Source organism: Marmoricola sp. URHA0025 HA25 (genome assembly GCF_054059435.1).
This window is the reverse complement of record NZ_JBSSCD010000001.1, coordinates 3,763,701-3,820,370: the sequence shown is the minus strand read 5'-3', so window position 1 is coordinate 3,820,370 and position 56,670 is coordinate 3,763,701. Positions and strand designations below refer to the sequence as shown.

Genomic DNA, 56,670 nt, shown 5'->3' with positions numbered 1-56,670 from the left:
GCAGCGGCAGGGACTCGAAGAAGACGTCGAGGTCACCGACGACCGGGTGGTGGAGGAGCTTGGTCCCGCTGGTGTGGATCCGGACGTCGTGGGCGGCCCACCGGACCCGGAACTCCTCGCTGCGGGTGGACAGCTCCCCGACGAGGTCGGAGAGCCTTCGGTCGTAGGGGTCACGGCCTGCTTCGGCGCGGAGGAGCGCCACCGTGTCGGTGGCGACCTTGTCCCAGTCGCGGAAGAACGTCGTCGCCTGCGGGTCGAGGAACACGAACCTGGTCGTGTTGGGCGGGCTGGCCGCGTAGACCGGTGAGAAGAGTGCTTCGCCGAGGGTGTTGGCCGCGAAGATGTCGCCGCGTCCGTTGAGCACGAACGCAGGCGCTCCGACCAGGGAGTCCAGCACCCGCTGCACTGGCGCGCGCACCTGCTGCTGGACCGGTCGGCGTCGTGGTGGGCGGGTAGTGCCGGCGGTGTGCAGGAGCCGGAGCAGGTGCGCCCGCTCCGCCTCGTCGAGCTGCAACGCCTGCGCGATCCCTTCGATCACGCTCTCGGAGACGCCGGTGGCATCGCCGCGCTCGAGGCGTGTGTAGTACTCGCTGGAGATGCCTGCGAGCAGGGCGACCTCCTCGCGCCGTAGGCCGGTGACGCGGCGGCGCTCACCGCCGTACAAGGGCAACCCGGCCTGCTGCGGGGTGACCTTGGCGCGCCGAGTGCTCAGGAACTCCCGGATCTCTCCGCGGATGTCGCGCCGGACGTCGCGAGCGTCGTTCCTGTCGGTCATGCCTTCACCTTACGAACGTTTGTGCCTGGCTGGGGGGCACTGTCGGGGACCCCCTCTACAGGCACTCCCGCGCGTCCGATCCGGCTGATTCGGTTGTCGAGGTCGCCGCGATCACGCGGTGGGTTGATCCCGACAAGAGGAGTGCACTCTCATGAGTGAGAAGAAGGTTTGGTTCATCACCGGCGCCGGCCGCGGTCTGGGCGTAGACATCGCGAAGTCCGCGTTGGCCGCCGGGCACGCCGTGGTCGCGACCGGTCGCAACACGGGCGCGATCACCGCCGCCCTGGGCGAGGACGACGATCTCTTGATCGTGCAGCTCGACGTCACCGATGCGATCTCCGGCGAGAAAGCTGTCCAGGCCGCCATCGAGCGATTCGGGCGCATCGATGTGCTGGTCAACAACGCGGGCAACTTCAAGGCCGGGTTCTTCGAGGAGATCACCCCGGACGACTTCCGGACCCAGATCGAGACCACCCTCTTCGGTCCCGTCAACTTGACCCGCTCGGTCCTGCCCGTGATGCGCGGACAACGCTCCGGACTCGTGGTCACGATCTCCTCGACTGCCGGCATCAGCGCGGCCGGAGACTTCATGACCCCCTACGCAGCCTCGAAATTCGGCGTCGAGGGCTTCATGGAGAGCCTCACGTCCGAGGTAGCCCCGTTCGGCATCCGCACGATGCTGGTCGAGCCTGGGTTCTTCCGCACCGAGCTGCTCTCTCCGCAGTCGACGCAGTACGCCGCGCCGTCGATCGCTGACTATGCGGAGCGCACTGCGGCGACCGTGCAGGCGTGGAAGGGCATGGATGGCAAGCAGGCCGGAGACCCCGCGAAACTCGCCGACGCCCTGGTGCAGCTCGCCGACCAGGACGCGCCGCCGCTGCGGTTCGTCGCCGGCTCGGACGCGATCGAGGCAGTCGAGGAGAAGGCCAGGCTCCTGCTCGCACAGGCCGACGCCCACCGCGAGCTGTCTGCGAACCTCGCCCACGAAGCCTGACATTGATCCGCGGGGGCGCGGCGTTTGCGAAAGGGCCGTGGGGCACGGCGCGCGTACCCGCCGCTCACGCGGCGATAAGACGCAGGCTCAGCCGGTGGTCGATTCGTCGCCCTCCGCCTGAGCGTTCCTAGTTGCCCGCGAGCTGTTCAAGAAGCCAGGCGACTTCGACGGCAGACACGCCAGCGCGCTGCGCCCTGGCGCGACAGCGTCGGTCCTCACTCACGAGCATCGCATTCTCGAAGCTTGCGGTCGCGATGATCAACGCGTCGTTGGTGCCGCCGGCGTCACGCATTCCGTTTCTCATTTTGGTGTCGAAGACGGCGGCGTCGGCTTCGGACATCAGTCGAGCTTCGCCTAGGCGGGAGCTTCCAAGTACAAATCCACCCGCCGCAACCGGCTCGGCGAGTCGAAGGACTCCGAGCAACCGCTCGCGACGTCGAGCGTCACCAACAGCGGTTAACTCGTCACGCTGGACGTGAGTGGTCAGAAGGTGAAGTCGCCCACCGTCGATCGGATCGCCCAACGTCTGCCGAAGTCCTTCATCGTCGGCGAAGACGTCGTAGACGTTGCTATCGAAGAGGACGAGCATGCATCCAGCCTGACATGGTAAGCCGCGAGGCGGGCTCAGGTCACAGTCGCGGCGGGTATGACGCACCTTCAGCCACGGCGGGCTCGAGCGGCGTGACCCAGTTGAGAAGTGGGTGGGCCGTTTCGCAACAGTTGTCGGGGGTTCTTCCTAGGGTTGGCGTATGGCGAGTCGGGTTTGCTGGTCCTGCGGGACGTATACGCACATGACTGTGGTTCAGGGGACGGGTCAGACCCTTCCAACCGGTCGCGGATTGCAGGGCATCCAGATGTTCCGCAAGCAAGCGGCGTTCAACTGCGACCAGTGCAAGCGAATGAGCATTGGCGAGGCGAACGATTCTGCGAAGACTTTTGGGCACGACGTCGAGCCATACCTCGAAGCAGACAACGTCCGGCACTGGTTCCCTGAGTCCGCTACAAGCCGAGAGTTCCCCGACATACCCGAGCAAATTGCTCAAGCAGCGACCGAAGCAACCATGTGCCTAAGCTTCGCGGCTTACCGCGCTGTCGGGTCGCTGGCCCGTGCCGTGATCGAGGCGACCGCGAAGGACAAGGGCATGAGCGCAGGCGGCCTCGTCGACAAGATCGACGCACTTGAGGCCTCGGCCCACATCAGGCCACATACGAAGGAGCAGGCTCACGAGATCCGTCACTTCGGCAACGACATGGCGCACGGTGACTTCGTGGCGCCCGTGATCAGGGAGGAAGCCGAGGAGGTCATCGAGTTAATGCGAGAAGTGCTGGATGAGGTGTACCAATCGCCGGCTCGCCTGGAGAAGCGACGGAATGCACGGATCGCAAAGAAGGCTGCGGACCAGTGAACGCGAACAAAGACTGTGCGTGGGGACGGCGGACCGGAACTCGCGGCGGAGTGACGCACCTCCGTCGTCCCGCGGATCGCGTCGTCCAAGTGCGCGCTCGCGCTGTATTGATCACATGAAACCGCAAAGCAGCGAGGCCGCGCCGGTGCACATAGCGCGGCACGCCGATCGGTCCCTCGCAACTCTGACAGGGCCCGACTGCGGCGCGCACGCAGAGCGTCCAGACCCGCCAGTTCGTCGATCGGAGAGGGCCGGCGGATGCCGACCCTCCCCGACGAGTGGGTCGCGAACTACTTGCACAGCACGCTCACGCATTGGGCGGGGTTGCCGTTGTCGCTGGCTGTGTTGCCGCCGCCGTCGATGACCCCGGCTACCGCCTCGACGCCGAGGTCGAGGTTGTCGTTGGCGGTGTTGCCGGTGATCGTGGTCTCGGCAGCGTCGATGTGGATTCCATCGTCACCGTTTGCGTTGGCCGTGTTGTGTCGGAGCAGGGTGGCGGTCGCGTTGTTGTCGACGACTATGCCGGAGTCCAGCTTGCTGCTCACGACGTTGTAGGCGACGGTATTCCGGGCGGAGGCGTTCTCCGAGTCGAGCGAACTCACGAGGATCGCTGGACCGCGGCCACCCGTCACTGTGTTTCGTTGGATCAGGTTGCCTTCGGCACCGTCGAGGATGACACCGAACCCGCCGGCGTCTGGGAACCCGAAGGATCCGGTTCCCGTGACCCAGTTGTCACTGACGTTGTTGCCGTGGGCTTCGAAGAGGATCACGCCGTCACCGTTGGCGGTGACGACGTTCGCGTAGACGTGGTTGTCGCTGGAATGGCCGATGTCGATCGAAGACCCGCCGGAGTGGGAAATCCTGTTGCCTCGAACCATGTTTTCGTCACTGCCGTCGAGGAGGATGCCGTGGTCGTTGCCGTCGAGCACGTTCTGCTCGAACCGGCTGCGGCTCGAGCCGAACACCGGCATGGCGTAGCCGTGTGCGCCATGCACCGAGTTGTGGTCAAGGTCCATGTCGCTCGAGTCGAACACGACAATGCCACTCACGCCGTCGCCGATCGACGAGTTGTGATCGACTCGGCTCTGCGTCGATTGGCCGACGATCATCCCGAAGCCGGTGTTGTTCGTCGACCTGATCCGGTCGACGCGGTTTCGATTCCCGCCGGTTACGAAGACGCCGACATCGAAGCCCTGCACGGTGCCGCCCGTGATGGTGACGCCGTTGTGGCCAGTGACGCTGGCGATGCCGACGTCGCAGACCGCGTCACCGGGGCATGATTCGACTGGTGCGCCGTCGCCGCGGATGGTGTGGCCGTTCAGGTCGAGCGTGATGTCGTCCGCGCCGATCACGAGGCCGTTGTCGGGGCAGTTCAGCAGGTCGCCGGTCAGCTTCGTGTCGGTCGTGACCGTCGCACCGCAGGTGATGCCGCTGGACTGAGCTTTGGCGCTGGCTGGACCTACTGCGAGCACCGTCGCGGCGGCGAGCGTGGACACGGTGGCGATGTTGATCAGGCGGTTCATGGTGCGTTCCTTTCGTCGGGCGTGTTGGGGCAGCTCGGATGGCCCGTTGAAGCAGCGCGCATCGAGCGCGGCACCGGATCCGCGGGCTCTTCGGTTGCTGCGCGAGCCGAAATGAGGCGAGCGCTGCTACTTCTTCTTGATCCAGGGATGCGACCAGACAGCTACGTCGTCGCAGTGGCCGTTCTGAAGGTTGCTCAGGGCGAGGGTTGAGCCGTTGAGTGACCAGGTGACTGTGAACGGTGCCGTGGTGCCGTTCTCGGTGAGCTCGAGGGTGTCGCGGAAGACTTGGTAGCTGCCTCGCCAGCCGATGTCCTTGGTGCCGCCGGCGGGCTGTTCGTACTGGGTGACGCTGCCGTGGTCGAAGACGACCTCGAGGGTGCTACGCGCCGGGAGCCCGGGAGGCCGCGTGTCGCAGGCGGCCTGGAAGTCGGCCGGTGTGGACTGCCTCCGGTAGATGCCGTCGATCGGTGAGGCGGGCTGCGATGTCCCGCCGATGCCTGCGCAGGATGCGGTCTCCGGCTCGGCCTGCAACTGGTCCTTGAGGGCTTGTATCTGGTCCAGCCACTTCTTGGTGCTGGCATCGCGTCGCAACGTGGCATAGACGGGGTCGACGGCGGCACGCAGGGCGTCCAGCTGTTGGGGTAGGGCTGTGGGCAGGGTCATGCCGCCGCGGCACAGAACTGGCAGCGCCTGCTGGTCCTCCTGGCGGGAGGCGTCGATCGCAGGCTGCAGCGCGGTGTCGACGGCTTTCCGCAGAGTGTCGCGTTGCGGTTGCGCGAGCTTCGCCCAGGCTGATTTGCCCACGATGATCACCAGCGGGCGCGGCCACAGGTTGAGGTTGGCGGTGGTGAACTTCGCCGTTGTGTCGTAGCGGTTGCCGGCGATCGATTGCATCTGCTGCTCGTAGCCGTCGACGCCATGCAGCTTCGCCCCGCCCGCGACCGGAACCGCTGTGGCGCCCAAGGTGTGCAGGGTCAGCTGGGTCAGGGCGGAGTCCTGGTCGGCGATGCGGGTGCCGGCGAAGTCGGTGGGGGCGAGGAACGGTTTGGCGATGCCCACCACCTTGCGCATCGGCCCGGGCAGCACGCCGATGCCGACGACACGGGCAGCGTTTACGCCGGTCAGCATCTGCGCCGGGATGCCGTGCTCGAAGACGCTGGCCTCCAGGTCATAGCTGTCGACGAGCATCGGGGCGAGCAGTGCCTGGAACGAGGTCGCGCCCACCCGGTCCATGGCGCGCGCGCCGACCCAGGCCATGTCGACCTTTCCCTGCTCGATGTCGCGGATGGTCTGCACCTCGTTGTTTGCCTCGCCGGCATGCCAGGAGTTCTTCAGCTCGATGCGGATCGAGCCGTGGGACAGGTCCTGCACCGCCTTGATCCAGGCCGTCAGTTGGGCCGGTGGGCCGTCGTTGGGCTGGGCCAAGGTGAGGACTGTGGCGCGGGTGTCGAGGCCGCCGCCTGCCCGGTCGGGCACGGTGCTCGAGCAGGCCACTGCACCGGTCGCGAGCGCGGTGGCGGTTGCGATGAGCCGCATTGTTGTCCGGACCGTCATCACGCGCCTCCGACCGTGGGAATGCCTCGACGGTAGTTGGCCGGTGCCGGCTGCCCATCCGGGTCAGCCCCGTAGAGTCCGCGTTGTGTCATCGGGGTTAGCCCCGATGCGGTGGCCGCGGTGGTGCCTGCAGGAACGCCAGTACCGCGAGCACCCGACGGTGATCTCCGACGGATTCGGCGAGATCAAGCTTGCGGAAGATGCGGGTGACGTGCGTCTCGAGCGTCTTGGCGCTCAGGAACAGCTGGTGTGCGATCGCCGCGTTCGATCTGCCCTCGGCCATGAGGGCAAGGACATCGCGTTCGCGTGCGGTCAGCATTGACAGCGGTCCGGGATCGCGTGGTCGCCGAATGAGCGTGGTGACGATGGTCGGGTCCAGGACGCATTCCCCGTCGATCACCCGTCGCAGCGCGTCGAGCACGACCGCCACGTCGGTGACGCGGTCCTTGAGGAGGTAGCCGAGGTGCTCGGGCGCCTCGCCCAGCAGCTGCGATGCGTAGCCCGACTCGAGGAACTGGGAGAGGACGACGATCCCGGTGGATGGATACGCATCGCGGATCGCGTGGGCGGCGTCGATCCCCTCCGTGGTGAAGGTGGGGGGCATCCGGATGTCCACGATCACCGCATCGAAGGACACGTGCTTCAACTCGTGCATCAGGCTCGGCTCGTCTGCCGCGGTGGCCACGACGTCGACGCCCGCCTCGGTGAGAAGGCGGGCAAGGCCCTCGCGCACCAGCAGCGAGTCATCGGCGATGACGACCTTCACGGGCCGCTGCTTCCGCTCAGGGGAATCTTTGCCGTGACGCTCGTCCCTCCACCCGGACGCTCGACAACCAGCAATGTGCCGCCGAGAGCCTCGACCCGGTCGGTGAGCCCGCGCAGCCCGGAGCCGTGCGGGTCGGCGCCGCCGCGGCCGTCGTCGGTGATGGTTGCAATCGCCGACCCGTGCTCTTCGCGCACATCGACCACAGCACTCGATGCTCCCGCGTGTTTAGTGACGTTGCCCAGCGCTTCGGCGCACACGAAGTACAGCGCAGCCTCAACAGCCGGCACCAGCCGGCCAACCCGAACCGAGACCTCTGTGGCCTGGCCCGCGTGCGCCGTGAGCGAGGGCAGCGCCGCCGTCAGGCCGCCGGCTGCGAGGAGGGCCGGACGCACACCGTGCGCGAACTGCCGCAACTCCGCCTGGCCTGCCGCGACCTCGTCGAGCACCCTCGGCAGCTGCCCGGCGAGCGCAGGGTCGGCACCCACTTCCGGCTGCTCGAGAAGAGCTGCGACGGTCCGCAAGTGCCGCTCCGGACCGGCGTCCAGGGCGCGTTCGATTGCCCGGCGTTGCGCGTCGGCAGCCTCGACGATGCGTCGTCGGGAGCGCTCCACGTCCGCGACCCTGGCCTGCACCTCAGCCCGGGTACGCGTGTTCACCAGGGCGAGTCGCAGCGCGCCAACCGCTCCTGTCACGAGCCCCGAGTCCTCCAGGATGGCCGGGTCGTGGACGAGCACCGCGACCGGTTCGCCGTCCTCCACAATCGGGGTGTGGACGCGGTTCGCACCGGAGGTGTCGACCGGCATACCGGACTCGTCGACATACTCGGCGCGGCCGGGCACCCGGTAGCCGAGGACAAGGCTCGGGTCGCCGAGCCGTCTGCGGAGCTCGCCCTGCAATCCGCCTGTCTCGGCCCGACGGCCGAGTTGGATCACCAGATCGGACATCGTCGCCTCGGTCCATCGGCCATACCGGAGGTCGAGCATCAACCACATCACTACGACGCAGACGACCGCATCGTAGGTGACAAGCACAGCCCGATCCGCCTTCAGGTCGAGCAGGCCGTTGGCGCTGCTCAGGGCGAGAACGCCGGCGAAGGCGCATGCCGCGATCAGGGCAGACACTGCCGCCTTTCGCGCCGGGCCGGACGTCAGCGCGAAAACGTCGGCCGCGGCCACCGCGATGAGGATCGCGAGCCCGGCGGTGAGCCACGGATTGCGGGCGATGGAGTCCAAGACAGCAGCCAGGTATGCGCCGGCGACGGTGATCACCGCCAGCGGGCGGCGCAGCCGGCCGGTCGGATAGGAGATGTGCAGGTGCACCATCGGGCCACGGTGCAAGAACACGAGCGAGGGCAGAAAGGAGCCAAGGAACCACGTGACCCCGACCGCCGCCATGATCAGTCCCACCCGCCGATGGCGCCCACTCGTCACGGCCGCACAACCGAGCAGCACGATCCCGACGGCGGCGTCGGCGAAGCGGAGCGCGGCGTCAGCCATCGCTCGTCAGCCCGGACACGCGACCGCTGCGAGCGCCACACCGGTCAGACTCGCCTTGGGGAGAAAGCCCCGCGCCGCGCAGGAATCAAGCCGTCCGTGGTACTCCTGCGCGTCGCGGCTGGAGGTCAGCACGACCGCCGGCCGGGCTCGGCCCGCCCGGGTGATCTGGGCGCACACCTCGAACCCATCGGCATCAGGCAAGGCGACGTCGAGCAGGACGACGTCGGGATCGAGACGATCGACAGCCTGCACCGCTGCGGAACCGGTGGCGGCCTCGCCGATCACGACGAAGCCCTCAGCGTCGAGCAACTCCCGCGCAAACCAACGGAAGCTCGCGCTGTCATCGACGATGAGGACGGTCGGCGTCACACGCAGATCGTCGCACTCATTGTTCCCACGCGGGTCAGGGCGCTCCCCGACGCGCGGTCACCGGGTTCGGTGCGAGGATCGTCGAAGCAGCGCGACTTTCCGTCAATGCGAACTCGATCGAGGCCGGGGGAGGGCGGCATGACCATCCGACCCAACCTTGTCGACGCCTTCATCGGTGTTGCCGCCACCGCCATCGGGCTCGAGTCCTTCCTCATCGTCCGGTCCGCCCCAAGCTTCTCCCTCGCAGGCTCCGGGACCTTCCGACAGGTCATCCTGCTTCTGGCGGGCTGGACGACCGTGGCCGTTGGCGTCGCGGCCCGGAGGCGCTACCCCACCCGGCGTTCATGGATGCTGCTGGCCATGGTCGGCGTCGCCCTGCTTGTCGCCGAGTGGGACAGCCCGACTGCTTCGCAAGCAGTGTTCTCCGTCGGGCTGGCTCTCAACGCTGCTGGACCTGCCGTCATCGCCCACTTCGCCCTCTCCTTCCCGTCCGGGCGGCTCATTGCTCGCGTCGATCAGGCGATTGTCACGATCGGCTACGTAGTAACCATCGGTCTACTCGGTCTTGCCGTGGCCGCGACGTTCGACCCCTCGTCTTCAGGGTGCAGTGGCTGTCCACCCAACCTGTGGGTGGTGCACCCCGATGCGCGGCTGTCGATGAATCTTTCGCGTCTCGGCCTGCGCTGTGGTCTGGCCTGGAGCGCCGTCGTGGTCGTCGCCATCATGTGGAGGCTCATCGCGTCGAGCGCTGCTCGGCGCAGGGCCGTCGGTCTGGTGTGGGCCATTGCGGGCCTTGATCTTCTTGCCGTGGCTGCGTCGTATGGCCACGGCCTCGACCCGGGCTTCGTCGGCGCTGACCCGGTCCAAGCCCGCCTCTGGCTGGTCCAAGCCCTCGCGTTACTGCTGCTGGCTGCGGCGACCGGGCTCGCGCTCGTCCGGTCAAGACATTCCCAACGCGGTCTCACCAGCCTCGTCATCGACCTCGGCAACGCGACCCGTCCCGGCCTGCTCCGCGGCGCGCTCGCGGTACGGCTGAGCGATCCCGACCTTGTCCTCGGCTATCCCATCGAGAACGGTCGCCGGTATGTCGACGCCGAAGCCCGCGACGTCGTTCTGACGACCCCGCATTCGGGCCGAGTGCAGACTCGGCTTGCCTACGCCGGGTCCGAGATCGCGGTGCTGGCGCACCGCCACGGCATCCTCGAGACCCCCGAGGCCGTCGGTGAGCTGGTGTCCGCTGTGTACCTCGCCCTCGAGAACGAGCGACTGCGCGCCGAAGCGCTGACACAGCTGACCGACCTTCGATCCTCGGGAAGTCGAATCCTCACCGCTGGTGATGAGGAGCGTCGGCGACTCGAGCGAGATCTGCACGACGGCGCACAACAGCGCCTCATCGGCCTGGCGCTGGCGATGCGGCTGCTTCGCTCCCGAGCAACCACCGGCAAGAGCCACTTGGACATCGCCGAGTCTGAAGTCCGCGAGGCGATCGATGACCTGCGTCGCGTCGCCAGCGGTCTCTATCCGGTCGTCCTGCGCGAATCCGGTCTCGCGGCCGCGTTCGCCGCACTCGCAGAACATCGCCTTCTGCGGATCGGTGACATACCCGGGACCAGGTATCCCACCGTCGTTGAGTCGACGGCCTATCGGCTCGTCGCCCTCGCCAGCGAAAGATCGCCTTCCACCGTATCGATTGACGACCAGAGCGCCACGATCATCGTTCACGTCGATGTCGAAGGGGAGCTACCTGACCTCACCGAAGTACGCGACCGTGCCACCACAATCGGCGGCCAGCTGACCGTTTCGGAGAATCCAGCGCTCTCCCGGGTAGCCCTCGTCCTTCTTGTCGCGTTCGGAACGTGAGCTCCGTCGAGTACCCCGTTCGCGGCCCGCGGTGCGGCTGCTGCAATCTGGGCGGAAAGACGCGCCCCGTTACCCTCCGCTGGCCGCGTACGCGCGCTCGACCAGTTGCAGGGTCTTGAGGGCGTCGGCTCCTGTCGTGGGGGCGGGCTCGATGCCGGCGACCTCGCGCAGGAGGGCACGCATCGGGCCGGCGAAGGCGTCGGGGATCCAGCGGGTGGTGACCGGGTAGGGGAGCCAGCCGTCAGTCGGCAGGGTGCGGCTGTTGACGAGCAGCGTGTCGGGGCGGCCGTGCGGGTAGTCGTACAGCAGGCCGATGGTGCCCTTGATCGAGCCGGACTCGCCGTCGATGCGGAGCAGCGCCTCCTGGTCGCCGGTCTGGTTCTCGTGGTTCACGCGCACGTTGGCGACGGCGCCCGACTCGAAGGCCATCGTGGTGATGGTGCGGGTCTCGCCTGCGGCCAGCTGCCCGGGGCGCCGGGCCCGCACGCAGTGCACGTCGGCGGGGTCGCCGAGGAGGGCGCGGACGGTGTCGAAGTAGTGGATCGAGTGGTACATCAGGTCGAGCCTGGGTGACTCCACCAGCCACGGCCAGGCCGACCAGTCGGTGACGATGTCGACCGAGACGTACGCCGCGGTCACCTGGCCGATCCAGCCGGCCTCGACCATCGCCCTGGCGGCGGCCATGCCCTCGCCGTACCGCATCTGCTGGTTCACCACCAGCGAGCGCCCGGCTTTCTGGGCGGCCTCGACCAGCTCTGCTCCGCGCTTCGACTCCGGGGCGATCGGCTTCTGCGCCAGGACGTGCTTCCCGGCCTCGAGCGCCCGCAGCACGATCTCGGGCTGCGCCTCCGGGAACACTGCGACGTCGACGACCGGGATGTCGTCGTCGGCGAGGATCTCCTCCAGCGTCGCGACCCGGGGGACGTCGAAGTCCTGGGCCAGCGCCTTGGCGCGCTCGGCGTCGAGGTCAGTCACCGCCGCGACCGGCACGCCCGCCTGCGCGTACGCCGGCAGGTGGGCGAACCGGGTGATGGCACCGGCGCCGATGACGCCCACCGGCAGCTTGATCTCGTCGGGGACGGAGAGGTCGCACGAGGCGGCGAGCTCGGTGAACGGGTCGAGCACGGTGCCTCCCAAGTGACGCTGGGTGTTCCCAACATCACAGCACTCGTGATACGAATAGTCAAACGTTTGAACAGTCCGTGGACCACTCTGGGAGGTGCCATGTCCGACGTCCGTGAGCTGGTGGTGCTGGGGCGTGCCTTCGACGGCTTCGAGCGGTCGTTCTCGACCCAGCTCGGGTCCCTCGACGACCTGCCCGCCCGGCACGAGCTCGTCGAGATCTCCGAGCTGGAGGAGCGGGTGGTCGGCGACGGATCGGCCGCGACGTCGGGCGAGTACGACGTGCTGCTGCTGATCACCGACTGGCTGCCGCACCTCATCGCCGAAGGCCTCCTGCTGCCGCTCGACGACGCGTTCGCGGAGCAGGCGCCCGACGGCTGGCCGGACGCCTGGGTGCCGGCGCTGCGTGAGCTGCAGCAGGATGCTGACGGCCGGACCTACGGCGTGGCCTACCACGACGGGCCGATCATGTGCCTGTACCGCACGGACCTCTACGAGTCGCCCACCGAGCAGGCCGGGTTCGAGGAGAAGCACGGCTACCCGCTGGCGCCGCCGGCGACCTGGACGCAGTTCCACGACCAGGCGGTGTGGTTCGACCGGCCGGACCAGGGCCTGCGCGGCACCGTGCTCGCGGGATACCCCGACGAGCACAACAACGTCTACGACTTCCTCACCCACCTGTGGAGCCGCGGGGGCGAGCTGGTGGTCGACGGTCGCTCCGGCCTGGACAGCGAGGCCGCCGCCGCGGCGATCGACTTCCTCCACGACCTGTGGCACGAGAGCAAGGTCGTCGACCCGGAGGCAGCCGGCTGGGACAGCGTCCAGTCGGGCATCCACTTCGCCGCCGGCGAGGCGGCGATGATGGTCAACTGGGCGGGGTTCGCCTCATTGTCGGCGGACTCGGCGTCACCCACGCACGGCCTAGTCGGGTGCGCGCCGGTGCCGGGCCATGACGGCCCGGGTGGCAGTGCGGTCACGATGAACGCCTACTGGGTGCTCGCCGTGCCCGCCGGCGCTCGCGACCCGGAGCGCTCGATCGAGCTGGTCCGCCGCCTGAGCACCCACGACATGGACGTGGTCACCGCCGTGAGCGGCGGTTCGGCGACGCGTCGTGACGTGTGGGACGAGCCCGAGGTGCAGGCGCTCGCGCCGTACTACTCCCAGCTCGAGTCGGCCCACCGCAACTCGCGCTCGGTGCCGGTCGACCCACGCTGGCCGGCGATGGCCGGGATCCTGAACGAGATGATGCGCGCCGTGGTCGAGGAGGGTACGGCGAGGCAGGCACTCGCCGAGGCCCACCGACGGCTCGACGCGCTGCTGTCCGACGCGCAGTGAGGTTCCTGGTCCGCCTCGAGGCGCACCTCCCGGAGGACCTCGCGGCGCAGGAGCTCGAGCGGCTGAACGCCGCCGAGACCGCCCGCGGCATCGCCCTGCGCGAAGCCGGGGTGATCGAGCACATCTGGCGACTCGAGGGGCGCCGCGCCAACGTCGGCGTGTGGCGGGCCGCAGACCGGAGCGCGCTGGACGAGGCCCTGGACTCGTTGCCGCTGCGGCCGTGGCTGGAGATCGCGGAGGTCGTGGTGCTGGTGCCGCACCCGGTGGGTGGTGACGACGGCCGGGCGCCCGGATCGGGCACGCGCCCCTAGCGCGATCGGCGACCGGAGCGAGGCGGCGGAGCGGTCGACTCGCGGACGACGAGCTCGATGTGGTCGGAGAGCTTCTCCTCGACGACATCGGTGGCGTCCGTGGACAGCAGCAGCTCGACCCCGCGGGCACCCAGGCGCCGCAGCGGCATCGAGACCGAGGTCAGCGGCGGCGACAGGTGCGCGGCGAGGGGCAGGTCGTGGACGGCGACCACCGAGACGTCCTCCGGCACCGACAGCCCGGCTTCGTGCAACCCGTCGAGCACTCCGATCGCGGACGCGACGTTGGCGACGAAGATCGCGGTCGGCCGCTTGGCGGCGGCGAGCAGCTGGTCCACAGCCTGTCGCCCGCCGGCCGGCGTGTAGTCGCCGGACGCGACGAAGGAGGCCGGCACGTCTGCGCCGGCGGCCTTCATCCGTTGCTGGTAGCCGCGCTGGCGGCGCGACGAGGTGTCCGCCTTGGCCGGTCCGGCGACGTGCGCGATGCGGGTGTGACCGAGCTCGAGGAGGTGGTCGACCGCCAGCCGGGCGGCCTTCGCGTCGTCGAGGACGACGTACCGCGGGGTGCCGCCACGCGTGGGACGGTTGTTGAGCATCAGCCACGGCAGACCCTGGCGCTGCAGCCACGCCTGGTCGGCCGTGGTCATCGAGCCGCCGGCGAGCAGCAGGGCGTCGACCCGGCCGGCGCCGAGCAGGTCGAGGTAGCGCTGCGACGACCCGCCGACACTCGACGACGACCCCGCCATGAGCACGTAGCCGCGGCTCAGCGCCTCGGTCTCGGCGCCGGTGATGATCTCGGAGTAGACGGGGTTGCTGAAGTCCGGGATGACGAGCCCCAGCGAGCGGGCCTCGGAGGTGCGCAGGCTGCGGGCTGCGAGGTTGGGCCGGTAGCCGAGGTCCGCGATCGCGGCCTTGACCCGCTCGCGCGTCTCGGGCCGGATCACCAGGGCGGGATCGTCGTTGACAACCCGCGACACGACCGCCTTGTCGACGCCCGCGGCCTTGGCGACGTCGACCAGGGTGACCCGGCGTTCGCCGGTCCGCGCACGGCGCGGCGGGGCGCCGTCAACGGTGGCAGACATGTCGCCGACCCTACTCAAGACCAGCCGTGCCCGTGGCCAGTCTGTGCGGAGGCGGCTGGACCAGCTCGAGCGTGATCTCGTCGGGGTCGAGGAAGTAGCAGGTGAAGCCGCCGAGGTTGACCCCGGCGGTGATGGCCTGGGGCGGGCTGACGAACCGTACGCCGGCCGCGACCAGCCGCTCGTGGGTGGCGCGGGCGTCGGAGACGCAGAAGGCGAGGTGCGAGGCGCCGGGGCGGTTGCGCTCCGGTCCGTACCGCGCACCGCGCGGCACGACGTACTCGACCAGCTCGAGGTGGTGTCCCGAGATTCCCCGTGCTTCGCCCGGGACGGCCAGCTGCGCGATCCGCAACGAGGCATCGGGGAACCCGACCAGGGTGCGGGTGTAGTCGTTGTCCTGGTCCTGCTGGTGGATCAGCTCCAGGCCCAGGAGGTCGCGGTAGAACGCGACCGAGGCGTCGATGTCCCGCACGGTGAAGCTGAAGTGCCAGGTGCCCAGGACCTCCCCACCGGTCGGACCGGTCATCGGCCCATCACCTGGCGCAGGGCTCGCGCGATGTCGTCGACCTGCGGCAGTGCGACCTCCGCAAGGGCGACGGCAGCGGGGATCCGCAGGTCCTGGGTCGCCACGCGGCGCGGCGGCGTCCGCAGGGGTACGCCGGACTCGCACACCCGGGCCACCACCTCGGCGCCGAAGCCGCCGGTCTGGTTGGCCTCGTGGCAGACCAGCAACCGACCGGTGCGCTCGACGCTGGCGAGCACGGCCTCGGTGTCGAACGGGTTGAGCCAGACCGCCTCGATCACGTCGGCGCTGATCCCTTCGCCGGCGACCTCGTCGACCGCGGTCTCCACCGAGCGGGTCATCGACCCCCAGGTCACCACCGTCACGTCGTCCCCCGCGCGACGCAGCCGGTGTCCGCCGATCGGCGCCGGCTCGTCGCCGACGACGATGTCGGCCTTCGCGCCGGCGTACAGGCTGCGGTTCTCGATCACCACGACCGGGTCGTCGCACGCGATCGCCGACAGCAGCAGGTCATGGGCGTCCTGCGGCAGCGTGGGCATCGCGACCCTGATGCCCGGGACGTGCAGCAGCAGCGCCTCGAGGTTCTGGCTGTGCTGCGCGCAGGCGCCGGCCGCGGTGCCCTGCTGGGTGCGGATCGTCAACGGAGCCTGCAGCCTGCCCTCGGAGACGTAGCGCACGTTGGCCGCCTGGTTGACGATCTGGTCGAAGGCCACCAGGGCGAAGTCGATCCACATGATCTCCACGATCGGGCGCCGGCCCATCATCGCGGCGCCGACGGCAGCGCCGAGCATCGCGGTCTCGGAGATCGGGGTGTCGAAGACGCGATCGCCGTGCTTGGCACGGAGCCCCCGCGTCACGCCGAAGACGCCGCCCGGGAGGGCGAGGTCCTCGCCGTACAGGATCGTCTCCGGCCAGTCCGACAGGGCGCGGTCGAGCGCGTGCCCGACGGCCCCGCCGTAGCTGACCTTCAGCTGCTCACCCATACAGGTGCTCCTTGACTCGTGCGACGTCCGCCGGCTCGGCGGCCAGCGCTTCCTCGACGGCGGCGGCGATCTCGTTGCGGGCACGACGCTCGACGGCGTCGATGGTCTGCTCGGGCACACCCGACGCGATCAGCACCCGCTTCAGGCGCACGATCGGCTCCCGGGCGAGATCCCGCTCCAGCTCGCCCTCCGGCCGGTAGTGCTGCACGTCCCCGATGTAGTGCCCGACGATCCGGCGGGTCTCGGCCTCGATGAACGTCGGCCCGGTGCCCTGTCGGGCGGCCTGGATCGCGACGCGGGCTGCGGCGGCGACCTCGGCCGGGTCGTTGCCGTCCACGTGGACGGCGGGTATGCCGAGCGCCTCGGCCCGGGCGGCGAGGTCGGGGTTGCGGACCATGTCGTTGATGGGGGTGAGCTCGGAGTACTTGTTGTTCTCGCAGACGAAGACGACCGGGAGGTCCTTGGCGGCGGCGAAGTTCATCGCCTCGGTGACCCCACCCTGGTTCATGGCGCCGTCGCCGAAGGCGGTCACCGCAACGCGACCCGAGCCGTCGTACGTCGCCGCGAGCGCCGCGCCCACCGCGATCGGCGCCCCGGCGCCTACGATGGAGTTCTCGCCGTAGAAGCCGTGCTCCGGCGCCGAGAAGTACGCCGATCCGCCGCGGCCGCCGTTGACACCGGTCCGACGGCCGAGCAGCTCCGCCAGGATGCCGAAGGGCGGCACCCCGCGGGCCATCGCCCAGCCGTGCCCGCGGTAGGTGGCGAAGACTGCGTCCTGCTCCTCCAGCGTCGAGCAGACCCCGACGGCGATCGCCTCCTGGCCGTTGCTGAGGTGGACAGAACCGGTGATGGAGCCCTCGAGCCGCAGCCGGAGGATCTCCTCCTCGAGCACCCGGATCCGCCACATCGCCTCGAGGTCGCGCAGCTGTCGCGCACCGCTCGTCATCAGTCCATCTCCAATCCGCCGTCGACGTTGATCGCCTGCCCGGTCACGAACGAGGCCAGGTCGCTGACCAGGAAGAGCACCACCGAGGCGAGCTCGTCGGGCTGGCCGACCCGGGCCATCGCCGTCTTCCCGGCGATCTCCTCGAGGTAGGCCTCGCCCGCACCCGGGCCGAACTCCTGGTCGCGCTCGGCCTTGATGCCGGCCCACATGTCGGTGAGGAACACTCCGGGGCACACGGCGTTGACGCGCACGTCCGGCGCGTAGGCCATCGCCGCGGACTTCGTCACGGAGAGCAGGCCCGCCTTGCTGGCGGCGTACGCCGCGGCGTTGGGACGCCCGGACCGGCCGGCCACCGAGCTGACGTTGACGATCGCCCCGCCGCCGGACCGGCGGATGGCCTCGGCTCCGGCCCGGAGCGTGTGGAACACCCCGCTGAGGTTGATGTCGAGGGTGCGGCCCCAGTCGAGGTCGGTGACCTCGGCCATCGGGACCGTGCGCATCACGCCGACGCAGTTGACCAGGATCTGCAGCTCGCCACCCAGTGCGTCCAGGGCGTCTGCCACGACGGCGCGCGCCGGCTCCGGTGCGGAGAGATCAGCAGGGACTGCGACCACGTCGCCGTCCGCGGCGAGGCCGGCCTCCGCCTTCTCGAGCCGCTCACCGGGCAGGTCGGCCACCGCGACCCGGGCCCCCGCAAGCAGGAGCGACCGGGCGATCGCGAGTCCGAGCCCTCCGGCCCCGCCGGTGACCAGGGCACGACGATCGGCCAGGTTCAGGCTGGCGTTGTCCACTGCGGCTCCTGGGGTCTGTTGGCTCTCAGCCAATCATGCGGACGGACGAGAAGTCAATCGTTTGAACGATCCTGGACCGGCGGCCACGTCGTGCGGTCGGCGTGGCCGCCGGAGCTCGGGATCCGGCTACCTCACGAAGGTGACGTAGCTGGCGTCACCGCTGCCGTTGCCGGAGTTCGGGCCGAGGACGACCCGGCCGGCGGGCAGCTCTTTCTTGAAGACGACCAGCGGAACGTCCTCCCGGATCGCAGACAGGTCCCACTTCGACAGGTCACCGGAGAAGTCCTCGCTGAAGAGGGTCGAGCCCCCGGGTGTGGAGACCTTGACGTCGTCGTACTCGCCGATGTCGGAGCCACCGAGGTCGAAGCCGACCCGCCCGTGCGCGAACGTGCCGTCGGTGCGGTCGTCGACGAGCGTCCCGTCGAGGAAGGTGCGGATGTGGTCGCCGACCGCCTCGATGCGGAGCCGGTAGGTGTTGCCCGGGGCCGGGGTGATCGGGACGACCGAGCCCAGCAGAGTGGTTCTCCCGTCGACCATCTTGAACATCTGCAGCTGGCCCAGGCCGCCGGCGCTGCCCAGCTTGCCGCCGATCTGCCAGTAGTAGCCGTTGCGGTTGTCGGTCGCGCGGAACATCACGCCGGCACCGACCTGGATCTGCCGCACCGTCGCCTCGACGACCTGGTCGCCCCAGTCGGCCCCTGCCTTCGAGAGGGTCACCCCGCTGCCGGAGGCACGCAGGTGGCCGTCCTGGATCTGGAAGCGGTGCAGGTAGCTGCGGGTGCCGACGGTCATCGGCGTCCGCTCCCAGCCCTGCTGCTGCAGCCACGAGGGCCACCAGGTGCCCTCGCCGCGGGCGTCGAACGCGGTGTAGACGGTCGCCGGGCGGGACAGGTCGAAGGACAGGTAGTCCGCCGGGCTCTTCACCTTCGCATCGGCCTGGGCGCCCTCGATCTGGATGCTGTCCCGCAGCTCTGCGGGCAGGCTGGCGATGCTGTCGCTGCGGTCGACGTACAACGGGTTGCCGTCATGGGCCCGCACGAGCGCGTGCAGCTTCTCCGGGGTCACCCCGGAGACGAGGTCGGACTCCACCTGCACGGGGCCGGCGTCGACTCCCAGGGTCTGGCCGCCGAGGTGCTTCGCGCTGGTAGCCGGGGTGCCGCCGATCTCCTGGAACGGGTACGACGACACCGGGTGCGCGACCCGCTCGAGCACGTACGACGTGCCGTCCGCGACGGGCACCGTGACGCTCGCGGAGTCGGTGGGCGCGACGACGGTCCGGTCGTCGGAGGTGACCCGCACGTGCTCTCCGGGCCACGGGTTGGCGATCTTCAGCGTGTCGTCCGAGCCGGCCCGGATGCCGACGTAGAGCGGCTGCCCGTCGTGGACCTGGGTGCTCACCCGGTGCCCACCGGGAAGGGCGACACTGCCGTCGACGTCCCAGTCCTGCGGGATGGCGGTCGCGACCCGCACGGTGCCGTCGTAGGACTGCACGAGCCCGTCCTGCACTGCGCCGGCGACGATCGCGTTCCACGAGCTGTAGAGGTTGTGGCTCGACTCGGGGTCGTCGTTCTTGCCGTGCACGCTGAACCCGTTGGCGTACTTCTGCAGGTCCGCGGTGCCCTGGACCAACGCCTTCTCCATCTCCGCGGGCCGGTGCAGCCGGGCCGCCCAGATGGCGTCCTCGCTCCACTCACGCGTGAGCGGGAAGACCCTCTTGTCGAACGTTGTCTGCATCAGAGCTGAGCCGGCGTCGAGCTGACCCCAGGGGTAGAGCGCCTCCATGTCGGTGTTCTGGGTGTTCTTCGCGGGCTCCGCGGTCGCCGACCAGGCCAGGACCTGCTCGCCCTGCCGGGTCGTCGTCGGCAGCTCGGGCAGCTTCCGGATCGCCGTCTCCAGCCGGCTGGCCAGGTCCGCATCGCCGCGTTGTGCCGCCAGCCGCGCGACGATCGGGAACATGGTGCGCAGGCCGGCGACGTCGGTCGTCGGGTCGGTGGTGTCCCACTGCGTCTCGAAGGAGTTCACGTGGTGCAGGTGCAGCCGGCCGTCCTCACCGGGCTGCAGCAGCGAGAGGTAGAACTTCGCCACCTCGCGCATCAGTGGGTAGCCCTCGTCGAGGTACGTGGCGTCGCCGGTGTACCGGTAGGTCTCCCAGACGTCGCGCGAGACCTCGAGGCCGCCCGTCAGGATCCGGTTGGTCCACACCGGTGCCTCGGTGCTGTCACAGCCGTCCGTCGTGGTGCCGTCGTAGTTGATCAGCTCGGGCACGCAGACACCCTCGGCCGTCGGCCAGTGCTGCCGCGTGACTGCCTCCATCCGCTGCAGGTGCCCGGTGTAGAGCCGCAGGTACGGCGCGTTGAACGACGCCGTGCCGGCGCCGTAGTTGGCAAAGACCTGCTGACGCAGGTTGAAGTGGAACCAGGTCGACGGCGAGACCGCCGCGTCCGGCCACGGGTAGAGCATGTTGGCGGCGCCGGCCTGGCCCGTGGGGAGGTCGCCGCGCTGCGTCGACGCCGTCGTGTAGAGCTGCTGCGCACGCAGCGCCTCCATGTACTCACCGGTGCCGTCGGGCGAGCTGATCCTGATCGGGGCGACCTGCCCCTCCCAGAACCGGTGCCACCACCCGAGGTGTGCGACGTCGAGACGACCCCGGTCCGCGTCGGCGACCGCTGCGCTGCTGGCCTTCGCCACGTCGCCGCCGGTGTACGACGGCACGCCGACGACGAGCCGGAAGCTGCCGTCGCGCCGCGGGGTGAACGTCAGCCGGACCGTGTCGGGGTCGACCACCGTGGCCGCGACGTCGCGGGCGTCGGCCGTCATGGCGGCGACTGCCCCGGTGGTGCGATCGCTCGCGGCGAAGGTCTCGGCCAGCGCGGCGACGCCGCCGCCCGCGTAGGTCGCGGGTGTGCGGTTGGCGGGGAGCCGGAGCTCCGCGGTCTGCTGCTTTCCGACCGGGGCTCCGGTGACCTCGAGGACGAGCTGGTCGGCGTCGGCGCGCACGTAGGTCTGGGCGGTCATTCCTCCGCCGGACTGGCGCAGCTGTCCGTCGTACAGGTCGACGCGGCCGTGGTAGTCAGGAGCGGTCGCGAGCTGCATGAGCCCGGGCACGACCAGCCGGCCCGCGGTGCGCAGGTTGGGGAAGGTGTCGTTCCGGTTGAGCTGCGCGGTCAGGCCGTCGCGGTTCCACACGGCAGCACCGAGGCGACCGTTGCCCAGCGGCATGCTCTGCTCCTCCCGCGAAGCGGGCTTCTCGAGCACGAGGTCCGAGCGCGAGACCACGCCACGGGTGTCGACGCGGAGCTGGCCACCCCGCCACGCAGTGGTGGCAGCAGCGCCGGCGGCGTGCGCCGCCGGTCCGGTGCGGGCAGTCGTGGTCGGCGTGCTGGCGTGGGCTGGAAGCCCCGTCGCCACGAGGGTGGCGGCGGCGACGACCGCCCCGGCGGTCCATCTCTTCGACATCGCTGATCTCCCGAGTGTGTGCGCGGTCAAACGTTTGTGTGCTTCGCATGTAACGCCTGTCGACGGCCGTATGTCAATCGTTTGAACGATTCCTGGACAGGGTCTCTTGCCAGCGCCGTCGTCGGTGTGGCACGGTGGCGCTCAATCGTTTGAATCGTCTCGGGACGTCGGCGGGATCGGGCCTGACCGCGGTGCGTCCGATCGCGCCCTCGGCCCCCTCAAGAGGGAGTTCGCATGGACACTCACCGCTCAGCGCGCCGGCTTGCAGGCGGTTTGCTGGCCGTCTCGATCATGGTCGCCGGCGGCACGACTGCGACGGCGTCGACCGACTCGAGCGCGCCTCGGCAGTGGGTCGGCAGCTGGTCCGCACCGGTCGCCCCGCCGGCGGGCGGACGCGCAGCGCGTGGCTTCAGCGACCTGACGTTGCGCCAGGTCGCTCACCTCTCGGTGGGCGGCGACGAGGTGCGCATCCGGGTCAGCAACGTGTACGGCGACCGGCCGCTGGTCGTGGGCGCGGCGACGGCCGCGCGTCGCGGTGCTGCGACCACGCCGACGCCGGCTGTCGAGGGCGGCTCGATGACCGCGGTGACGTTCGGTGGGTCCGCGACCGCCACCATCCCGGCCGGGACGCAGCTCCTCTCGGACCCTGTCGAGCTGAGGGTCCCCGACGACAGCGACCTGGTCGTCAGCCTGTACCTGCCGGGGCCGACAGGCCCGGCCAGCTTCCACATCCGCGGACTCGCGGCGTCCTTCCAGGCGGCCGGTGACGCGGTCGGCGACAGCGGTGGCGCGTACGCCTTGATGGACAGCTCGCGGTACTTCCTGTCGGGCGTCGACGTCAGCACGCGCTCTCGCGGAGCGGTCGTCATGCTGGGCGACTCGATCACCGACGGCGTCGCCTCGGCGGCGGACGTCAACCGTCGCTACCCGGACGATCTCGCTGACAGGCTGCTGCAACGGCCCTACGTCCGGGAGTACGGCGTCCTCAATGCGGGCATGAGTGGCAACCGGCTGCTCGCCGACGCCGGTGCGGCCGGTGACTCGGCCCTGCGCCGGTTCGACCGCGACGTGCTCGCCCAGTCCGCGGTGAGCACCGTCGTCGTGCTCGAGGGCATCAACGACATCGGCGCCACCCTTGGCGCTGTCGACGCCCGAGACCTGATCGCCGGCTATCGGCAGATCATCGCGCGGGCTCACGCCGCCGGGCTCACCGCGGTCGGCGGGACGATCACGCCGTTCGAGGACGCGGTGTACTACACCGCGGCGGGCGAGGAGGATCGGCAGGTGGTCAACGAGTGGATCCGCACGTCGGGGGAGTTCGACGCGGTGGCCGACTTCGATGCATCCCTCCGGGACCCGGAGCACCCGTCGCGCCTGCTGGCCACCTACGACTCCGGTGACCACCTGCACCCGAACGAGGCCGGCCTGGCGGCACTGGCCGACGCCGTGGACCTCAAGGACCTCGGGAGCTGAGGCCGGTCGCCGCGCGGCTCCCTCAGTGCGAGGGGGTCGCGGCTCGGGCCTCACCGGCCTCGATCTCGGCGAGCAGGTCGACGACGTACCGAGCGAAGTCGATCTGGATGGTGTGCCGCGGGCTGGCGTAGTACTGCGCGAGGTGCTCGGCCTCGTCCTTCTCCATGATCCGCACCTGCTCCTCGACCGGAGGAAGCACGTAACGGCCGGTGAGGAGGCGTGCGAGCAGCTTGGACTGCTGCTCCGCGAGGTTCACGATCGTCGGTGAGGACTGCGCGAGGCCCAGGTAGAAGAGGTGGTCCACGCCGGGCTTGATCATCCGCTTGAACAGCGGGAAGCGGTGGTCGCTGTCGGGGTGGAGGTCGGCTTCGCCCGCACCGTCCGGGCCCGCGCCGAAGAACGGGAACCTCATGTCGTAGCCGGTGGCGCAGATGATCACGTCCGCCTCGACCGACGACCCGTCGGCCAGGTGCACGGTGTGGCCGTGGAGCCGCTCGATCGCCGGAAGCATGTGGATGTCGCCCGAGCCGGCCTTCGTCAGGAAGTCGGCGCTGACCGAGGGATGCGCGGACAGCGGCTCGTGGTCGGGCTCGGGCAGACCATAGCTGCTCATGCTGCCGACCAGCTCCCTGATCAGCTTGCGGCCGGCTGCGAGCGCCTGCTCCCGCGGGACGTCGGGCGGCGCCATCACCTTGTCGGCGGCGACGCCGTTGCGGTACTTCGGCAGCACCCAGACCCCGCGCCGGGCGGAGACGTAGAGCTTCCGGGCCATCCACGGGCTGGAGAGCTCCGAGGCGATGTCCATCGCCGAGTTGCCCATGCCGACCACGATCACCGTCTTCCCGCGGATCTCGACCGGTTCGAAGGGGTTCACGTAGGCATGGCTGTGCAGCAGGTCGCCGGCGAACTTCTCCGGGTCGGCCCAGCCGGGGAGCCGGGGGCTCCAGTGGTGCCCGTTCGCCACGACGAGGTCGGTGTAGCGGCGGGTCTCGCCGGTCGAGAGGGTGACCTCCCAGCCCTCTCCCGCGGTCGTCGGGACCCTCCTCGCTCGCTCGACACCGGTGTTGAACGAGATCTTCGGGCGCAGGCCGAACTTGTCGACGTACGCGCGGAAGTAGTCGTGGATCAGCGTGTGGTGCGGGAAGTCGGGGTAGTCGGCCGGCGCGGGGAAGTCCTCGAACTGGAGGCGTGCGGTCGAGGTGTCGATGTGCAGCGACTCGTAGACGGCCGAGCGGCCGTTGGGGTTGCGGAAGTACCAGTTGCCGCCGACGTCGTCACTCAGCTCGAACTGGTCGTAGGAGATGCCGAACTCGGCGAGGCGCTTGGCGGTGGTGATGCCGGAGCAGCCGGCGCCGATGACGCAGACGTGGGGAGAGGTCACGGTCCCTCCACGCAGCTGAACGCGGTCCGGACGTAGCCGTCGGTGCGCGGCGAGGACACGGTGTGGACGGCCAGCTTGTTCGGTGTGTACGCCAGCGTCGTACGCCGGTCGAGGTCGTTGACCACGATCGCGCCGCCGAACCCGCTCCACCAGCAGACGCGTCCGTCGGGGATCGCCGGGGCGGACGGCATCGGCAACGCGTAGCCGATGCCGTAGCGAACCGGGACGTCGAGCACAAGGTCGGTGCCCTCGGCCTGGGTCTCGAAGACCCGGGCGATCGTCGCGGGAGACAGCAACCGCAGCCCGCCGGCCACACCGCCATGGGAGAGCGCGGACTGTGCCAGCGCGATCCCACGGGCGTGGCCGTGACCACCGGTGGCGCCGTTCGCACCGAGGCGCCAGGCCTCTCCGTTGACCGCCTCGATCGCGAGGAACGGGTTGGCGACCGTGCGGAGCATGAAGTGGTCGGGCCCCAGCTTCGCGAAGTCGATGTCGGACCGGGGAGGCGCGATCAGGTCGGCGACGAGGTGCAGGTCGTCGGCGGGGACCCCGAGGCGGAAGCCTCCGCCGAGCCGCGCCATCACGTCGTCGTTCACCACGTCGGCCAGCGTGCGGCCCGTCGCCCCGCGCACGATGCCGTCGAGGAGGTGGCCGTGGTTGATGATCTGGTACGCCGGTGCGGTGCCCGGCCCGTACCAGGGCTGCTGCGCCGCGAGCGCGGCCTCGGCGTACGGCAGGTCGAGGCTCTCGGCGATGGTGATCGGGTCCGTCCAGCCGGGCAGCCCGCTGGTGTGACCGAGCACGTGCCGCACCAGGACGGCGTCCTTGCGGTGCGCACCGAACTCCGGCCAGTACGCAGACACGGGGCTGTCCAGGTCCAGCTGGCCGCGGTCCACCAGCGTGAGGACCGCGAGTGCTGCCATCGTCTTCGACACCGACCACACCAGCGTCACGGTGTCGCGTGTCCACGGCACCCCGGGTCGTGCCTCGCCGCCCCACAGGTCGACGACCAGCTCGCCGTCGTGGACCACTGCGACTGCGGCGCCCGCGTCCTCGCCGGCGGCGAGGTTCTTCTCGAGGAGGTCGCGCAGGGGGAGGAATGCCTCCGAGCAGGTTCCGTCGACCACGGGGTCACTCTAGAACGCGTTCTCGTTCTGTGGTCAAGCGTTGAGGCCCGTCATCGCTGCACCGTGGGCGGATGGGACTCTGGGCCCGTGCAATTCACCGAGGCCGAGCTCACCGTCGCGCTGACCGCCGTCGCGAAGGCGACGCTGACCGCTCAGTCCAAGGACATCCGGAAGGGGCGCCTCGACGTCGAGGACGTCTGGCACGACCTCGGTGGCTACGGGCGCTACCAGCTGCTCGACTCGCTCGGCACCCAGGTGCTCCCGGTGCTGGCGTCACTGCCGGACGTGCCGCGGGTGCACGGCGAGCGGCCGTCGTTCAAGGCCGCGCAGATCCGGGCGGCGGTCGAGGAGCACATGGGCGAGGGTGAGGGGCGACTTCGCCGGCTGGCGGTCGTGGCGGCCACGACCTCGCTCGTGCAGAGCGCGTTGGCCCAGCTGCCGCCGTGGGTCGACCCGGAGCAGGCCCGCGCAGTCGACGAGTGAGTGGGCATCCGCGAACGAGCCTCTCGCCCGGCTAGCCACCTGGTGCTGCACCACCGTCAGGCGTGGCAGGTCAGGGGCTCGCCACCGTTGAAGGTCACCATGTCGGCGAGCGCTGCCGCGGTGTCGATCTGCGCTCCCCAGGGTTCGCCCCGCGCCTCGGAGTAGGCGCGGTAGAGGTTGCCGACGATGCGCTCGGGGTCCAGCAGGCCGGCGAACTCGTCGAGATCGGTGGCGAGCGCGGCCTCGAGCGGCGCGACGTCGTCGGCGACCCCGCGGGCGGCGACGTCCTGCACGAAGCGCAGGTACCGCCGCACTTCGTCGATCACCTCGGGACCGCAGACCGGGCCGTGGCCGGGCACGACGGTCTCGGCTCCCAGCCGCTCCAGCTCGTCGAGCGTCTCGAGCGCGCCCGCGACCGAGCCCTGGACGACGAACGGCGTCCCGCCCTTGAACAGGAGGTCGCCGCTGAAGAGCAGCTTGCGCTCCGGCACCCAGACCACGGCGTCGTTGTCGGTGTGGGCGGGGCGACCCAGGTGCCGGATCTCGCAGCGGAGCTCGTCGACGTACACCGAGACGGCCTCCTCGAACGTGAGGAACGGCGGCGCCAGCTCGACCGGCCCCCAGTCGACCTCGGTCCAGTACGGCGCGGAGCGCGGCAGGCCCCAGGCCAGCATTGCCGCCCGCGAGCGTTCCTGGCCGACGATCGTCGCGCCCGGGAACAGGTAGTTCCCGAAGGTGTGGTCGCCGTGGTGGTGGGTGTTGACCAGGGTCCGCACCGGTTGGTCGGTGACGCTAGCGATGGCCTCGCGGTACGCGTTCGTCCGTGCCTGCGTGGAGCACGCGTCGACGCTCACGACGCCGGACGATCCGACGAGGAAACCGGTGTTGTTGATCCACCACGTCCCGTCCGGCTGCACGTAGGCGTAGACGCCGTCGCTCACCTCGGTGAGCGACCCCGGTCCGGGGCGGTCGGCGATCACCACGTGAAGAGAACCTTTCCGGACCCGTCGGGTGCGCTCGCGTGCGCGAGCGCGTCGCGGTGGTCCTCGAGGGAGTACGTCGCGGCCACCGGCGAGTGGAGGGTGCCGTCCGCGACAAGGGGGGCGAGCCTGGCGTAGACAGCGGCAATCTCGTCGTACGGCGTCGTGTCCATCCACTGCTTCTGCCAGAACCCGCGGACCTGCAGCCCGCGGAAGATGAGGTCGGCCGGCGCGACCGGGACGGTGCCGCCGCTCATGCCGCCGTAGCTGACGATGCTCCCGCCGGGTGCCACCCACCGCGCGAGCTCGGTGATGTCCGCCCCGGCGATCGGGTCCAGCAGGAGAGCCAGCCGCTCGTCACCCAGCGTGTTGCCCAGCTGCTCGCCGAGGTCGGGTCCGCTGACGAGGACGGCATCGGCCCCTGCGTCCAGGAGCTCGGCGGCGACCTCGGGCCGGCGGACGACGTTCAGGGTGCGCCAGCCGGACCGCCTCGCCAGGGCGATGACGTAGCGGCCGACCGCCGAGCTGCCCCCGGTCTGTCCGACCCACGCACCGGGAGGCAGGTCGGCGAACTGGCTCAGCAGGAGGTCGGCGGTCACCGGGTTGACGCCCAGCATCGCAAGCTGGAGCGGGTCCGCGCCGGGATCGACCGGAACGGCGTCCCGGCCGTCGATCGCGACCTGGTCCTGCCAGGTGCCGTGGGCCAGGGTCGGCAGGATCAGCACGCGCTCGCCGACCCGGGTCGGGTCGACGGACGCGCCCACGGAGATGATCCGGCCGACACCTTCGGTCCCGAGGACGGCGGGGAGGGCAGGCCGGTGTCCGTACCAGCCCCGGATCAGGAGCAGGTCCGAGGGATTGATCGGCGCGGCCTCCAGCGCCACGAGCACCTGGTCCGGCCCGGGTTCGGGACCCTCCGACTCGGTCAGCTCCGGCACCACGGTGGGCTTTCCGAAGGCGGGGAGCAGCAGCCTCTTCATGATGACCTCCGTGTTGGCGTCGGGCAGCCTCAGCGGAAGGACGGCTGTCGCTTGTCGAGGAACGCGTCGACTCCCTCGATGCCGTCAGGTTCCGCGATCAACCGGGCGATCGTGGCGGCTTCCTGGTCGAGCTGCTCGACCAGAGTGCGTTCGCCGGCCTCGCGGAGCAGTCGCTTCGAGCTCGCGAGGGCACCCGCCGCTCCGTGCCGCAGCGTCGACAGGAGCGTCTCCACGGCGCCGGGCAGCTCGTCGCCGGGAACGGCACGGCTCACCAGACCCCAATCGGCTGCCTCGGCTCCGGTCAGCACGCGATTGGTGAGCGTGAGGTCCAGGGCACGTGGCCAGGTGAGCCGGTTCGCGAGGACCCAGGTGAGGCTGCAGTCAGGGGTCAGGCCCGACGCGGTGTACGCCATCACCAGCTTTGCCTCGGCCGCGGCGATCACGATGTCGCCGACGAGGCCGATGCCCAGGCCGCCTCCCGCAGCAGTTCCCTGGAGGACCGAGACGACGGGGACGTCGAGCGACCGGAGGATCGCCAGGCCGGCGTGCAGGCCGTCCGCGGTCGCTCCGACCTCGGCGCCGCGGTCCGCAGAGGCCGCGAACGCGGCGAGGTCGCCGCCCACGCTGAACAACCGTCCCTGGGCGCAGACCAGCACGACGCGGGCGGCCCCGCTCTCTGCGTCCTGCGCCGCCCGCTCGGCCGCTGTCCTGAGCGCGGCGCCCATCCGCCGATCGAGGCTGTTGGCTGACCCGTGGGCGAGCTCGATGCGGGCGACAGCGTCCACCAGCTCGTAGTTGACGCGGTCGTCGATGTTGACGGTCATGCTGTTCCTCCGGGTTCGGTTGACTGTGCCCGAGCAGCCACGGCCCGGACCTCCACGCTGACTCCGCTGAACACCGCGGTGCCGGAGGGCACGTCGAAGCCACCCGGGCCGGTGATCGCGTTGAGGTTGGCGCCGGGGTTCCGCTCGGCGACGCCGAGCTGGAGTCCGGCGCCCTCGTGACCCCAGCCGTGCGGAAGGCTGACGACACCCGGGCGGATCGCATCGGTGATCTCGACGCTGGCCTCGATCGCACCCGCGTCCGACGAGATGGTGCACAGGTCGCCGTCGACGAGGCCGCGGGACCGCGCGTCGTCGGGGTGCATCCGCAGCGTGCACCGGTCCTTGCCGCGCATGAGCGCCGGGACGTTGTGCAGCCAGCTGTTCATCGAGCGCGTCTGTCGCCGGCCGACGATGACGAGGTCGCCGGGGTCGTCGTCGAGGCCTTCGCGCACCCTCGTGAGGTCGGCGACAAGTGCGTCGGGGGCCAGCTCGACCCGACCGGAGGGCGTCCGCAGGACCTCGGGCAGCCGGGGCTGGAGGGGTCCGAGCTCGATACCGCGCGGATGACGCTTGAGCTCCGCGAGAGTCAGCCCGCCGGGCCGGGCGCCGAAGTGGTCGCCGTACGCGCCGGCGCGGAGCAGGAGGTCCAGCCCTCGCTCCGGTCCGCGCTCGTCGCCGAGCTCCTTCAGGACGTCCTGTGGATCGAGGTGGCCGAGCACGCTTCCCGGCTCCTCGACGAGGTCGTGCACCAGTGCCGACAGGATGATGTCGTCGATCACGCCGCGGTCGGTGCTCCCGAACCCGGCGAGCACGGCGGTGAGCTCCAGCAGGATGTCGTGCTCGGAGCAGCTCCCGGGCTCCTGCTCGAGGACGGCGTCGTCCCACCGAGCGTGGTTGCCGCTGGTCAGCTGGTTGTAGAACACGTCGTAGTGGTCGCGCTCGAACGGCGAGGGCGGCGGCAGGACGATGTCGGCGTGGCGCGTTGTCTCGTTGAGGTAGTGATCGACCGAGACGACCAGCTCGACGTGATCGAGGGCCTGCTCGTATCGCGCGCTGTCGGGGGCCGACCGGGCGCCGTTGCTCGCCATCGTGATCAGGGCGCGGACCGGTGATCCGTCGGCCAGGATCTCGGCGGCGAGCGCGCCGAGGGGCAGCTCGCCGAGAACCTCGGGGAGGCCGCCCTGGGTGTGCCAGCGGCCCGTGGGGAAGGGCTCTCCTCGGCCCGGCGTGCTACGCGTGTTGTGGCCCGCCGCGGCCGGCAGCGGCCAGAGCATCCCGCCCGGTCGGTCGAGGTTGCCGGTCAGCGCAGCGAGGGCGTACATGAACCAGACGGTGAGCGTCCCGAACTCCTGCGTCATGGCGCCGACCCGCCCGTAGATGGCGGCCGACCGAGCGGTGCCGATCTCTCGCGCGAGCTCGCGGATGGCCTCGGGCTCGATGCCGCAGCGCTTGCTCACGGCTTCGGGAGTGAACGGGGAGACCGCAGCGCGCAAGATGTCCACCCCGGCGAGGTGGTCCCCGAGGACGTCCAGCCGGGTCAGCCCCTCCTCGAAGATCACGTTGGTCACGGCGGCGAAGAGCGCCGCGTCGCCGCCCGGCCGCACCGCGAGGTGCAGGTCGGCCATCTCGGCTGTCTCGTTCCGCGCCGGGTCGACCACGACGATCCGCCCGCCACGCTCCTGGATCGCCTTGAGGCGCCCTCGCGGAGCAGTGATCCCGGTGGCGTTCGAGACCAGGGCGTTGCAGCCGATCAGCACCAGCAGGTCCGTGCGGTCGATGTCGGCGGCCGCGTGGGAGAAGGAGCCGGTGTTGCGTGCGCCGAACATCAGCCCGGCCGCAGTCATCATGGGCATGTGGTCGACCGTCGCGGACGTGTAGACCTGCTTCGCCCCGAGGAGCCGCAACGACATGGTCCCGTAGATCCACGTCCCGAAGTCGTGGGTGAGCGGAGTGCCCAGGTGCCAGGCGACGGCATCGGGACCGCTTTCGGCGGTGATCGGCCCGAGGCGCTCCTGGAGCAGGGCGAAGGCGTCGTCCCAGGTCGTCTCGACGAGCTTCCCGTCGCGACGGACCAGTGGCACGCGCAGGCGGTCCGGATCGTCGTGCAAGCCCTTCAGGGCGGTGCCCTTCGGGCAGATGAAGCCACGCGTCACCGGATGGTCGGCGTCGCCGCGCACGCTGACGACCTCACCGCCCTCGACCTCGATCCGCAGGCCGCAGGTGACCTCGCACAGGGGACAGGTGGTCAGGTGCTCGCTCATGCTTCCCTCCAGAACAGCCGGCCGATCGCCGCCAGAGCGGGGATCGCCACGTGTCGCTGCAGCACGGCGGGCAGTGCAGGTGCGAGCACGTCCGCGCCGGTCTCGTGCACGATCCTCATCACCACAGGCAGGGGCGGCTGGCCCCGGCCCGTGAGCTGGTCCTGCTGGGTGGCGCGGCCCATACGGATCCCGAAGTCGATCCACTCGGGTCCGGCGGGCGAGAGCAGTGAGGTGATCGTCGCCGGCCCTGCCTTCGTCGCCCACGGATCCGCGTGCACCGTGCCGGCGGGGACCACGATGACGTCGCCCGCCTGCGCCGTGCGCCTCCTGCCGCCCTTCAGGTAATGGACAGTGCCGTCTCGGACGAAGTGCACCTCGTCGGTGTGCTTGTGCCGGTGCGGCACGAGGAACCCGGCACCGGACTGGAACGTCCGGTCGAGGCACGCCCACCACGCTCCGTCCAGCCACACGCTGCTCCTCAAGGCGACCTCGGCGCGCTCGTCGGGTGAGCGGTAGCGTCCGACGACGAGCGGCGGGAGCGGGATCGAGAGCGGATCCGGTGGTGCTTCGACCGTCACCGGACGCCCTCGTTCGCGGCTCGCGAGAACAGGAACACACCCTCCGCGGTCCTGCTCCGGCTGGCCAGACCACGTGCGACCAGGAGCTCCAGGTGTGCCTTCGTCTCCATCGCGGCGATGCCCTGGTTGAACAGGTCGAGCTCGTCGAAGGTGCGCTCGTGGCGGGTCCAGCCGAGCAGCTTCGCGACCTCGAACGCGGGTGCCGAACGTGTGCCGAGAGCCTCGAGACTCTTCTCGAGCCGGTGCTCGTGGTGGCGCAGGAGCTCGTCGACGCGTGCGTGGGTCGACGGCGCCACGGGACCGTGCGCCGGGAGCACCCGCATGTCGGGCAGCCGTCTCACCTTGGTCAACGAGGCCATGAAGTCGCCCAGCGGGTCGGGTGCGGGTGGCATCGTGAACCCGATCGACGGGGTGATGGTCGGCAGCACGTGGTCGCCCGCGAACAGCAGCTCGGCTCTCCGGTCGGCGAACACGTAGTGCCCCGCGGTGTGCCCGGGCGTGTGCACGGCATCGAGGGTGCGGGTGCCCACCGGGATCTCGTGATCGCCCTCGAACCACGTGTCGGGATAGAGCCAGACGTCCTGCTTCGGGACAGCCTGCTCCACCTGGTTCCACTGCAGGGCGAGCTCGACAGCCCCCGCGCCGGCCAGGCTCGCGAAGAACGGCGTCTCGGTGCGCGGCCGCTCACGATCGTTGAGGAGATCGAGACTGGCCTTCTCCTCTGCTCCCAGGCCGACGTCCGCGCCGAACTCGCGTCCGAGAAGGGCAGCCATGCTGTAGTGGTCGCGGTGCACGTGCGTGACGAGGAAGCGCCGAATGTCGCCGAACCCCGCGCCGAGAAGGCCGAGGGATCGCTCGAACACGTCGCGAGCGACGTCGATGGCCCAGCCGCCGTCGACCAGGACCAGTCCGTCGTCGGTCTCGATGACGTAGACGTTGACCGCCTTCAACACGTCGGACGGGAGCGGTAGCGGGATCCGGTGGATGCCTTCGGAGACCGGCCAGGCGCCTTCGGCTGCCCAGTGCTCGCCCGAGTCGGGAGAGACGGCGTACGCCGTGGGCGTGGTGCTGAGCGACCGCGTCGCGGCGGAGTGCGAGGAAGGAGGCTCGCCCACGTCGATCAGCACCTTCCCCACCGTCGCGCCCTCGACTGCGTCATGGGCTGCGGCCGCTTCCTCCAGCGGGAAGTGGTGGAGGGGCAGGCCCACGTCCTCGCCCACGCAGAGCGCTCCGGCGACGATCGCGGCGTTCACGTCCTCGGCGGCTGCGTGCAGCAGGTCGCGGCGCAGGGTGTAGAGGACCACGAACTGGTAGCGCGCGTTCAGCCAGAAGGTCCTCAGGATGTCGACGCCGAAGGTGTTGCCGCCGTTGTTCGCGTACACCGCGATCGTGCCGTGCGTCTTGAGGACGGCGAGGTCCAGCTCGTTGTTCTGTGCCGGGGAGACCTCGACCACGAGGTCGACACCCTCCGGCGCCAGGGCGCGGATCTCCCTGGCCGCGTCGCCGGTGCGGTAGTTCACGACGTGGTGGGCACCTGCCGCGCTCGCCAGGCGTCCCTTGTCCGCACTCGAGACGGTGGTGACGACGGTTGCGCCCGACCAGCGCGCGAGCTGGATGGCTGCGTTCCCGACTGCGCCCGCACCGCCGGCGACGAGAACCACACGGCCCTCGAGCGTCCCGGGGCCCAGCCGGGTCGGGCCTCCGTCCGCGCAGGTCAGCGCACGGTGCGCCGTGACGGCCGGAACGCCGATGCTCGCTCCCAGGTCGAAGTCGGCTTCGGACGGCAGCCGGAAGACCCGATCGACGGGCTGCACGGTGTACTCGGCCGCCGTGCCGTAGGGCCGCTCGTGCTGGGCCAGGACCAGCCACACCCGGTCGCCCACCGCCAGGTCGTCGACGCCGGTCCCGATGGCGTCGACGATGCCGGCGCCGTCCTGGCCCGGGGCCACCTCGTCGTAGCCCTGAGGGGTGTGGGCGCGGAACTTCCAGTCGGTCGGGTTGACCCCCGATCGGAAGACCTGCACGCGGACCTCGCCCTGGCCCGGCTCCGGGACGGCACGCTCGACCGTCCTCAGGACCGACGACGGACCGTTCTCGGCGTACGTCACTGCTCGCATCGTGGCTCCTGGACGACCTCGTCGCACCGGCCGCCGGTCATGTCGCCGAGACCGACTGCGCGGCGGCCTCCTTGTCGCGCATGCGGGTCTGGACGTTGATGCCGAACCAGAGCGCGGACCGGTTGATCCGGTCCGGGTGGCGGGCGACGAGGTCGGTGAACATCTCCTCGGCTGACGCACCGGACTCCAGGGCTGCATCGAAGTCGTCGAGGAACTGTCGGGTCTCCGCGACGTGCCGGGGATCGTCGTCCGCCGTCGGGTCCTTGTGGCCGCCGACGACGTGCGCAGCGCCGCAGGCCGCGATGTCGTCGAGGGCCTGGCGCCACTCGTCGCGCGAGGCCCGGGTGGTCTCGACCGTGAACGGGAACACGCCGTTGTAGACGATGTCGCCGGCCACGACCAGGTCGAGGTCGGGAACGTGGACGAACGTGGTGTCCGAGCGGTCGGTGTGACCGGCCCGGTGGACGAGCAGGGTGTGTCCCTCGAGCTCGATCCGGTCGCACTCGAGCGGCTCCGCCGTCACCAGATCGTCGGGGATCTGGTCGCCGAACACCGGCTGCCAGAGCTTGTCGTAGATCGGTGGCGACGCCTGCTCCTCCATGTGCGCGATGACCTCGGGCAGTGCGACGACCCGCACGCCGGGGTGCTGCTCGACGAGAGGTGCGAGCCCGAAGAAGTGGTCGCCGTGGCCGTGCGTCACGTAGATCGTCTGCAGGGTGCGGCCGTGGCTCGCGACCCACTCGATCAACGCGGCCGCGTGCTCCTTGGTCGTCATCCCGTCGATGAGGACGGCGCTCTCCTGACCGCAGATCAGGGTCGCGGACGTCGGGGACCACTCGCTGGGGGAGCCGTCCGGGGCGGGGCGTCCGGGGACCTGCTGCTTGTCGGCGACCAGCACGTCGTAGGTCAGTTGTCCTGGCACGATCTGCCTTCCTCTTCGTCACCGTCCAGCGTCGGAGATGATCTCGCGTGCGATGGTCCGAACGCCGCTCGCGATTCCGCGCCGGTGCTCGCGGTGGCGACGCGACCGGGGTCCGCGCCGTCCGGCTTTCACGCTAGGGACCGGTCGTTTCGGCCGACTAGGACTCGCGTGCCGTCCGGTGGTACGCCCGTGCCCCGATCACGAGGATGCGCCCGAACTGCGTGTCGACGGAGGTCACCACGCCGCGCTGCACGACAAGGGCGCTGAGGTACCACCGTGAGGCGCACTCGTTCTAGAAGAGGACGCCGGCACGTTCATAGCCTGACGTGACTGCCCCACCCAGAGAAAGGCGTCACCCATGACCACGCCGGCTTCCACCGAGCAGTTCACCCTCGAGGACAAGGACGGAGTGCTCGTCGTCACCTTCTCCACAACCCCGCTCAACTACCTGAACATGCAGAGCCTCGCCGAGTTCGCGCAGATCCTTCCGATCATGGAGGAACCGCAGTACCGGGCGGTCGTCTTCCAGTCGCGGCCCGAGGAGCAGGGGTTCATGACGCACTTCTCCGTCGAGGAGATCTACGACCTGATCAAGACCCCCGAGCTGGCGCGCTACTCAGCCGCGGTCGTCCGCGACTTCAAGAAGCTGCTGGACCGCCTCGCTGCGCTCCCCAAGCTGACGATCGCCGCCCTCAACGGCGACACGATGGGCGGCGGCCTGGAGTTCACCCTCGCGTGCGACATCCGCATCGGCGAGAAGGGCGACTACCGGTACGGGAACCCGGAGGTGCGCCTGGGCATCATTCCCGGCGCAGGCGCCAGCCAGCGACTCTCCCGCCTGGTCGGCCTCGGCAAGGCGGTCGACATCATCCTTCGCGGTCGGGTGGTCACCCCCGAGGAAGCCCTTGCTGTCGGGATCACGACGGAGCTCGTCGACGACGCGCCGGCGCGTGCCATGGAGATCGCACGCGAGGTCGCAACCTTCCCGCCGCTCGGCGTGGCGAAGGCCAAGGCTTCGGTCTACAAGGGCTTCGACACCGACCTGCAGAGCGGTCTGGAGATGGAGAGCCTGTTCTGGTCCGAGGGCATGCAGTCCGACGACGCCCAGGTCGCGATGGCGGAGTTCCTCAAGCTGCCGCTGGACAAGCGCCGCGACTGGATCGAGAACACCGCCGCCTACCCCGAGTTCAACGGCGTCTAGGCGCAGCCCTGGCCCGTCCCGGCGTACCGACGCGTCGGCCCGGAACCGTCGCAGGCTCCCGATCCCCGTCCGGACGGGTCTCGGGAGCCTTCGCGACTCACGAGGAGAGATGTCATGACCCGGTACTCGCGCCTGCTCGCGCCACTGGACCTCGGGCACACGAAGCTCAAGAACCGGGTCGTCATGGGCTCGATGCACCTCGGCCTGGAGGAGGCCGAGGACGGGTTCGCCCGGATGGCTGCCTTCTACGCCGAGCGGGCCCGGGAGGACGTCGCCCTCATCGTCACCGGTGGCATCGCGCCCAACATCGACGGTCGGCCCTTCGCTCGCGGTGCGGTGATGACCACCTGGAGGGAGGCGCAGGAGCACCGGGTGGTCACCGACGCCGTCCACGAGGCGGGCGGGCTGATCGCGATGCAGATCCTGCACTTCGGCAGGTACTCGACGCACGACGACCTGGTGGCACCGAGCGCCGTGCGCGCCCCGATCAGCCACCGCACCCCGCGCGCCATGGAGCCCGAGGAGATCGAGCAGACGATCGAGGACTTCGTCCGGGCGGCAGAGCTCGCGCGCGACGCCGGGTACGACGGTGTCGAGATCATGGGGTCGGAGGGGTACCTCATCAACACCTTCCTCGCCCCCAGGACGAACCACCGGACCGATGACTGGGGCGGTGACCCACCACGTCGGAGGCGGTTCGCCCTCGAGATCACCCGGCGAACCCGGGAACGGCTGGGGCCCGACTTCATCGTGATCTTCCGGCTCTCGATGCTCGACCTGGTCGACGGCGGCTCGACCCTCGAGGACAATCTCGTGCTGGCCAAGGAGCTGGAGGCCGCCGGTGCCAGCATGATCAGCACCGGTATCGGCTGGCACGAGTCCCGGGTGCCGACGATCGCCACCAGCGTCCCTCGTGCAGCGTTCGCGCAGGTGACTGGGCGGATCAGGAACGCGGTCGGCATCCCGGTCGTCGCCAGCAACCGGATCAACACTCCGCAGGTGGCCGAGGACCTCCTCGCCGAGGGAGTCTGCGACCTGGTCTCGATGGCACGGCCGTTCCTCGCTGACCCTGCCTTCGTCTCCAAGACGATCGCCGGCCGCACCGACAGGATCAACACCTGCATCGGGTGCAACCAGGCGTGCATCGACCACACGCTCGGCGGACAGCTCACGACGTGCCTGGTCAACCCACGGGCCTGCAACGAGACGCTCCTCACCCTTCCCCAGGTGCGCCGTCGCAAGCGGATCGGCGTCGTCGGCGCCGGCCCCGCAGGCATGGCGTTCTCCCTCGCGGCCGCGCAGCGCGGCCATCACGTGGAGCTGCACGACGCCGCGGACGTCATCGGTGGCCAGTTCGACCTGGCCCGGCGGATCCCCGGCAAGGAGGAGTTCGCGGAGACGCTGCGCTACTTCGCCACCGAGCTGGCCGAGCACGACGTCGTGGTCCGGCTCGGGCACCGCGTCACCTCCGGGGAGCTGCTGGACGCCGCGTACGACGAGGTCGTGATCGCGACCGGCGTCACACCGCGCGAGCCGGTGATCGAGGGCCTGGACCACCCGAAGGTGGTCGGGTACCTCGACGTGCTGCGCGGTACGGCGGTGCCGGGGGACTCCGTGGCGATCATCGGGGCGGGCGGCATCGGCTTCGACATCGCCGAGTTCCTCTGCCGCGACGGTGACTCCACCAGCCTCGACGTCGCTGCGTTCCAGCGCCACTGGGGCATCGACCCGGACCACGAGACCGAGGGTGGACTCGCCGAGCCGGCGGTGCGGCCGAGCCGCCGCAAGATCCAGCTTCTCCAGCGCAAGGCGTCGAAGGTCGGCGCAAGCCTCGGGCTGACCACCGGCTGGATCCACCGCACCGAGCTCACCAGCAGGGGAGTCGAGATGATCCCCGACGTGGCGTACGCGCGGGTCGACGACGACGGGCTCCACGTCGAGATCGGTGGCCAGCCGGCAGTCCTGGACGTGGACACGGTCGTCGTCTGTGCGGGCCAGGAGCCCGCACGCGACCTCTACGACGAGCTGGTCGAGGCAGAGCTGGAGCCGCGCCTGATCGGCGGCGCGTACGTCGCGGCCGAGCTCGATGCGAAGCGGGCGATCCGGCACGGCGTGGAGCTGGCAGCGTCGCTGTGACCCCACGGTGTGCGCGTCTCGTGCCGCCCGTCGGCCGGCGCTGCCTCGTCGCTAGCTCGGCTGTACTCCCTGCCTCGCCAGGAACCCGAGTGTCGCCTCGGCGATGTCGCGCCAACCGGAGTCGAGCACGAGGGAATGGCCACGGTCCGCGAACTCGACGAGCTCGGTGACCCCGGGGTTGGTCCGCTGCCGGTGGTAGGCCGCCCTGGAGATGGCCGGAGGTGCGGTGTGGTCCCGGCCTCCGGCCATCAGCAACATCGGTCCGCGGTCGGGGTTCCCGACGTCGAACCCGGTCTCCGACCTCGGGTTGAGGTTGCCCAGGGCGGCCTGGAAGAAGGGCAGGCCGGGTGCAGCGACGTGGTGTGCGTCGTACAGGTCCCTGGCCTCGGTCGCCGACACCGCGTTGGCGAACGCGTACCGGAACTGCTCGTAGGTCAGGGTCACGGCGCGTCCCCGGTTGACCGGGTTCCCGAGCACCGGGAAGGACGAGCGCAGCATCGCGAGCGGCAGGGGACGGATCCCGCGCCCCGGCGCCCGGTCGATCGACACCGAGCCGACGGCCAGTCCGCGGCCGGCGAGGATCTCCGCGAGCTGGCCGCCGAAGGAGTGTCCGACCAGCACGGGTCGCCGCGACAGGCCGCCGATCAGCTCGGCGACGTGGTCCGCCGCCGCGCCGACCGAGGTGCCGCCGAACGCCTGGGGTCGTCGGCGGGCCTGCTCGACGGAGCCGGGATCGCCGGGCCAGTCGGCCGCGACCGTGGCGTAGCCGCGCTCGTCGAACAGGTCGCGCCAGGACCGCCACGACTCGGCGAGGGTCCACAGTCCGTGGAGGAAGACCACCGGCTGCCTGCCGGTCCGGTTGGCCGTCAGCACCTCCTCCTTCTCGCGTGGCGAGATCGGCGTGTCGCGACGTCCTGTCCGCGTGATCAGCGGGTTCCGCGCGCTCGGCCGGATCACGCCAGTGAGTTCAGCAGGTCGGCCGGCACGTCGGGCCGCTCCAGGGCGATGAAGTGGCCGGCCTTCGAGACCTCGGTGAACGTGGCGGCGGGGAGCAGCTCCTGGTTGGCCTTGCGGTCCGAGCGACGCGACCAGTCCTTCTCGCCGTAGATGAGGTGGACCGGTGCCTTGACCTCCGGGTAGCGGGAGCGGGCTGCGATGAGGCTCGGGAGGTTCTGGTAGACGCCACGCGCCACCGTGGGATAGCCCGGACGACGCCCGACCTCGAGCAGCTCGTCGAGGTAGTCGGGCCGGAGTGCTGCCTTGTCACCGAGACCACCGTGCAGGATGGCGCGCATGATCGGCTTGGGCTCGACCGCGGCGATCCTCGGACCGACTCCGGGCGCGAGGACGCCGGTGACGACGAAGCGCGCCAGCAGGCTGGATCGAGCGATCCCCCCCGCGTAGTCGTAGGCGTTGACGGCCACGACCCGGCGTACCCGCTCGGGGAGGTCGGCGGCGGTGGTCAGCGCGAGCACGGCTCCCATCGACTCGCCGACCAGGGTCACGTCCTGGAGGTCCAGCTGCGTGAGCAGCTCCTTGACTCCCGCCCGCATGGCGGGCTCCTCGTAGGAAGCGCCTGGAACGATCTCCGAGTGGCCCATGCCCGGGAGGTCGAGGGCGTAGACGGTGTAGTTCTCCTGGACGAGCGGGATCAGCTGCCGGTAGTGCTCGGCCTGCGTGCGCACCGTGTGCAGCAGCACGAGCGGGGCGCCGGTTCCGCCGGCCAGGTAGCGAAGACGGCCGCGGCCCCGGCGGTCGGGCCCGCTCGGGTCGATGACGTGGGCGGTCGTGCCCGGGATCGTGATCGTGGATGCTGTGCTGCTGCTCTTGGACATGTTCGTCTCCTCGGACGTGGTGTGGATGCGGATCGTGGTCTGCCACGCGGGCAGTCAGTGCGCCAGGACCAGCGCCTCCGTCCCTTCCGTCTCCGGAGTACGTCGGCTGCCCATCGTGAGCGCTGCAACCGCCGATGCGAGCGAGGTGCCGGCGATGAACGCCCAGGCCCCACGGACTGCGTCCGTGTCGGCGACACCCGTGCCGAGGATGCTGACCAGGACGCTGACACCGAGCACGAGACCGACCTGGCGGGCCATGCTGATGATCCCGCTGCCGGTCGCCGACTGCGCGGGCGGCAGGCTCGCCGTCCCCGCGGCGACCAGGTTCGGGAGCCCCAGGCCGACACCCGCTCCGATGACGAGCCAGCCAGGCAGCACCGTCGTCCAGTACGACGGGTCGGTGCTGAGCGAGGTGAGCAGGATGATCGCGCCGGCGGCAACGAAGACGCCGCCCGCGGCGATGAGCCGTGAGGGGTGCACGTGTCCGAAGAGCCTTTCGGCGAGAACGCTTGCGACGGGCACGACGAGCGGGCCGGCGGCGATCGCGAATCCGGTCTCCAGGGCAGAGAAGCCCCATGCCTGCTGCATCCAGAGGATCGCCAGCAGCAGCGCGGCCCCGAACGCTCCGTTGAAGAGGAGGGTGGCGCCGTTGACCGAGGTGAACGACCGGACGCGGAACAGGCCGGGATCGATCACGGGATTGGGATGACGGCGGGAGAACCCGACGAACCCGACCAGGGCCACGCCGGCGGCGGCGAATGCTCCGATGGTGCGGCCCGAGGACCAGCCCCAGTCGTTGGACTGCACGAGCCCCAGGACCAGTGCGCCGATGGACGCGGCGAGCATCAGTGCGCCCAGGAGGTCGGGACGCGGGGCGCCCTGGTTGTGGCGGACGTCCGGCACGAGGCGTACGGCCGCGATCACGAGCGCGGCACCGATGGGCACGTTGATCCAGAAGGCCCAGTGCCACGACAGCTGGACGAGCACACCACCCGCGGCCGGGCCGAGCGCCGCCGCGATCGCGCCGCTCAGCGCCCACATCCTCGCACCGGCGGCTCGTCGCTCGGGTGGGAGCGCGGCGAGGAGGAGGCCGAGGCTGGCCGGGGTCATCACCGCTGCGCCGATGGCCTGCACGGCACGGAGTGCGACCAGCACCCAGACGCCGTCGGCATACCCGCAGGCCAGGCTGGCCAGCGTGAACAGCGCCAGGCCGGTGACGAAGCCGCCCTTGTGGCCGTATCGGTCGGTCAGTCGGCCGGCGGGGATGAGGAGCGCGGCGTACACGACCGCGTACGCGTTGAGGATCCAGCTCAGGTCGCCGAGAGACGGCGGGTGGGCACCGGCGCTGAAGTCACGTCCGATGTCGTCGAAGGCGACGTTCACGATGAACAGGTCGAGGCCGGCGAGGAAGGAGGCGCTGATCAGGATCGTGGTGATCGCGACCGTGTGCCGTGGCTGACTTGAGATCTCCATAGCCAGACTCTAAGGGCTGGCTATGGATATGACAAGTCAGCGCGTATGGTGAGCTGCATGACTGTGCAGCTGGAAGGTCACCTGGCCACCCGCGGTGACGCACCCCTGGGAGACCAGTGCCCCATGGACCGCGCCCTCGGGATGGTCGGCAGCCGGACGGCACTGTTGCTGCTCCGCGAGGCGTTCTACGGCGCGACGCGCTTCGACCAGCTCTGGAAGCGCGTCGGGATCACCGAGGCCGCGGCCGCCCAGCGGCTCCGTGAGCTCGTCTCCGTGGGCGTGCTGGAGAAGCAGCCCTATCGCGAGCCCGGTCAGCGCACGCGCACCGAGTACGTCCTGACGCCCGCCGGACACGAGCTGATGCCCGTCGTCCTCGGCCTGCTCCAGTGGGGTGCTGCCCATGCGTCCGACGGTGAGGGCGTGGTGATGAACCACGCCGACTGCGGCGCCCAGGTGCGGTCGGTCGTGCGATGTGCGGCCGGACACGACGTGCCCGAGTCGGAGGTCGTCATCGCGACCCGATGACGCCCGCCTCGCACGGACCGCGCCAGGCTCGCGGTACGCCGGCGCGCGGTGGCGCAGGAGTACCAGCGGAAGGCGCAGTCGTCCTATAGACGCACGTCACATCTTCCTACTGTGGAACGGCCGAGGGAGAGGGCGGCGCGAGCACGGACAGGACCGATGAACTCACCACCGCGAAAGCCCGGCTGCCGGGGATTCCGCGTCGGACGCGGTGACGCTGCGCGGTGCAAGGGGGCGACGCCATGACGGCCACGCACGTAAGGGAGATCGTCGCGGGCGGTCCGGCGGGCCCGGTGAGGCCGGAGCATCGCGTCGACCGGGTCAACCAGCTGGCCGCGCAGGCGGTCCGCGACCAGCCCTGGGTCCGGGTGCTCCAGGAGATCGGCGGGTTCTACGCGTTCTGCCTCGAGGTCTTCAGGAAGATGTTCACCCGCAAGTTCCGCTTCGACGAGTTCGTGCACCAGGCGTGGTTCATCTCCAGCGTGTCCATCGGGCCCGCGATCATGGTGTCGATCCCGTTCTGCGTCGTGCTCACCTTCCAGATCAACCAGATCCTCATCCAGATCGGTGCGGTGGACCTGGCAGGAGCGGGGTCGGCCGTCGCGGTGATCCGCGAGCTCGGACCGATCGTGAGCGTGCTCGCGGTCGCCGGCGCGGGAGCGACCGCGATCGCCGCCGACCTCGCGTCCCGCACCATCCGCGAGGAGATCGACGCGATGGTGACGCTGGGCATCGACCCGGTCCAGCGACTCGTCGTGCCGCGGGTCGTGGCAGCGACCCTGATCGGGATCGCCCTGAACGCACTGGTGTCGATCGTCGGACTGGCCGGCGGCTACTTCTTCTCGGTGCACCTGCAGGGGGCGACGCCCGGCCTGTTCGTGTCGGACATCTCGCTGCTCGTGGGCGTCTTCGACTTCGTCATCGCCGAGATCAAGGCCGCGGTGTTCGGCCTCCTCGCCGGCCTGACCGCCTGCTACCTGGGCCTGAAGGTGAAGGGTGGGCCGAAGGGAGTCGGCGACGCCGTGAACCAGACGGTCGTCTTCTCCTTCATGCTGCTCTTCGCCGCCAACAGCGTCATCACCACGATCTTCTTCCAGTTCAAGGATCGCTGAGATGGCCCTCGTCAGCCCGAGCAGCATCCGGGCGAAGCTGTTCGCGCCCGCGACGTTCGTCATGGGCCTGGGAGACCAGCTCGCCTTCTTCGGTCGCATCTATGCGCGTATCCCGCGCGCGATGACCCGCTACCGGCGCGAGGTGGTGCGCTTGATCGCAGAGGTCAGCCTGGGCACCGGCGCGCTCGCCCTCATCGGAGGGACGGTGCTCGTCGTCGCGTTCCTGACCCTGGCCTCGGGCATCGAGGTCGGCCTGCAGGCCTACACCAGCTTCGACCACATCGGCGTCGGCGTCGTGACCGGGTTCTTCGCAGCCGTCTTCAACACCCGTGAGATAGCGCCCCTGATCGCCGGTGTCGCGCTGACGGCGACGGTCGGCGCCGGTTTCACGGCGCAGATCGGCGCGATGCGGGTGAGCGAGGAGATCGACGCCCTCGAGGTCATGGCTGTGGAGCCGATGACGTTCCTGATCGCGACGCGCGTCGCGGCGGGACTGATCGCGGCGGTGCCCCTGTACGCCGTCGCGGTCTTCACCACCAACACGGCGACCTACTTCGTCACCACCTGGGGTTTCGGACAGTCCGGTGGCACCTACGGGCACTACTTCCAGACGTTCCTGCTGCCTGGTGACCTCCTGCTGGCGCTGTTCAAGGTCCTCCTGATGACCGTCTTGCTGATGTCGATCTGCTGCTACTGGGGCTTCCACGCCACGGGTGGGCCGGCCGGTGTCGGCCGCGCGGTCGGGAGCGCCGTGCGGAGCTCGCTGATCGCGATCATGGTGCTCGACCTGGCTTTCGCGATCGCGTTCTGGAGCGGCCCGTCGGTCAGGATCACAGGATGAGCCGGCCCATGAGCGGCGCGCGCAGGCTCGCGCTCGGACTCACCTATCTCTTCATCGTCCTCGCCGCCGGGACCTTTGCGATCGCGATGAACAAGGGGGTCTTCGAGCACAACACGCGGATCGAGGTCGTGGGCGACCGCGCGGGCCTGACCCTGGCGGCCGGCGCACGGGTCAAGTTTCGCGGCGTCGACGTGGGACGGGTCGCGTCGATCGACCCGTCCGGGAACGGCGCCCGCATCCACGTCGACCTGTTCGACCACGAGGTGCGCTTCGTGCCGTCCGACGTGAGCGCGGAGATCGTTCCGCCCACGGCGTTCGGCGCCAAGTACATCAACCTCGTCGCTTCCGAGGGGCGGGACGGACCACCGATCGCCGCCGGTGCCGAGGTGAAGGCCACCCAGGTCACCACGGAATTCAACGAGGCCTTCGAGAACCTGACGAAGGTGATGCAGGTCGCGCGGCCGGAAGAGCTGAACAACGCACTGACCGCGTCGGCGAGAGTCCTCGACGGGCGCGGCACCGAGCTGGGCACGTTGGCAACCGGGTTCGAGGAGTACCTCGGCGAGCTCGACTCCTCCTTGCCGGACTTGTCCCGCACCCTCCATGCGACCGGGCCGGTCGTCGATGTCTACGACCGGTCAGCCGATGACCTGGTCACCATGCTGGACAATCTCGGGTCCGCGAGCTCGACGCTGAGCGCCCGACCGGCCTCGTTCGGCGACCTGCTCACCAGCGCGTCGCAGTTCTCCACGCGGACGACCCGCTTCCTGGACACGAACCAACCGGGTATCGCCCGCGTGGTGACCTTGTTCGACCCGGTCACCGCGGCGCTGGCGCGGTACGCACCGGAGCTTCCCTGCACGTTGGCCGGCGCGGTCGACGTGAACGCGTTCGTCGAGCGTGCGATCGGCGGGACGGTGCCGGGGTTCTACACGTACTCGAAGTTCCGACCCGCCAAACCGCCGTACCGGCCGGGCACGAACCTGCCCGTGGTCCGCGAGGACCGCGGTCCGCGGTGCTACGGGCTACCGGTCCCTGGCCAGGCCGAGGCTGCCCAGCCGTTGCCCGCCTTCGACGTGGGCACTGGTCAGGCTCTTGGCGGCAAGCCCCCGGCTGCCGACCTCGCGGACACCTTCTTCGGCACACTGAGCGGCCTGGTGAGCGGGCCATGAGTCAACGGCGGCAGCTGGTCGTCGACGGCACCAAGCTCACCGCGTTCCTGATCGCCACCGCTCTCATGGTGGCGGTCCTGGTCGTCACGACCGGGAACATCCACTTCGGTCGGACCGTCGACTACCACGCGACGTTCCGCGACGTGTCAGGGTTGGCGCCGGGCGACGAGGTCCGCATCGCGAGCGTCGGCGTCGGGCGCGTCGAGTCGGTGAAGGTGGGCCGATCGGCCACGGTTCGCGTCACCTTCAGCGTGGACGACTCGATGAAGCTCACGTCGTCGACGACGGCAACGGTGCGCTACAAGAACCTGGTCGGTGACCGCTACCTCGAACTGACCCGAGGCGTCCAGGCCGGGCGAGCGATTCCACCCGGTGGATCTCTCGACAGCCACCGCACCACGGCAGCGCTCGACCTGGACATGCTGCTCGACGGCTTCAAGCCTCTCTTCGTCGGCCTGGCCCCGACGCAGATCAACGCGTTGTCCGGCGAGCTGGTCGAGGTCCTGCAGGGCCAGCAAGGGGCTGTCTACCGCCTCCTCTCGACGCTCTCGTCCTTCACCGGAACAGTCGCGACCAGGGAGCAGGTCATCGGACGTGTGGTGGACAACCTCAACACGGTGCTGGGCGCCCTGGACGCGCACGGAAGCAGCGTCGGGACGATCATCGACCAGCTGACACTGGTGGTCAGCAAGCTCTCGGCGCGGGCGCCCGAGATCCTCGATGCCACCGAGCAGATCAGCCAGATGACGGTGGACACCGCCGAGATGGTCCGTCGGGCCCGACAGGTCGTCGCGCCGGACGTCCAGAACCTCCGGGCGGTCGCGTCCTCGCTCGCGGCCAACTCGGGAACTCTTCAGAGCGTGATCTCGAAGTGGCCCGGGCACTACGCCATCATGCGGCGCGTCGGCGCCTACGGGAACTTCTTCAACTTCTTCCTGTGCGGCGTCCGGCTCCGCTTCAGCCCGGAAGGCGCGACGAATCCCGTGCTCACGCCCTGGCTGAGCAGCGACACGGCCAGGTGCCAGCCATGAGCCGGTTCAGGCTGGGGTTGACCGGGACGATCGCGGTCGTCGGCGTCATGCTCCTCGCGATGCAGGCCGGGAACCTCCCCTTCTTCGGCGGCGGACGGCAGCTGTCGGCGTACTTCACCGAGGCCGGCGGGCTGCGCAGCGGGTCGCCGGTGCTGGTCTCGGGCGCGAAGGTCGGCAAGGTCGACTCGATCTCCATCGAGGGCGACCACGTGCGCGTCGGGTTCACGGTCACGGACGATCAGGTCGAGCTCGGGAACACGACGAGGGCCGCCATCACCACGTTGACCCTGCTCGGCAAGGCAGGCCTGAAGCTCGAGCCCCAGGGACACGGCGACCTCGCCGGAGGTGCCGAGATCCCCGCGTCGCGGACGTCTTCGCCCTACGACATCACCGCCGCGCTCTCCGAGCTGACCACGCGGTCGTCGGCGATCGACGTGGCTCAGCTCAGCAAGGCGTTGTCGACGGTGTCCGGGACGCTCGATGCGACCCCGGTCGACCTGGATCGGGCCCTCGAGGGGGTCACTGCAGTGGCGCGCAGCGTCTCCGACAACGGCGCCACCCTCGACACGCTGTTGACGCGCACACGGGACCTGACGAGTGTGCTGCAGAGCCGCAACGGCCGCGTGGCGACGCTGCTGACGTCCGGAGCCCACCTGCTCGAGGAGCTGAACGCGAGGCAGCAGGCGGTCGTGGACCTCCTGGCGGGCGTCACCCTGCTCACGGGCCAGCTGACCCGGTTGATCGAGGAGAACCGGTCGCAGCTCAAGCCGACGCTCACCGAGCTCAACACCGTGACCGCCCTGCTCAACCGCAACCGGGCGAACCTGCAGAAGACGATCGAAGGGGTGCGCGACTACGTGGTCGAGATCGGGGACACGCTGTCGAGCGGTCCGTTCTGGGACTCCTACGTCCAGAACCTGACCTCGCCGGTCACCCTGGCGCCCGTGCTGTCGGGAATGCTGCGATGAGGCGGCGGATCTGGCGGCGGTGGAACGTCCTCGTCCCGCTGGCACTGCTGCTGGTGGCTTCGGTCATGGCTCTGCGTCCGTCCGGCACGCACATCGTGGCGTACTTCCCTTCGGCGACGGGCCTGTACAAGGGCGATCCGGTCAAGGTGATGGGTGTCGCCGTCGGCAAGGTCCGCTCGGTCGAGCCTGAAGGCGACCGGGTGCGGGTGGAGCTCGAGATCGGGTCCCAACCGGTCCCTGCGGCGGCTCGGGCCGCGATCGTCGCCCCGAGCCTCGTCAGCGAACGCTTCGTCCAGCTCGCTCCGGCCTACACGCGCGGGAACAAGATGAGGAACGGCGGCGTGATCCCGTTGAGTCGCACCGCCGTCCCGGTCTCCTTCGACGACGTGAAGCGAGAGCTCACCGACCTTGCGACCGCGCTGGGACCGGCGCCCGGCCGGGGGGCCGAGACCGGGTCCTTGAACCAGGCGATCCGCACGCTCGACGCCAACCTCAGCCCGGGAGCCGCCGCGCAGTTCAGGGACTCCATGACGGCACTCCGCGGTGCGACGGCGAGCCTCGCCTCGGGCGGGGACGACCTCTTCACGACCTTGCGCAACCTCAACGCTTTCGTCGAGAACCTGGGTGTCAACGACAAGGCCGCGCGCGACCTGACCGTCGGGCTCGCCAGGTACACCGGGGTGCTCGACGACAACAAGCAGCAGCTGCGCTCGGCCGTCGCCGGCCTCGACGAGGCCCTCAAGGTGATCCGCCAGTTCGTCGGGGACAACGCCGACGTCCTGGACACCGGCGTCCGCAACCTGGAAGGCGTCGCGCGGACGCTCGCGTCGAGATCCGATGCGCTCGCCACGGCCCTCCAGGTCGCGCCGAACGGGGTCACCAACCTGTACAACATGGTCCAGAACCAGGCCGTGACCGCACGCCTGGCGGACAACAACATCCGCGACCTCTCCCAGCTGTTGTGCGGTTCGATCCTCGGCATCGGCGGAACGGTCAAGGAGTGCAAGGCGGCGATCGCGCCCCTGCTCGAGACGCTGGGGCTCCGAACCCTACCGGGCGACCCGTCGACGCTCGGGAAACCGTCGTCGCCCTCCGCTCCGGCCGCTCCGCCGCCCCTGCTGAACATCCCGCATTCCGGGCTGCCCCTTCTCGACGGTCTCCTGGCGTCACTGACGGGTGGGGCCCAGTGAAGAGACTCGTGTTCCTGCTCCCGGTCGTGCTGCTGCTCAGCGGGTGCTTCAGCCTGAATCCGAACGACCACACCCACCCGGGTCAGGTGGCCCTCGGCTCGAACGGGTACACCGTGACCGCCGAGTTCGCCGACATGCAGAACGTCGTCCCGAACTCCACCGTGCAGCGGGACAACGTCGTCATCGGCACCGTCACGCGGATCCGGGTCGAGGACTGGACGGCGCGGGTGACGATGCGCTTGCTCAAGTCCGTGCAGCTGCCTGCCAACGCCGAGTTCCGGATCGGCCAGAAGACCCTGCTCGGCGCCCAGTACGTCGAGGTCGAGGAGCCGGACAAGCCCGCCGGAAAGCTCGTGGGCGGTGCCACGATCCCGGTGAGCGCCACGGGCACCTACCCCGAGACCGAGCAGGTGCTGGCCGGCGTCTCGCTGTTGCTCAACAACGGCGGGCTGTCCCAGATCAGCACGATCACCGGTGAGCTGGACAAGGCGCTGGCCGGGCGCGTGCCGGACACCCGGACGCTGATCGCACGACTGAACGAGCTCCTGACCACCCTGGACGACCACAAGGCGGACCTGCTGAGGGTTCTCGACGCCGCGGACTCGCTCGCGGCGAAGGTCGCGGGGCAGAGCGACCGGGTCGAGCGCGCCGTGAAGGCTCTCGGACCCGGGCTGACCGTGCTGGCGAGCCAGCGACAGCGCCTGGTCACGGCGATCGCCGACCTGGGCCGGCTCAGCACGTCGGCCGAGAAGGTCGTCACGACGAGTCAGGCGGGACTGCTCGCCAACCTGAGGCACCTCGACCCGGTGCTCAAGGCACTGGCCGACTCCGGGTCGGACGTCGCGAACTCGCTGAAGATCCTGCTCACCGTTCCCTTCCCGGTCAACACGACACCGAACGCGATCAGGGGAGACTTCATGAACCTCTTCATGACGTTCGACGTCTCCGTGCCGAGCCTGAAGGAGGCCTTCCTCCGCAACGGCCCCTCCACCCCCGCCTTCGGTACCGGCGACCCCTTGACCGCGCTGCTGCTCGGGGGGACCTCCGCGGCGCCGAGCACGGCGAGCCCGCCCCAGGTCGGCCCCGCCGCTGCGCCCGTGACGGACGGTCCCGCCGCGGCGCCCAGCCCGACGCCGAGCCCTGCCCCGTGCCCGCTGCTGAGCGCACTCCTGGGGCAGTGCTGATGTACACGCGAGGAGTACGGGCCCAGCTGGTGGCCTTCGGCGTGATCGCCGTGCTGTCGATCGGGTACCTGGTGCTCGGCTACGGCGACGGAGGACGGACCACCGGGCTGGCGACGTACACGATCAAGGCGGACTTCCGGGACACGAGCGGGCTCTACCCCCGTGCGCTCGTCACCTACCGCGGCGTCCAGGTGGGCCGGGTGCAGTCCCTGCACCTGACCCCGGACGGGGTCGACGTGACGATGGCCGTCGATTCCGGGGTCCGCGTCCCCGTCGGGGCGCGCGCCGAGATCCACAGCACCTCGGCCATCGGCGAGCAGTACGTCGATCTCGTGCCCGAAGGACGCGGCGGACCCCATCTTCGGGCAGGTGCGACGATTCCCCGATCGGCCACCCGGGAGATGCCCCAGATAGCCCCGGTCCTCGACCAGCTCAACGGCCTGCTGGAGTCGGTGCCGAAGGAGGAGACGGCCCAGCTGCTCGACCAGGTCGACACCGCTTTCGGCTCCTCGGCACTCGACGTCGAGCAGGTCCTCGACAGCTCGACGAAGTTGCTGGACACCGCGACCGAGCAGGTCCGGACGACCAAGCAGCTGCTCGCCTCGGTCCAGCCCGTCCTCGAGACGCAGACGGATCTGGGTGCGTCCACGCGGTCCTACATCGCCTCGCTCGCCGGCGTCTCCGGCGAGCTCAGGCGCAGCGACCCGCACCTGCGGTCGCTGTTGGCGAACGGAGCCCCTTCGCTCGAGGCGGTCGACGGGCTCCTCAACCGCCTGACACCGACCTTCTCGCTCCTGATGGCCAACCTGGTGAGCACGGGTGAGGTCACCAAGGCGTACCTGCCGAACATCAAGCAGACGTTCGTCATCTACCCGGCCGTGCTCGACCGCCTCCAGGGGACCAGCCTGCCGCACCGGGTCGCGGGAGTGGACAAGCTGGACATTGCGATGAACCTCGACGACCCGCCGTCGTGCACGCGGGGCTACCTGCGGCCGTCGCAGTGGCGCGACCCGTCCGACACGTCCGTGACCGACACCGCGCCCAACCTCCACTGCACCGCTCCACAGTCGTCTGCCGAGGCAGTTCGCGGAGCTCGCAACTCCCCGTGCCCGAACGACCCGTCCAGGCGCTCTGCCGACGCCGCGGGCTGTGGGCTCGTCTTTCCCGGCGAGCAGACGGCGCCGTACCGGGCTGTGCGACTCGGGCCGTCCGATGGCGGTACGGGTCCGGCACCTGAGGAAGGCTCGTTCTCCTACTCGGTGGTCACGGGCACCGCGACCTGGGCCGATCTGTTCACGGGGCCGCTCCGATGACGGGGGTGTGGGCGGGTGCGAAGCCCTGGCCGCGGACGGTGGCGGTGGCACTGTCGATCGCCGTGGTCGCCGGCCTGGCGTTCGGTGGGGTGCAGCTCCGGAGACTCGACGCCGACTCGAAGCACCGGCACGATCGCGCCCAGGTCCTCCGGGCAGTACGTACTGAGGTCGTTGCGCTCACCGACATCAGCGCGACGACGACGGACAAGCAGATCCACGCCTTCCTGGACGGGATGACCAGCCGCCTCAAGGACGAGTTCAAGCCTCAGGCCGACGCATTTCGCCAGGCCATGGTGCAGAGCAACGTGCAGTCGCGCGGCCGTGTCGTCGCCGTCGGACTGACCGAGGTCAGCGCTCGGCGAGTCACGGCGGTGGTCGCGGCCGCGGCGCGGGTGTCGAACGCTCGCACCACCAAGGCCCAGGACCGCAGCTACCGACTCCGCCTGAGCCTGACGAAGGTCGGTGGACGGTGGCTCGTCGACACGATCGAGTTCGTGCCGTGAGCCCGAAGCAGAGGCTCTCCGTCGGGATCGCCGCCGCCCTCGTGGTGGTCATCGCCGTCGCAGACGTGCTGCTCATGAACGCGGCACGGCACGACCGCCAGGAAGTGTCGGCGCAACGTGACGCGATGCGGCAGGGCCGTGCGCTGGTGCCGGTGCTTCTCTCCTACGACTACCGGACGTTGAGCAGCGACCTCGGCAAGGCGCGCAGGACGACCACGGGGAAGTTCCGGGGCGACTTCGACAAGCTGATCACCTCGGTGGTGCGGCCGACGGCGGCCGAACGGCACGTGACCACCGACGCCGTGGTGTCGGCCGCGGGTGTGATCTCCTCGACGTCACGGCGTGTGACCCTGCTGGTGTTCGTCACCCAGACGAGCACGTCGTCGCTCGAGAAGTCGCCCGTGGTGAGCGGCAGCAGGATCAAGGTCGAGATGGCCAGGACCGGCGCCGGCTGGAGGATCGCGGGGCTCGACCCGATCTGATCCAGTCGCGCCCGTCACCGACGGGCGATGACCGCGTCAGCGCACGGCCGTCAGCACCACTGCGACCAGGGCGGCCGTCAGCACGACCGCACTCGCACAGGCAGCGGCGGGCCAGTGGCGACGCGGGAGGAAGCTGAACGGCCGGGACAGTGCGATCAGCGCTGCCATCGGCGGTGCAGCCAACCAGAAGTCCCGCCGGGCGCCGCGGCCTGCGGAGTCGAGCGCCACGTCGGCGTACGCCACCATGCGCACGAGCGAGCGCGCGGTGTCCGCGACGGCGCGGGGTGAGGGCAGCTGGTCGGCCGCGAGGCTCCGGATCGCCTTCTCGAGAGCGTCCGGGCTGTTCGACCACTGCGCCCGGAACAGGATGATCCCGGACGGGTCGATCACGTACGCCGAGCTGGGACGCGTCCCGAACGCCCGGTGCACGGTGCCGTCGATGTCGTCGACGGCGACCTCGAAGCCGAACCCGTGGTGCTCCTTGAGGGCGACCGCGTGGCGCGCCTTCTCTTCCAGCGAGTCCGGTTGCGGGACGTTCCGGCCGGGATGCGCCTCGCGCACGTTCACCACCACGAAGCGGAACCGCTGTCCGTACCTGTGGTGCAGCCGGAGCAGCCCGGCGCCCGCGCTCTCGGTCACCGGGCACGTCGAGGAGCCGAAGACGAGGACCAACGGCCGGCCGTCGGCGGCGACGCTCTCGTTGGTGACCCGGCCACCGTCCGTGGTCGGCAGGTCGAGACGGGGGATCGCGTCTCCGGGTCCCAGGTCGTGTCGTGGGACCCTGAGATCGCGCATCAGGACCGCCAGGGTCGGCCGATCGATCCGGTAGCGCCTGCCGGCGTCGGAGCTCTGACCCGGCTTCGTGAACAAGCTCAGCCCGCGCTGGCCCAGGAGGTCCTGGCGTGGACGATGTGCGGGTAGAACGCCCCGGCGTGGGGCGAAGCCCGGATGAGCAGGTCGAAGGGAACCGCGAGCTTGTTCCGGGAGACGTTCCAGATCCGGCGGTCCCGCGTGATCTCGCGGACGGCGCGACGAGCCGCGCGGTCCGGATCGGTACCCCTGATCACGGCCTCGGCGGCAGCCACGGCCGCGGCGGCACCCGAGGTCATGCCGTCGGAGAACGTCGCCGAGACACCCTGGTGCGCGATGAGCTGGAGCTCCAGCGTGCCCGACGCCGACTTCGGGGCCTTCCAGGGCGAACCGGGAATCATGCCGGCGAACAGGGTCTCGTCAGCGTCATCGACCTCGAGGTTCAGCGCATCGGCGATGCCGTAGAGCTCCTCGCTGATCGTCTCGAGCTCCTGCTGCTTGTCGTACCCGGCGCGTTGGGAGACCTGCCCGACGATGATCCCGTAGAAGGTCGACTCGGGTGACAGCGGATCGCCGTACGGGTTGAACAGCCCGACGTCGATCTTGTTGCCCCGGCGAACCGGGCAGACCAGCGAGGCGTTGGTCCCGATGTGGCGAAGGCCGCCGGGCTTCATCTTGAACGGTGCCTGGACCGCCGAGGTGGCCCAGTCGACGGTGGGTGCCTGCTTGCGCAGCAGCCCTGCGTTGTGGCTTGCGTTGACGATCAACGGTCGCTTGCCGGGGGCGAGGGCGAACGCGTCGTCGAGTGACGTGATCGTGTCGGGCGACTCGATGACTCCGTCGCGTTCCATCAGCTCCCACATGGCACCTTGCATCCGGCTGTTGCGGGCTCCGTAGAACAGGGCACGCGGGTAGCCCCGCCGCCGGCCCTGGAAGGCGCCGATCTTGCCGAATTCGTAGGCTCCGCTCCGGCCCTTCGCCGCCATGCCCACCAGGTTTCGGGTGCCCACGCCGCGGCCGTCGACGATGTCGCCGTACAGCGCGTCGACGAACGCGTTCTGCGGAACACCGAGCGCGTAGCAGATGTAGTCGGTGCCGTGGCCGCGCAGGGTGGCGCCGTCCTTCATCTGGCGGGTCTCCGCCGTGCGGGACCCGGCCAGGACCACCTTGCCGTGGAACTGCTCGCTGCGCGCGAGCCGGGCCGCCATCACGCTGGCGGTGAAGCCGGCGCCCGCGATGACCACGGAGTCGTACTGCGGTCCTGACCCGTTCCCGGCGGCACGGCCGACGAGCTTGCTGATGTGCGCGAAACGTGCCGAGTCACGGTCGGTCGGGTGGTACATCTCGAGGTCGTGTCCGACCGGGTCGGCATCGGGTGCTTCCACGGTCCGCACGGGCTCGTTGAGGATGGTCACAGGTCGTACCTTTCTTGGGGGCAGGGCGGCAGCAGACGCTCAGCGTCGTGCGCCGACGAACTCGAGAACCTGGTGGCTGAGGGCGGTGAGCTGCTCGGAGCACCGGGCGTCGACCGGAAGCCCGTTGTCGTCGAACAGCGTCTGAGCGGAGTTGATGGTGACTCCCAGAGGGGTCGGCCAGCCGCGCAACGCATGCACCGTCGAGCGCAGGGACATCAGCGTCGTGGTGGTGGCTTGCCAGCCGTAGGCGCACACGATGCAGCCGACGGCCCTGCCGTCGAGGTACGGCCGGTGGTCGTCGCGCAGGTCCTCGATGTAGTCCAGCGCGTTCTTCACCAGCCCCGAGATGCCGCCGTGGTAGCCCGGCGAAGCGATGATCACGCCGTCGGCCTCGGCCAGAGCCGCGACGAGAGCGCTCGCGGCGGGCGTCCTGGTGGATCGGTCAGGCGTGTACATCGGCAGGTCGAGCGCCTCGGCTGCGAACAACCGGGTCCGTGCTCCCAGAGCGGCGGCGCCGGCCAGGGCATGGCGCAGTGCTCGCTCGCTCGTGGATCTCTCGCTGAGCGTGCCCCCGAGCCCCACGATCAGGGGACGCGGATCACGAGCGGTCTCGGGACGGTCTTCGACTACGACAGTCATCTCTGCCTCGACTCCAGTCTCAGGTGCGGACGCCGTGGCGGGGCCAACGGCTGCTGCGCTGAAAGTTAGGTGAGGCGTAGATCACGCAGTAAGGGTCCGTTCGCACATCGCGGTGTGCCGAGAGCACACCGGGCGAGCCACGGGCTCACGACTCACGCATCGAGGAGCGCCGGCCCGATCGCTTCGACGAGCGCAAGCGCGGCCAGGAGCTCGGCAGGCCGCTCGGTGAGGGGCTTTCCACGAAGCTCCTGCGCCTTCTTCACGCGTTGCAGCGCGGTGTTGCGGTGGATGCCCAGCCTGCTCGCGGCGGTGGCGTAGCTGAATCCGGAGGCGACGAATGCTGCCGCTGTGCGGCGCAGCACCTGGATGTCGTCTCCTGCACCGTTGAGCGCCCGAAGCTCCTGTCGGACGAGCTCGCGCGCCGAGCACAGGTCGGCACTGAGTGCGTCGACGAGGGCGACGTCGGTCCACTCGGTGAAGGTCGGCGGCAGCCGGTGGGACAGCTCGACCACCCGCTTCGTGCGCTCGGCGCCCCTGCGACTCTGCCGGAAGCCGCTCAGGCCAGGCATGATCGGGCCGAGTGCGACGTGGGATGCGGGTGCAGCGTCGCGGACCGCCTGGGTCAGCAGGCCGATGCGCTGCCGCTCGCAGCGCGACATGTCGAACCATCCCGACACGGTGACGTCGTCGGTGGGATACATCACCGGTCTGGGTGCGTTGAGCAGCGTCTGCATGACGCTCACCGCACGCTGCGCCGCGGCGTCGTCGCTGTCGCTCCAGCAGATGAACGCCAGCTGGGGGCCGGTCAGGCGGTGACCGAGCGACTTCTCGGCGTGCGCAACGTCGATCTTGTCCCCGGCGAGGAGCGCGCCCACGACGTCGCGCCGCTGCGACGCAGTCCGCTCGTGCACGCGTTGACACTGCTCGACGTAGATCGCACCGATCCGCGAGGACACGACGTCGACGAGCGCGAAGGAGAACCGCTCCGTCTCGCGCAGCGCGGCGGCGAGCTCGACCGGCGTCATCTCGAGCTCCACGAGCTCGTCGGTCAGGATGCGTGCGAGGCAGGCGTGACCGAGCCTGAAGGAGCGCAACAGGTCTCCGAGCGGGAGGCCGCGATCGGCGATCAGGCGCGCGTACTCCACGGCGACCACCGGTGGCTCTGCGCGGTTCGCCGGGATCTCGTGCTCCACCATCGCCAGCAACAGCTCGACCATCCCCAGACACGTTCCCCTGGCCAGGAGGGTGAGCGCCTCGTCGTCGCCCAGCGTGGGGAGAGCGTCGATGATGAAGTCGAACATCTCCTCGGCAATCGCCTGTTGCCGATCTGCAGCCAACCTCGCAGCGAGCACGCGCGGCGGAGGCAGCACGACAGTGGCGTTGACGTCGTGGACGCCGGCGATCATCTCAGCCGTGCCATTCCGACACCGTTGCCTTCCGTGCGCGGGCGACCTGCTCCGGCTTCACGTGGCGCATCGTGCGACGAAGAGGGTCATGATCGATCGGCGACCACCGCCCCGATGTGACCGTCGTCACCACGATAGAGAGCGCTCGCTTCACTGTCAACGGGCGGACCAGAGAGCAGTGGGCGTTCCGGACACCGATGCCGGGTCTCGGCTTACCCTGAGGCATGGTCGAAGCCGGGGCGGTCGCGCGTCTCGGCAGCAGCCTTCCTGCCGAGCTGACGGGCTTTGTCGGTCGACGTCAGGACCGCGTCGACGTACGCCGCCTGCTGTCGTCCGCGCGCCTGGTCACCTTGACCGGGTTCGGGGGAGTCGGGAAGACACGGCTGGCTCTCCGTGCCGCAGAGGAGCTCGGCCGGCTCTACGGCGACGGGGTGTGGTTCGTGCCCTTTGCCGACATCGCCGACCCCGCGCTCGTCGCGGAGACGACCGCGGCAGCCCTCGGCATCGAGGACCGGGCGGCGCGCATGGACGACGCACGCCTGGCCGAGCACCTGCGACATCGCGAGCTGCTCCTGGTCTTCGACAACTGCGAGCACCTGGTCGATGCGTGCGCAGGTCTCGCCGAGCTGCTGCTGCGCACCTGTCCGCGCGTCCACATCCTTGCGACCAGCCGTGAACCGCTCCGGGTGCACGGTGAGGCGGTGCGTCCGGTCCTGCCGCTCCCGGTGCCCTCCCGGCTCGAAGGTGCGAGCGCGGCGGTCGAGGCCTACGAGTCCGTCCAGCTCCTGGTCGAGCGAGCCGGCCAGGTGGCTCCGGGCTTCATCATCAACGACCAGAACCGGGCCGACATCGTCGAGATCTGTCGTCACCTGGACGGGATTCCGCTGGCGCTCGAGCTCGCCGCCGTTCGGCTCAGGGCGATGGTTCCCGCCGAGCTGCTCCACGAGCTTCGCCGGCACTGGCGCCTGCTGGACGTCGGCATCCGGGCTGCCCCTGACCGGCATCGGACGATGACGGCGTGCCTG

51 protein-coding genes (2 of these 51 running past the window's edge) are annotated in these 56,670 nt (G+C 69.9%); 21 read left to right on the top strand and 30 right to left on the bottom strand.

Annotated features, from left to right (window positions below):
- Nucleotides 1-775, bottom strand: the 5' portion of a protein-coding gene (locus tag ACVW00_RS18770; RefSeq protein WP_457112412.1) for a helix-turn-helix transcriptional regulator. 158 nt of this gene lie to the left of the window's left edge; 775 of the gene's 933 nt are visible here — the first part of the coding sequence; the start codon lies at nt 773-775; its stop codon lies off the left edge, out of view.
- A 151-nt stretch (nt 776-926) separates the two neighbouring features.
- On the opposite strand from ACVW00_RS18770, the gene ACVW00_RS18765 reads away from it, so the two are divergent.
- A complete protein-coding gene (locus tag ACVW00_RS18765) occupies nt 927-1,769 on the top strand; it encodes an SDR family oxidoreductase (RefSeq protein ID WP_457112411.1) in 843 nt (280 codons plus the stop codon).
- A gap of 127 nt (nt 1,770-1,896) precedes the next feature.
- Here the strand turns inward: ACVW00_RS18765 and ACVW00_RS18760 are convergent, their stop codons facing one another.
- Nucleotides 1,897-2,358 (bottom strand): hypothetical protein, encoded by a 462-nt coding sequence (locus ACVW00_RS18760; RefSeq protein WP_457112410.1) that lies wholly within the window; start codon nt 2,356-2,358, stop codon nt 1,897-1,899.
- Between the two features lie 202 nt (nt 2,359-2,560).
- Between ACVW00_RS18760 and ACVW00_RS18755 the strand changes: the two genes are divergently transcribed.
- On the top strand, nt 2,561-3,175 hold the full coding sequence (locus ACVW00_RS18755) for a DUF4145 domain-containing protein (RefSeq protein WP_457112409.1): 615 nt from the start codon (nt 2,561-2,563) through the stop codon (nt 3,173-3,175).
- 290 nt (nt 3,176-3,465) lie between these two features.
- Here ACVW00_RS18755 and ACVW00_RS18750 read toward each other — a convergent pair whose 3' ends face one another.
- The 5 genes from ACVW00_RS18750 to ACVW00_RS18730 all read right to left on the bottom strand — a co-directional run bounded on the left by ACVW00_RS18750 (nt 3,466) and on the right by ACVW00_RS18730 (nt 8,883).
- Complete coding sequence (locus ACVW00_RS18750; RefSeq protein WP_457112408.1) at nt 3,466-4,698, bottom strand: right-handed parallel beta-helix repeat-containing protein; 1,233 nt, start codon at nt 4,696-4,698, stop codon at nt 3,466-3,468.
- A gap of 126 nt (nt 4,699-4,824) precedes the next feature.
- Nucleotides 4,825-6,252 carry a TRAP transporter substrate-binding protein gene (locus tag ACVW00_RS18745; protein WP_457113141.1) on the bottom strand — a complete coding sequence of 476 codons (1,428 nt, stop codon included), beginning with the start codon at nt 6,250-6,252 and terminating at the stop codon, nt 4,825-4,827.
- Nucleotides 6,253-6,349: 97 nt separating this feature from the next.
- A complete protein-coding gene (locus ACVW00_RS18740; RefSeq protein ID WP_457112407.1) occupies nt 6,350-7,018 on the bottom strand; it encodes a response regulator transcription factor in 669 nt (222 codons plus the stop codon).
- Nucleotides 7,015-8,514: a sensor histidine kinase gene (locus tag ACVW00_RS18735; protein ID WP_457112406.1), complete on the bottom strand. Its 1,500-nt coding sequence runs from the start codon at nt 8,512-8,514 to the stop codon at nt 7,015-7,017. Before ACVW00_RS18735 ends, ACVW00_RS18740 begins: the two co-directional genes overlap by 4 nt.
- A gap of 6 nt (nt 8,515-8,520) precedes the next feature.
- Nucleotides 8,521-8,883 (bottom strand): response regulator transcription factor, encoded by a 363-nt coding sequence (locus ACVW00_RS18730; RefSeq protein WP_457112405.1) that lies wholly within the window; start codon nt 8,881-8,883, stop codon nt 8,521-8,523.
- Nucleotides 8,884-9,021: 138 nt separating this feature from the next.
- Between ACVW00_RS18730 and ACVW00_RS18725 the strand changes: the two genes are divergently transcribed.
- Nucleotides 9,022-10,743 carry a sensor histidine kinase gene (locus tag ACVW00_RS18725; protein ID WP_457112404.1) on the top strand — a complete coding sequence of 574 codons (1,722 nt, stop codon included), beginning with the start codon at nt 9,022-9,024 and terminating at the stop codon, nt 10,741-10,743.
- A 69-nt stretch (nt 10,744-10,812) separates the two neighbouring features.
- Here the strand turns inward: ACVW00_RS18725 and ACVW00_RS18720 are convergent, their stop codons facing one another.
- The gene (locus ACVW00_RS18720; RefSeq protein WP_457112403.1) at nt 10,813-11,868 is read right to left on the bottom strand and encodes a Gfo/Idh/MocA family protein; all 1,056 of its coding nucleotides are present in this window, start codon (nt 11,866-11,868) and stop codon (nt 10,813-10,815) included.
- Between the two features lie 99 nt (nt 11,869-11,967).
- Between ACVW00_RS18720 and ACVW00_RS18715 the strand changes: the two genes are divergently transcribed.
- Both ACVW00_RS18715 and ACVW00_RS18710 read left to right on the top strand, forming a co-directional pair.
- On the top strand, nt 11,968-13,200 hold the full coding sequence (locus ACVW00_RS18715; RefSeq protein ID WP_457112402.1) for an extracellular solute-binding protein: 1,233 nt from the start codon (nt 11,968-11,970) through the stop codon (nt 13,198-13,200).
- Nucleotides 13,197-13,511, top strand: a complete 315-nt coding sequence (locus ACVW00_RS18710) for a muconolactone Delta-isomerase (RefSeq protein ID WP_457112401.1) — start codon at nt 13,197-13,199, stop codon at nt 13,509-13,511. Before ACVW00_RS18715 ends, ACVW00_RS18710 begins: the two co-directional genes overlap by 4 nt.
- Here the strand turns inward: ACVW00_RS18710 and ACVW00_RS18705 are convergent.
- The 6 genes from ACVW00_RS18705 to ACVW00_RS18680 all read right to left on the bottom strand — a co-directional run bounded on the left by ACVW00_RS18705 (nt 13,508) and on the right by ACVW00_RS18680 (nt 21,286).
- Nucleotides 13,508-14,590, bottom strand: coding sequence for a LacI family DNA-binding transcriptional regulator (locus ACVW00_RS18705; protein WP_457112400.1), 1,083 nt, complete (start codon nt 14,588-14,590; stop codon nt 13,508-13,510). The two genes, ACVW00_RS18710 and ACVW00_RS18705, sit on opposite strands and share 4 nt — an antisense overlap.
- A 10-nt stretch (nt 14,591-14,600) precedes the next feature.
- Nucleotides 14,601-15,113: a VOC family protein gene (locus tag ACVW00_RS18700; RefSeq protein WP_457112399.1), complete on the bottom strand. Its 513-nt coding sequence runs from the start codon at nt 15,111-15,113 to the stop codon at nt 14,601-14,603.
- Nucleotides 15,110-16,093 (bottom strand): alpha-ketoacid dehydrogenase subunit beta, encoded by a 984-nt coding sequence (locus ACVW00_RS18695; RefSeq protein ID WP_457112398.1) that lies wholly within the window; start codon nt 16,091-16,093, stop codon nt 15,110-15,112. The genes ACVW00_RS18700 and ACVW00_RS18695 overlap by 4 nt, the downstream gene beginning before the upstream one ends.
- Nucleotides 16,086-17,039 carry a thiamine pyrophosphate-dependent dehydrogenase E1 component subunit alpha gene (locus tag ACVW00_RS18690; RefSeq protein ID WP_457112397.1) on the bottom strand — a complete coding sequence of 318 codons (954 nt, stop codon included), beginning with the start codon at nt 17,037-17,039 and terminating at the stop codon, nt 16,086-16,088. Before ACVW00_RS18690 ends, ACVW00_RS18695 begins: the two co-directional genes overlap by 8 nt.
- Nucleotides 17,039-17,830 (bottom strand): SDR family NAD(P)-dependent oxidoreductase, encoded by a 792-nt coding sequence (locus tag ACVW00_RS18685; RefSeq protein ID WP_457112396.1) that lies wholly within the window; start codon nt 17,828-17,830, stop codon nt 17,039-17,041. Before ACVW00_RS18685 ends, ACVW00_RS18690 begins: the two co-directional genes overlap by 1 nt.
- A gap of 126 nt (nt 17,831-17,956) precedes the next feature.
- Nucleotides 17,957-21,286: a glycosyl hydrolase family 95 catalytic domain-containing protein gene (locus tag ACVW00_RS18680; RefSeq protein ID WP_457112395.1), complete on the bottom strand. Its 3,330-nt coding sequence runs from the start codon at nt 21,284-21,286 to the stop codon at nt 17,957-17,959.
- A 234-nt stretch (nt 21,287-21,520) separates the two neighbouring features.
- Here ACVW00_RS18680 and ACVW00_RS18675 point away from each other — a divergent pair, with 234 nt between their 5' ends.
- Nucleotides 21,521-22,759, top strand: a complete 1,239-nt coding sequence (locus tag ACVW00_RS18675; RefSeq protein ID WP_457112394.1) for an SGNH/GDSL hydrolase family protein — start codon at nt 21,521-21,523, stop codon at nt 22,757-22,759.
- A 22-nt stretch (nt 22,760-22,781) separates the two neighbouring features.
- Here ACVW00_RS18675 and ACVW00_RS18670 read toward each other — a convergent pair whose 3' ends face one another.
- The gene (locus tag ACVW00_RS18670) at nt 22,782-24,140 is read right to left on the bottom strand and encodes a flavin-containing monooxygenase (RefSeq protein WP_457112393.1); all 1,359 of its coding nucleotides are present in this window, start codon (nt 24,138-24,140) and stop codon (nt 22,782-22,784) included.
- On the bottom strand, nt 24,137-25,267 hold the full coding sequence (locus ACVW00_RS18665) for a serine hydrolase domain-containing protein (protein WP_457112392.1): 1,131 nt from the start codon (nt 25,265-25,267) through the stop codon (nt 24,137-24,139). The genes ACVW00_RS18670 and ACVW00_RS18665 overlap by 4 nt, the downstream gene beginning before the upstream one ends.
- Nucleotides 25,268-25,354: 87 nt before the next feature.
- On the opposite strand from ACVW00_RS18665, the gene ACVW00_RS18660 reads away from it, so the two are divergent.
- Nucleotides 25,355-25,750 (top strand): hypothetical protein, encoded by a 396-nt coding sequence (locus tag ACVW00_RS18660; RefSeq protein WP_457112391.1) that lies wholly within the window; start codon nt 25,355-25,357, stop codon nt 25,748-25,750.
- Nucleotides 25,751-25,806: 56 nt separating this feature from the next.
- Here the strand turns inward: ACVW00_RS18660 and ACVW00_RS18655 are convergent, their stop codons facing one another.
- From ACVW00_RS18655 to ACVW00_RS18625, 7 genes are read right to left on the bottom strand one after another with little or no spacing between them, the layout of a single operon-like run.
- The gene (locus ACVW00_RS18655) at nt 25,807-26,733 is read right to left on the bottom strand and encodes an MBL fold metallo-hydrolase (RefSeq protein ID WP_457112390.1); all 927 of its coding nucleotides are present in this window, start codon (nt 26,731-26,733) and stop codon (nt 25,807-25,809) included.
- Complete coding sequence (locus tag ACVW00_RS18650; RefSeq protein WP_457112389.1) at nt 26,727-27,710, bottom strand: zinc-dependent alcohol dehydrogenase family protein; 984 nt, start codon at nt 27,708-27,710, stop codon at nt 26,727-26,729. The genes ACVW00_RS18655 and ACVW00_RS18650 overlap by 7 nt, the downstream gene beginning before the upstream one ends.
- Before the next feature lie 29 nt (nt 27,711-27,739).
- Nucleotides 27,740-28,534, bottom strand: coding sequence for an enoyl-CoA hydratase/isomerase family protein (locus ACVW00_RS18645; RefSeq protein WP_457112388.1), 795 nt, complete (start codon nt 28,532-28,534; stop codon nt 27,740-27,742).
- On the bottom strand, nt 28,531-30,795 hold the full coding sequence (locus ACVW00_RS18640; RefSeq protein WP_457112387.1) for a molybdopterin-dependent oxidoreductase: 2,265 nt from the start codon (nt 30,793-30,795) through the stop codon (nt 28,531-28,533). Before ACVW00_RS18640 ends, ACVW00_RS18645 begins: the two co-directional genes overlap by 4 nt.
- Nucleotides 30,792-31,373: a cupin domain-containing protein gene (locus ACVW00_RS18635; RefSeq protein WP_457112386.1), complete on the bottom strand. Its 582-nt coding sequence runs from the start codon at nt 31,371-31,373 to the stop codon at nt 30,792-30,794. The genes ACVW00_RS18640 and ACVW00_RS18635 overlap by 4 nt, the downstream gene beginning before the upstream one ends.
- Complete coding sequence (locus ACVW00_RS18630) at nt 31,370-33,490, bottom strand: MBL fold metallo-hydrolase (RefSeq protein WP_457112385.1); 2,121 nt, start codon at nt 33,488-33,490, stop codon at nt 31,370-31,372. Before ACVW00_RS18630 ends, ACVW00_RS18635 begins: the two co-directional genes overlap by 4 nt.
- Nucleotides 33,491-33,527: 37 nt before the next feature.
- Nucleotides 33,528-34,412, bottom strand: coding sequence for an MBL fold metallo-hydrolase (locus tag ACVW00_RS18625; RefSeq protein ID WP_457112384.1), 885 nt, complete (start codon nt 34,410-34,412; stop codon nt 33,528-33,530).
- 358 nt (nt 34,413-34,770) lie between these two features.
- On the opposite strand from ACVW00_RS18625, the gene ACVW00_RS18620 reads away from it, so the two are divergent.
- Both ACVW00_RS18620 and ACVW00_RS18615 read left to right on the top strand, forming a co-directional pair.
- The gene (locus ACVW00_RS18620) at nt 34,771-35,613 is read left to right on the top strand and encodes an enoyl-CoA hydratase/isomerase family protein (RefSeq protein WP_457112383.1); all 843 of its coding nucleotides are present in this window, start codon (nt 34,771-34,773) and stop codon (nt 35,611-35,613) included.
- 114 nt (nt 35,614-35,727) lie between these two features.
- Nucleotides 35,728-37,749, top strand: a complete 2,022-nt coding sequence (locus ACVW00_RS18615) for an oxidoreductase (RefSeq protein ID WP_457112382.1) — start codon at nt 35,728-35,730, stop codon at nt 37,747-37,749.
- Nucleotides 37,750-37,800: 51 nt separating this feature from the next.
- On the opposite strand, the gene ACVW00_RS18610 is transcribed toward ACVW00_RS18615, so the two are convergent.
- Genes ACVW00_RS18610 through ACVW00_RS18600 form a run of 3 tightly spaced genes read right to left on the bottom strand, consistent with a single transcriptional unit; the run spans nt 37,801 to nt 41,057 of the window.
- The gene (locus ACVW00_RS18610) at nt 37,801-38,706 is read right to left on the bottom strand and encodes an alpha/beta hydrolase (protein WP_457112381.1); all 906 of its coding nucleotides are present in this window, start codon (nt 38,704-38,706) and stop codon (nt 37,801-37,803) included.
- Nucleotides 38,703-39,584 carry an alpha/beta fold hydrolase gene (locus ACVW00_RS18605; protein WP_457112380.1) on the bottom strand — a complete coding sequence of 294 codons (882 nt, stop codon included), beginning with the start codon at nt 39,582-39,584 and terminating at the stop codon, nt 38,703-38,705. Before ACVW00_RS18605 ends, ACVW00_RS18610 begins: the two co-directional genes overlap by 4 nt.
- Nucleotides 39,585-39,638: 54 nt before the next feature.
- A complete protein-coding gene (locus ACVW00_RS18600) occupies nt 39,639-41,057 on the bottom strand; it encodes an MFS transporter (RefSeq protein WP_457112379.1) in 1,419 nt (472 codons plus the stop codon).
- A 57-nt stretch (nt 41,058-41,114) separates the two neighbouring features.
- Here ACVW00_RS18600 and ACVW00_RS18595 point away from each other — a divergent pair, with 57 nt between their 5' ends.
- From ACVW00_RS18595 to ACVW00_RS18545, 11 genes are all read left to right on the top strand, one after another.
- Nucleotides 41,115-41,582, top strand: a complete 468-nt coding sequence (locus ACVW00_RS18595) for a winged helix-turn-helix transcriptional regulator (protein ID WP_457112378.1) — start codon at nt 41,115-41,117, stop codon at nt 41,580-41,582.
- A gap of 239 nt (nt 41,583-41,821) precedes the next feature.
- The gene (locus tag ACVW00_RS18590) at nt 41,822-42,691 is read left to right on the top strand and encodes an MlaE family ABC transporter permease (protein ID WP_457112377.1); all 870 of its coding nucleotides are present in this window, start codon (nt 41,822-41,824) and stop codon (nt 42,689-42,691) included.
- A 1-nt stretch (nt 42,692) separates the two neighbouring features.
- Nucleotides 42,693-43,532, top strand: coding sequence for an MlaE family ABC transporter permease (locus ACVW00_RS18585; protein ID WP_457112376.1), 840 nt, complete (start codon nt 42,693-42,695; stop codon nt 43,530-43,532).
- Nucleotides 43,529-44,704: an MCE family protein gene (locus ACVW00_RS18580; protein ID WP_457112375.1), complete on the top strand. Its 1,176-nt coding sequence runs from the start codon at nt 43,529-43,531 to the stop codon at nt 44,702-44,704. Before ACVW00_RS18585 ends, ACVW00_RS18580 begins: the two co-directional genes overlap by 4 nt.
- Nucleotides 44,701-45,735, top strand: a complete 1,035-nt coding sequence (locus ACVW00_RS18575) for an MCE family protein (RefSeq protein ID WP_457112374.1) — start codon at nt 44,701-44,703, stop codon at nt 45,733-45,735. Before ACVW00_RS18580 ends, ACVW00_RS18575 begins: the two co-directional genes overlap by 4 nt.
- Nucleotides 45,732-46,703, top strand: coding sequence for an MCE family protein (locus tag ACVW00_RS18570; RefSeq protein ID WP_457112373.1), 972 nt, complete (start codon nt 45,732-45,734; stop codon nt 46,701-46,703). Before ACVW00_RS18575 ends, ACVW00_RS18570 begins: the two co-directional genes overlap by 4 nt.
- Nucleotides 46,700-47,893, top strand: coding sequence for an MCE family protein (locus tag ACVW00_RS18565; protein WP_457112372.1), 1,194 nt, complete (start codon nt 46,700-46,702; stop codon nt 47,891-47,893). Before ACVW00_RS18570 ends, ACVW00_RS18565 begins: the two co-directional genes overlap by 4 nt.
- Nucleotides 47,890-49,077 carry an MCE family protein gene (locus ACVW00_RS18560; protein ID WP_457112371.1) on the top strand — a complete coding sequence of 396 codons (1,188 nt, stop codon included), beginning with the start codon at nt 47,890-47,892 and terminating at the stop codon, nt 49,075-49,077. The genes ACVW00_RS18565 and ACVW00_RS18560 overlap by 4 nt, the downstream gene beginning before the upstream one ends.
- Nucleotides 49,077-50,390 carry an MCE family protein gene (locus ACVW00_RS18555; protein ID WP_457112370.1) on the top strand — a complete coding sequence of 438 codons (1,314 nt, stop codon included), beginning with the start codon at nt 49,077-49,079 and terminating at the stop codon, nt 50,388-50,390. Before ACVW00_RS18560 ends, ACVW00_RS18555 begins: the two co-directional genes overlap by 1 nt.
- A complete protein-coding gene (locus tag ACVW00_RS18550; protein ID WP_457113158.1) occupies nt 50,387-50,893 on the top strand; it encodes a hypothetical protein in 507 nt (168 codons plus the stop codon). The genes ACVW00_RS18555 and ACVW00_RS18550 overlap by 4 nt, the downstream gene beginning before the upstream one ends.
- On the top strand, nt 50,890-51,375 hold the full coding sequence (locus ACVW00_RS18545; protein ID WP_457112369.1) for a hypothetical protein: 486 nt from the start codon (nt 50,890-50,892) through the stop codon (nt 51,373-51,375). Before ACVW00_RS18550 ends, ACVW00_RS18545 begins: the two co-directional genes overlap by 4 nt.
- Before the next feature lie 36 nt (nt 51,376-51,411).
- On the opposite strand, the gene ACVW00_RS18540 is transcribed toward ACVW00_RS18545, so the two are convergent.
- The 4 genes from ACVW00_RS18540 to ACVW00_RS18525 form a co-directional block, all read right to left on the bottom strand.
- Nucleotides 51,412-52,170 (bottom strand): TlpA family protein disulfide reductase, encoded by a 759-nt coding sequence (locus tag ACVW00_RS18540; RefSeq protein WP_457112368.1) that lies wholly within the window; start codon nt 52,168-52,170, stop codon nt 51,412-51,414.
- A gap of 77 nt (nt 52,171-52,247) precedes the next feature.
- On the bottom strand, nt 52,248-53,600 hold the full coding sequence (locus ACVW00_RS18535; protein ID WP_457112367.1) for a hypothetical protein: 1,353 nt from the start codon (nt 53,598-53,600) through the stop codon (nt 52,248-52,250).
- 39 nt (nt 53,601-53,639) lie between these two features.
- Nucleotides 53,640-54,239, bottom strand: coding sequence for an NADPH-dependent FMN reductase (locus ACVW00_RS18530; RefSeq protein ID WP_457112366.1), 600 nt, complete (start codon nt 54,237-54,239; stop codon nt 53,640-53,642).
- A 152-nt stretch (nt 54,240-54,391) separates the two neighbouring features.
- Nucleotides 54,392-55,645, bottom strand: a complete 1,254-nt coding sequence (locus ACVW00_RS18525) for a PucR family transcriptional regulator (protein ID WP_457112365.1) — start codon at nt 55,643-55,645, stop codon at nt 54,392-54,394.
- A 224-nt stretch (nt 55,646-55,869) separates the two neighbouring features.
- On the opposite strand from ACVW00_RS18525, the gene ACVW00_RS18520 reads away from it, so the two are divergent.
- A protein-coding gene (locus ACVW00_RS18520) for an ATP-binding protein (protein ID WP_457112364.1) crosses the window boundary here: on the top strand, nt 55,870-56,670 show its start. The gene runs 1,542 nt beyond the window's last position; 801 of the gene's 2,343 nt are visible here — the first part of the coding sequence; it begins with the start codon at nt 55,870-55,872; the stop codon falls past the right edge of the window.

Bases quoted from the DNA above. Each gene is read 5' to 3' on its own strand.
- ACVW00_RS18765 (WP_457112411.1), top strand. From the start codon at position 927: ATGAGTGAGAAGAAGGTTTGGTTCATCACCGGCGCCGGCCGCGGTCTG.
- ACVW00_RS18705 (WP_457112400.1), bottom strand. From the start codon at position 14,590: ATGTCTGCCACCGTTGACGGCGCCCCGCCGCGCCGTGCGCGGACCGGC.
- ACVW00_RS18645 (WP_457112388.1), bottom strand. From the start codon at position 28,534: ATGACCGTCAACATCGACGACCGCGTCAACTACGAGCTGGTGGACGCT.
- ACVW00_RS18650 (WP_457112389.1), bottom strand. From the start codon at position 27,710: ATGAAGAGGCTGCTGCTCCCCGCCTTCGGAAAGCCCACCGTGGTGCCG.
- ACVW00_RS18675 (WP_457112394.1), top strand. From the start codon at position 21,521: ATGGACACTCACCGCTCAGCGCGCCGGCTTGCAGGCGGTTTGCTGGCC.
- ACVW00_RS18700 (WP_457112399.1), bottom strand. From the start codon at position 15,113: ATGACCGGTCCGACCGGTGGGGAGGTCCTGGGCACCTGGCACTTCAGC.
- ACVW00_RS18745 (WP_457113141.1), bottom strand. From the start codon at position 6,252: ATGACGGTCCGGACAACAATGCGGCTCATCGCAACCGCCACCGCGCTC.
- ACVW00_RS18595 (WP_457112378.1), top strand. From the start codon at position 41,115: ATGACTGTGCAGCTGGAAGGTCACCTGGCCACCCGCGGTGACGCACCC.
- ACVW00_RS18620 (WP_457112383.1), top strand. From the start codon at position 34,771: ATGACCACGCCGGCTTCCACCGAGCAGTTCACCCTCGAGGACAAGGAC.
- ACVW00_RS18570 (WP_457112373.1), top strand. From the start codon at position 45,732: ATGAGCCGGTTCAGGCTGGGGTTGACCGGGACGATCGCGGTCGTCGGC.
- ACVW00_RS18585 (WP_457112376.1), top strand. From the start codon at position 42,693: ATGGCCCTCGTCAGCCCGAGCAGCATCCGGGCGAAGCTGTTCGCGCCC.
- ACVW00_RS18725 (WP_457112404.1), top strand. From the start codon at position 9,022: ATGACCATCCGACCCAACCTTGTCGACGCCTTCATCGGTGTTGCCGCC.
- ACVW00_RS18605 (WP_457112380.1), bottom strand. From the start codon at position 39,584: ATGTCCAAGAGCAGCAGCACAGCATCCACGATCACGATCCCGGGCACG.
- ACVW00_RS18530 (WP_457112366.1), bottom strand. From the start codon at position 54,239: ATGACTGTCGTAGTCGAAGACCGTCCCGAGACCGCTCGTGATCCGCGT.
- ACVW00_RS18715 (WP_457112402.1), top strand. From the start codon at position 11,968: ATGTCCGACGTCCGTGAGCTGGTGGTGCTGGGGCGTGCCTTCGACGGC.
- ACVW00_RS18550 (WP_457113158.1), top strand. From the start codon at position 50,387: ATGACGGGGGTGTGGGCGGGTGCGAAGCCCTGGCCGCGGACGGTGGCG.
- ACVW00_RS18640 (WP_457112387.1), bottom strand. From the start codon at position 30,795: ATGAGCGAGCACCTGACCACCTGTCCCCTGTGCGAGGTCACCTGCGGC.
- ACVW00_RS18555 (WP_457112370.1), top strand. From the start codon at position 49,077: ATGTACACGCGAGGAGTACGGGCCCAGCTGGTGGCCTTCGGCGTGATC.
- ACVW00_RS18575 (WP_457112374.1), top strand. From the start codon at position 44,701: ATGAGTCAACGGCGGCAGCTGGTCGTCGACGGCACCAAGCTCACCGCG.
- ACVW00_RS18565 (WP_457112372.1), top strand. From the start codon at position 46,700: ATGAGGCGGCGGATCTGGCGGCGGTGGAACGTCCTCGTCCCGCTGGCA.
- ACVW00_RS18735 (WP_457112406.1), bottom strand. From the start codon at position 8,514: ATGGCTGACGCCGCGCTCCGCTTCGCCGACGCCGCCGTCGGGATCGTG.
- ACVW00_RS18615 (WP_457112382.1), top strand. From the start codon at position 35,728: ATGACCCGGTACTCGCGCCTGCTCGCGCCACTGGACCTCGGGCACACG.
- ACVW00_RS18695 (WP_457112398.1), bottom strand. From the start codon at position 16,093: ATGGGTGAGCAGCTGAAGGTCAGCTACGGCGGGGCCGTCGGGCACGCG.
- ACVW00_RS18600 (WP_457112379.1), bottom strand. From the start codon at position 41,057: ATGGAGATCTCAAGTCAGCCACGGCACACGGTCGCGATCACCACGATC.
- ACVW00_RS18590 (WP_457112377.1), top strand. From the start codon at position 41,822: ATGACGGCCACGCACGTAAGGGAGATCGTCGCGGGCGGTCCGGCGGGC.
- ACVW00_RS18540 (WP_457112368.1), bottom strand. From the start codon at position 52,170: ATGCGCGATCTCAGGGTCCCACGACACGACCTGGGACCCGGAGACGCG.
- ACVW00_RS18690 (WP_457112397.1), bottom strand. From the start codon at position 17,039: ATGACGAGCGGTGCGCGACAGCTGCGCGACCTCGAGGCGATGTGGCGG.
- ACVW00_RS18760 (WP_457112410.1), bottom strand. From the start codon at position 2,358: ATGCTCGTCCTCTTCGATAGCAACGTCTACGACGTCTTCGCCGACGAT.
- ACVW00_RS18580 (WP_457112375.1), top strand. From the start codon at position 43,529: ATGAGCCGGCCCATGAGCGGCGCGCGCAGGCTCGCGCTCGGACTCACC.
- ACVW00_RS18755 (WP_457112409.1), top strand. From the start codon at position 2,561: ATGACTGTGGTTCAGGGGACGGGTCAGACCCTTCCAACCGGTCGCGGA.
- ACVW00_RS18525 (WP_457112365.1), bottom strand. From the start codon at position 55,645: ATGATCGCCGGCGTCCACGACGTCAACGCCACTGTCGTGCTGCCTCCG.
- ACVW00_RS18680 (WP_457112395.1), bottom strand. From the start codon at position 21,286: ATGTCGAAGAGATGGACCGCCGGGGCGGTCGTCGCCGCCGCCACCCTC.
- ACVW00_RS18750 (WP_457112408.1), bottom strand. From the start codon at position 4,698: ATGAACCGCCTGATCAACATCGCCACCGTGTCCACGCTCGCCGCCGCG.
- ACVW00_RS18630 (WP_457112385.1), bottom strand. From the start codon at position 33,490: ATGCGAGCAGTGACGTACGCCGAGAACGGTCCGTCGTCGGTCCTGAGG.